General features: G+C 35.6%; 62 protein-coding genes and 2 tRNA genes. 19 read left to right on the top strand and 45 right to left on the bottom strand.

The genetic code is table 11. The features are described from left to right. Positions 1-133: 133 nt before the first annotated feature. A complete protein-coding gene (locus LDP15_RS08285) occupies positions 134-454 on the top strand; it encodes a hypothetical protein (protein ID WP_015425665.1) in 321 nt (106 codons plus the stop codon). A 126-nt stretch (positions 455-580) separates the two neighbouring features. Continuing rightward, the gene (locus LDP15_RS08280) at positions 581-2527 is read left to right on the top strand and encodes an alpha-amylase family glycosyl hydrolase (protein WP_015425664.1); all 1947 of its coding nucleotides are present in this window, start codon (positions 581-583) and stop codon (positions 2525-2527) included. 80 nt (positions 2528-2607) lie between these two features. On the opposite strand, the gene LDP15_RS08275 is transcribed toward LDP15_RS08280, so the two are convergent. Next, positions 2608-3153, bottom strand: a complete 546-nt coding sequence (locus LDP15_RS08275) for a TetR/AcrR family transcriptional regulator (protein ID WP_012896984.1) — start codon at positions 3151-3153, stop codon at positions 2608-2610. 111 nt (positions 3154-3264) lie between these two features. Here LDP15_RS08275 and LDP15_RS08270 point away from each other — a divergent pair, with 111 nt between their 5' ends. The 4 genes from LDP15_RS08270 (at position 3265) to LDP15_RS08255 (ending at position 5817) form a co-directional block, all read left to right on the top strand. Continuing rightward, positions 3265-4050, top strand: coding sequence for an SDR family oxidoreductase (locus LDP15_RS08270; protein WP_015425663.1), 786 nt, complete (start codon positions 3265-3267; stop codon positions 4048-4050). 9 nt (positions 4051-4059) lie between these two features. Continuing rightward, on the top strand, positions 4060-4371 hold the full coding sequence (locus tag LDP15_RS08265) for a DUF2316 family protein (protein WP_015425662.1): 312 nt from the start codon (positions 4060-4062) through the stop codon (positions 4369-4371). Positions 4372-4390: 19 nt separating this feature from the next. Beyond that, complete coding sequence (locus LDP15_RS08260; RefSeq protein ID WP_015425661.1) at positions 4391-5176, top strand: SDR family NAD(P)-dependent oxidoreductase; 786 nt, start codon at positions 4391-4393, stop codon at positions 5174-5176. 89 nt (positions 5177-5265) lie between these two features. Next, positions 5266-5817: a TMEM175 family protein gene (locus LDP15_RS08255; RefSeq protein WP_015425660.1), complete on the top strand. Its 552-nt coding sequence runs from the start codon at positions 5266-5268 to the stop codon at positions 5815-5817. A 30-nt stretch (positions 5818-5847) separates the two neighbouring features. Here the strand turns inward: LDP15_RS08255 and LDP15_RS08250 are convergent, their stop codons facing one another. The 14 genes from LDP15_RS08250 to LDP15_RS08185 all read right to left on the bottom strand — a co-directional run bounded on the left by LDP15_RS08250 (position 5848) and on the right by LDP15_RS08185 (position 13801). Beyond that, the gene (locus tag LDP15_RS08250; protein ID WP_003131822.1) at positions 5848-6171 is read right to left on the bottom strand and encodes a DUF1292 domain-containing protein; all 324 of its coding nucleotides are present in this window, start codon (positions 6169-6171) and stop codon (positions 5848-5850) included. A 152-nt stretch (positions 6172-6323) separates the two neighbouring features. After that, the gene (gene ruvX / locus LDP15_RS08245) at positions 6324-6755 is read right to left on the bottom strand and encodes a Holliday junction resolvase RuvX (protein WP_003131821.1); all 432 of its coding nucleotides are present in this window, start codon (positions 6753-6755) and stop codon (positions 6324-6326) included. Then, entirely contained in the window at positions 6755-7021 is a 267-nt protein-coding gene (locus tag LDP15_RS08240) for an IreB family regulatory phosphoprotein (protein WP_003131820.1), read from the bottom strand. Before LDP15_RS08240 ends, ruvX begins: the two co-directional genes overlap by 1 nt. A 297-nt stretch (positions 7022-7318) precedes the next feature. Continuing rightward, positions 7319-7486 carry a hypothetical protein gene (locus LDP15_RS08235; protein WP_331708815.1) on the bottom strand — a complete coding sequence of 56 codons (168 nt, stop codon included), beginning with the start codon at positions 7484-7486 and terminating at the stop codon, positions 7319-7321. Beyond that, positions 7407-8000, bottom strand: coding sequence for a CPBP family intramembrane metalloprotease (locus tag LDP15_RS08230; protein ID WP_225513358.1), 594 nt, complete (start codon positions 7998-8000; stop codon positions 7407-7409). The genes LDP15_RS08235 and LDP15_RS08230 overlap by 80 nt, the downstream gene beginning before the upstream one ends. 53 nt (positions 8001-8053) lie before the next feature. Further along, positions 8054-8701 (bottom strand): CPBP family intramembrane glutamic endopeptidase, encoded by a 648-nt coding sequence (locus LDP15_RS08225; RefSeq protein ID WP_225513357.1) that lies wholly within the window; start codon positions 8699-8701, stop codon positions 8054-8056. 76 nt (positions 8702-8777) lie between these two features. Next, complete coding sequence (locus LDP15_RS08220) at positions 8778-8966, bottom strand: bacteriocin (RefSeq protein ID WP_136122417.1); 189 nt, start codon at positions 8964-8966, stop codon at positions 8778-8780. 234 nt (positions 8967-9200) lie between these two features. Continuing rightward, the gene (locus tag LDP15_RS08215) at positions 9201-9458 is read right to left on the bottom strand and encodes a helix-turn-helix transcriptional regulator (RefSeq protein ID WP_015425656.1); all 258 of its coding nucleotides are present in this window, start codon (positions 9456-9458) and stop codon (positions 9201-9203) included. A 68-nt stretch (positions 9459-9526) separates the two neighbouring features. Continuing rightward, positions 9527-10438 (bottom strand): aldo/keto reductase family oxidoreductase, encoded by a 912-nt coding sequence (locus tag LDP15_RS08210; protein WP_015425655.1) that lies wholly within the window; start codon positions 10436-10438, stop codon positions 9527-9529. 207 nt (positions 10439-10645) lie between these two features. Further along, positions 10646-10780 carry a 50S ribosomal protein L34 gene (gene rpmH / locus LDP15_RS08205; RefSeq protein ID WP_003131818.1) on the bottom strand — a complete coding sequence of 45 codons (135 nt, stop codon included), beginning with the start codon at positions 10778-10780 and terminating at the stop codon, positions 10646-10648. Positions 10781-10911: 131 nt separating this feature from the next. Further along, positions 10912-11826, bottom strand: a complete 915-nt coding sequence (gene jag, locus LDP15_RS08200) for an RNA-binding cell elongation regulator Jag/EloR (RefSeq protein WP_003131817.1) — start codon at positions 11824-11826, stop codon at positions 10912-10914. An 88-nt stretch (positions 11827-11914) separates the two neighbouring features. Further along, positions 11915-12724, bottom strand: a complete 810-nt coding sequence (locus tag LDP15_RS08195; RefSeq protein WP_010905140.1) for a YidC/Oxa1 family membrane protein insertase — start codon at positions 12722-12724, stop codon at positions 11915-11917. Next, the gene (gene rnpA / locus LDP15_RS08190) at positions 12721-13089 is read right to left on the bottom strand and encodes a ribonuclease P protein component (RefSeq protein ID WP_003131815.1); all 369 of its coding nucleotides are present in this window, start codon (positions 13087-13089) and stop codon (positions 12721-12723) included. The genes LDP15_RS08195 and rnpA overlap by 4 nt, the downstream gene beginning before the upstream one ends. A gap of 136 nt (positions 13090-13225) precedes the next feature. After that, entirely contained in the window at positions 13226-13801 is a 576-nt protein-coding gene (locus LDP15_RS08185; protein ID WP_003131814.1) for a TetR/AcrR family transcriptional regulator, read from the bottom strand. A 195-nt stretch (positions 13802-13996) separates the two neighbouring features. On the opposite strand from LDP15_RS08185, the gene LDP15_RS08180 reads away from it, so the two are divergent. Next, entirely contained in the window at positions 13997-15193 is a 1197-nt protein-coding gene (locus LDP15_RS08180; RefSeq protein ID WP_012896978.1) for a multidrug efflux MFS transporter, read from the top strand. A gap of 15 nt (positions 15194-15208) precedes the next feature. Here LDP15_RS08180 and argH read toward each other — a convergent pair whose 3' ends face one another. Next, positions 15209-16588, bottom strand: a complete 1380-nt coding sequence (gene argH / locus LDP15_RS08175) for an argininosuccinate lyase (protein ID WP_015425653.1) — start codon at positions 16586-16588, stop codon at positions 15209-15211. Between the two features lie 30 nt (positions 16589-16618). Next, positions 16619-17812 (bottom strand): argininosuccinate synthase, encoded by a 1194-nt coding sequence (locus LDP15_RS08170; RefSeq protein ID WP_042229982.1) that lies wholly within the window; start codon positions 17810-17812, stop codon positions 16619-16621. Between the two features lie 159 nt (positions 17813-17971). Between LDP15_RS08170 and LDP15_RS08165 the strand changes: the two genes are divergently transcribed. Then, positions 17972-18058: transfer RNA gene (locus LDP15_RS08165), tRNA-Ser, on the top strand. Between the two features lie 158 nt (positions 18059-18216). On the opposite strand, the gene LDP15_RS08160 is transcribed toward LDP15_RS08165, so the two are convergent. From LDP15_RS08160 to LDP15_RS08140, 5 genes are all read right to left on the bottom strand, one after another. Then, the gene (locus LDP15_RS08160) at positions 18217-19461 is read right to left on the bottom strand and encodes a hypothetical protein (RefSeq protein WP_015425651.1); all 1245 of its coding nucleotides are present in this window, start codon (positions 19459-19461) and stop codon (positions 18217-18219) included. After that, a complete protein-coding gene (locus LDP15_RS08155; protein WP_015425650.1) occupies positions 19458-20429 on the bottom strand; it encodes a glycosyltransferase family 2 protein in 972 nt (323 codons plus the stop codon). Before LDP15_RS08155 ends, LDP15_RS08160 begins: the two co-directional genes overlap by 4 nt. Positions 20430-20706: 277 nt before the next feature. After that, positions 20707-21870 (bottom strand): MFS transporter, encoded by a 1164-nt coding sequence (locus LDP15_RS08150; protein ID WP_014570341.1) that lies wholly within the window; start codon positions 21868-21870, stop codon positions 20707-20709. A 121-nt stretch (positions 21871-21991) separates the two neighbouring features. Further along, positions 21992-22312, bottom strand: a complete 321-nt coding sequence (locus LDP15_RS08145) for a SugE family quaternary ammonium compound efflux SMR transporter (protein WP_021723289.1) — start codon at positions 22310-22312, stop codon at positions 21992-21994. A gap of 155 nt (positions 22313-22467) precedes the next feature. Further along, complete coding sequence (locus LDP15_RS08140; protein WP_225513356.1) at positions 22468-23841, bottom strand: hypothetical protein; 1374 nt, start codon at positions 23839-23841, stop codon at positions 22468-22470. A 173-nt stretch (positions 23842-24014) separates the two neighbouring features. Here LDP15_RS08140 and LDP15_RS08135 point away from each other — a divergent pair, with 173 nt between their 5' ends. The 3 genes from LDP15_RS08135 (at position 24015) to LDP15_RS08125 (ending at position 25637) form a co-directional block, all read left to right on the top strand. After that, on the top strand, positions 24015-24950 hold the full coding sequence (locus tag LDP15_RS08135) for an alpha/beta hydrolase (protein WP_010905132.1): 936 nt from the start codon (positions 24015-24017) through the stop codon (positions 24948-24950). 84 nt (positions 24951-25034) lie between these two features. Next, positions 25035-25120, top strand: a tRNA-Leu gene (locus LDP15_RS08130). A 217-nt stretch (positions 25121-25337) separates the two neighbouring features. Next, positions 25338-25637 (top strand): YbaB/EbfC family nucleoid-associated protein, encoded by a 300-nt coding sequence (locus LDP15_RS08125; RefSeq protein ID WP_010905131.1) that lies wholly within the window; start codon positions 25338-25340, stop codon positions 25635-25637. A gap of 511 nt (positions 25638-26148) precedes the next feature. On the opposite strand, the gene ptsP is transcribed toward LDP15_RS08125, so the two are convergent. The 4 genes from ptsP to secA all read right to left on the bottom strand — a co-directional run bounded on the left by ptsP (position 26149) and on the right by secA (position 32160). After that, positions 26149-27876, bottom strand: coding sequence for a phosphoenolpyruvate--protein phosphotransferase (gene ptsP, locus LDP15_RS08120; protein WP_010905129.1), 1728 nt, complete (start codon positions 27874-27876; stop codon positions 26149-26151). A 2-nt stretch (positions 27877-27878) separates the two neighbouring features. Further along, positions 27879-28145, bottom strand: a complete 267-nt coding sequence (locus LDP15_RS08115) for a phosphocarrier protein HPr (protein WP_003132292.1) — start codon at positions 28143-28145, stop codon at positions 27879-27881. Between the two features lie 250 nt (positions 28146-28395). After that, complete coding sequence (locus tag LDP15_RS08110; protein WP_015425647.1) at positions 28396-29433, bottom strand: 3-deoxy-7-phosphoheptulonate synthase; 1038 nt, start codon at positions 29431-29433, stop codon at positions 28396-28398. A gap of 129 nt (positions 29434-29562) precedes the next feature. Then, a complete protein-coding gene (secA, locus tag LDP15_RS08105; protein ID WP_015425646.1) occupies positions 29563-32160 on the bottom strand; it encodes a preprotein translocase subunit SecA in 2598 nt (865 codons plus the stop codon). A gap of 172 nt (positions 32161-32332) precedes the next feature. Between secA and LDP15_RS08100 the strand changes: the two genes are divergently transcribed. Then, positions 32333-32977, top strand: coding sequence for an NAD(P)H-dependent oxidoreductase (locus LDP15_RS08100; RefSeq protein WP_015425645.1), 645 nt, complete (start codon positions 32333-32335; stop codon positions 32975-32977). A 34-nt stretch (positions 32978-33011) separates the two neighbouring features. Next, positions 33012-33503, top strand: coding sequence for a MarR family transcriptional regulator (locus LDP15_RS08095; RefSeq protein WP_015425644.1), 492 nt, complete (start codon positions 33012-33014; stop codon positions 33501-33503). Between the two features lie 39 nt (positions 33504-33542). Here LDP15_RS08095 and LDP15_RS08090 read toward each other — a convergent pair whose 3' ends face one another. The 5 genes from LDP15_RS08090 to dtd all read right to left on the bottom strand — a co-directional run bounded on the left by LDP15_RS08090 (position 33543) and on the right by dtd (position 37950). Further along, the gene (locus LDP15_RS08090) at positions 33543-34184 is read right to left on the bottom strand and encodes a 1-acyl-sn-glycerol-3-phosphate acyltransferase (RefSeq protein WP_003132283.1); all 642 of its coding nucleotides are present in this window, start codon (positions 34182-34184) and stop codon (positions 33543-33545) included. 148 nt (positions 34185-34332) lie between these two features. Beyond that, positions 34333-35742, bottom strand: a complete 1410-nt coding sequence (locus LDP15_RS08085; protein WP_015425643.1) for an APC family permease — start codon at positions 35740-35742, stop codon at positions 34333-34335. Positions 35743-35880: 138 nt separating this feature from the next. After that, a complete protein-coding gene (locus LDP15_RS08080; protein ID WP_015425642.1) occupies positions 35881-36504 on the bottom strand; it encodes an HAD family phosphatase in 624 nt (207 codons plus the stop codon). Positions 36505-36506: 2 nt separating this feature from the next. Further along, positions 36507-37502, bottom strand: a complete 996-nt coding sequence (locus LDP15_RS08075) for a TMEM175 family protein (protein ID WP_015425641.1) — start codon at positions 37500-37502, stop codon at positions 36507-36509. Continuing rightward, a complete protein-coding gene (gene dtd / locus LDP15_RS08070; protein WP_042229980.1) occupies positions 37495-37950 on the bottom strand; it encodes a D-aminoacyl-tRNA deacylase in 456 nt (151 codons plus the stop codon). The genes LDP15_RS08075 and dtd overlap by 8 nt, the downstream gene beginning before the upstream one ends. 194 nt (positions 37951-38144) lie before the next feature. Between dtd and LDP15_RS08065 the strand changes: the two genes are divergently transcribed. Further along, positions 38145-39080 (top strand): glycosyltransferase family 2 protein, encoded by a 936-nt coding sequence (locus LDP15_RS08065; protein WP_015425640.1) that lies wholly within the window; start codon positions 38145-38147, stop codon positions 39078-39080. Positions 39081-39094: 14 nt separating this feature from the next. Here LDP15_RS08065 and LDP15_RS08060 read toward each other — a convergent pair whose 3' ends face one another. The 8 genes from LDP15_RS08060 to LDP15_RS08025 all read right to left on the bottom strand — a co-directional run bounded on the left by LDP15_RS08060 (position 39095) and on the right by LDP15_RS08025 (position 47317). Beyond that, complete coding sequence (locus LDP15_RS08060; RefSeq protein ID WP_003132277.1) at positions 39095-41317, bottom strand: bifunctional (p)ppGpp synthetase/guanosine-3',5'-bis(diphosphate) 3'-pyrophosphohydrolase; 2223 nt, start codon at positions 41315-41317, stop codon at positions 39095-39097. A gap of 200 nt (positions 41318-41517) precedes the next feature. Then, positions 41518-42474, bottom strand: coding sequence for a polysaccharide deacetylase family protein (locus LDP15_RS08055; protein ID WP_015425639.1), 957 nt, complete (start codon positions 42472-42474; stop codon positions 41518-41520). Positions 42475-42502: 28 nt separating this feature from the next. Continuing rightward, positions 42503-43255, bottom strand: coding sequence for a 16S rRNA (uracil(1498)-N(3))-methyltransferase (locus LDP15_RS08050; RefSeq protein ID WP_042229978.1), 753 nt, complete (start codon positions 43253-43255; stop codon positions 42503-42505). Between the two features lie 99 nt (positions 43256-43354). Next, positions 43355-44308, bottom strand: a complete 954-nt coding sequence (gene prmA / locus LDP15_RS08045) for a 50S ribosomal protein L11 methyltransferase (RefSeq protein WP_015425637.1) — start codon at positions 44306-44308, stop codon at positions 43355-43357. Between the two features lie 17 nt (positions 44309-44325). Next, complete coding sequence (locus tag LDP15_RS08040) at positions 44326-44814, bottom strand: YdeI/OmpD-associated family protein (protein ID WP_225513354.1); 489 nt, start codon at positions 44812-44814, stop codon at positions 44326-44328. 37 nt (positions 44815-44851) lie between these two features. Continuing rightward, positions 44852-45136 carry a hypothetical protein gene (locus LDP15_RS08035; protein WP_010905114.1) on the bottom strand — a complete coding sequence of 95 codons (285 nt, stop codon included), beginning with the start codon at positions 45134-45136 and terminating at the stop codon, positions 44852-44854. 130 nt (positions 45137-45266) lie between these two features. After that, on the bottom strand, positions 45267-46820 hold the full coding sequence (locus LDP15_RS08030; protein ID WP_015425635.1) for an ABC-F family ATP-binding cassette domain-containing protein: 1554 nt from the start codon (positions 46818-46820) through the stop codon (positions 45267-45269). Between the two features lie 29 nt (positions 46821-46849). Continuing rightward, entirely contained in the window at positions 46850-47317 is a 468-nt protein-coding gene (locus LDP15_RS08025) for a DUF3013 family protein (RefSeq protein ID WP_015425634.1), read from the bottom strand. A gap of 151 nt (positions 47318-47468) precedes the next feature. Here LDP15_RS08025 and LDP15_RS08020 point away from each other — a divergent pair, with 151 nt between their 5' ends. From LDP15_RS08020 to LDP15_RS08010, 3 genes are read left to right on the top strand one after another with little or no spacing between them, the layout of a single operon-like run. Then, positions 47469-47957, top strand: a complete 489-nt coding sequence (locus LDP15_RS08020; RefSeq protein ID WP_015425633.1) for a GNAT family N-acetyltransferase — start codon at positions 47469-47471, stop codon at positions 47955-47957. Between the two features lie 43 nt (positions 47958-48000). Continuing rightward, positions 48001-49260, top strand: coding sequence for a replication-associated recombination protein A (locus LDP15_RS08015; RefSeq protein WP_225513353.1), 1260 nt, complete (start codon positions 48001-48003; stop codon positions 49258-49260). A 54-nt stretch (positions 49261-49314) separates the two neighbouring features. Next, positions 49315-50100, top strand: a complete 786-nt coding sequence (locus LDP15_RS08010) for a ParB/RepB/Spo0J family partition protein (protein WP_225513352.1) — start codon at positions 49315-49317, stop codon at positions 50098-50100. A 52-nt stretch (positions 50101-50152) separates the two neighbouring features. On the opposite strand, the gene LDP15_RS08005 is transcribed toward LDP15_RS08010, so the two are convergent. Further along, positions 50153-51934: a heavy metal translocating P-type ATPase gene (locus LDP15_RS08005; RefSeq protein ID WP_015425631.1), complete on the bottom strand. Its 1782-nt coding sequence runs from the start codon at positions 51932-51934 to the stop codon at positions 50153-50155. A gap of 363 nt (positions 51935-52297) precedes the next feature. Between LDP15_RS08005 and rpmF the strand changes: the two genes are divergently transcribed. Both rpmF and rpmG read left to right on the top strand, forming a co-directional pair. Beyond that, positions 52298-52471: a 50S ribosomal protein L32 gene (rpmF, locus tag LDP15_RS08000; protein ID WP_010905107.1), complete on the top strand. Its 174-nt coding sequence runs from the start codon at positions 52298-52300 to the stop codon at positions 52469-52471. 29 nt (positions 52472-52500) lie between these two features. Next, positions 52501-52650, top strand: a complete 150-nt coding sequence (gene rpmG / locus LDP15_RS07995) for a 50S ribosomal protein L33 (protein ID WP_003132258.1) — start codon at positions 52501-52503, stop codon at positions 52648-52650. A gap of 79 nt (positions 52651-52729) precedes the next feature. On the opposite strand, the gene LDP15_RS07990 is transcribed toward rpmG, so the two are convergent. The 5 genes from LDP15_RS07990 to LDP15_RS07970 form a co-directional block, all read right to left on the bottom strand. Next, positions 52730-53320, bottom strand: a complete 591-nt coding sequence (locus LDP15_RS07990; RefSeq protein ID WP_003132255.1) for a flavin reductase family protein — start codon at positions 53318-53320, stop codon at positions 52730-52732. A 10-nt stretch (positions 53321-53330) separates the two neighbouring features. Continuing rightward, positions 53331-54500 carry a ring-cleaving dioxygenase gene (locus tag LDP15_RS07985; RefSeq protein WP_015425630.1) on the bottom strand — a complete coding sequence of 390 codons (1170 nt, stop codon included), beginning with the start codon at positions 54498-54500 and terminating at the stop codon, positions 53331-53333. A 50-nt stretch (positions 54501-54550) separates the two neighbouring features. Then, the gene (locus LDP15_RS07980) at positions 54551-55171 is read right to left on the bottom strand and encodes an alpha/beta hydrolase (protein WP_012896940.1); all 621 of its coding nucleotides are present in this window, start codon (positions 55169-55171) and stop codon (positions 54551-54553) included. Positions 55172-55201: 30 nt separating this feature from the next. After that, the gene (locus tag LDP15_RS07975) at positions 55202-55399 is read right to left on the bottom strand and encodes a DUF4649 domain-containing protein (RefSeq protein WP_012896939.1); all 198 of its coding nucleotides are present in this window, start codon (positions 55397-55399) and stop codon (positions 55202-55204) included. 127 nt (positions 55400-55526) lie between these two features. Continuing rightward, positions 55527-55994, bottom strand: coding sequence for a universal stress protein (locus LDP15_RS07970; protein WP_010905090.1), 468 nt, complete (start codon positions 55992-55994; stop codon positions 55527-55529). Positions 55995-56313: the final 319 nt, after the last annotated feature.

The raw sequence follows: 56313 nt of genomic DNA, 5'->3' as shown, positions 1-56313 counted from the left end.
GGAAAGTTTCACTTTCGTTTTATTATTTTTACATTACACCTCTAAATTGAGTCTTATTTTAAATAATAAATATTATCCGCTTAAGCATTAAGGATAATAATGTATAATAAAGAGAAAGGAACGAGGAACAAATATGGATTATAATGATTTTATGAAAAGTAAGCACATTGCTGAACGTTGGGGAGAGTTTCAGGCTAATTATAAAAATTTAAATAAAACAAGTGAATTAAAGGCTTATCATGATTTACTGACAGAGTTTTATGATTATATTCAAAGCCTAGAAGCTCATCTTTTTAATGACGAAAAAGTTGCTGACCAAAAAAATTTACTGACAGAAAATGTAGCAACTCCTTCGCAATTTTTTAATGCTCCCAAAATTCCAGAAACACTTTCTTTTGGTCAAGAAGCACTTAAAGGTGAGGAAGACCCTTGGTTTGGTTTTAATGATGAATAAAAATATTTACTGACCCATTCTGTCAGTAAATATTTTTTGTTTTATATGGGAATTTCGTTGTGAAAACCTTTGCAAAAGTGATAAAATAGTGCTAGAAATGATTTTCAGTAAAAAGGAGAATAGCTTATGCCTCTAAATATTTTGGATTATGACCCTTATTTGGAACCTTTCAAAGAAGATTTGTCTTTGCGGCTTTTTGAATTTGCTCGAACAAAAAAACGGCTTTTAGGAACTGATGGTTCGCTTGTTGATTTTGCTAATGGTTATAAGTATTTTGGCTTTCAACAAGAAAGTAAACACTGGACTTTTCGCGAATGGGCACCAAATGCTAAAAGAGCTTGGTTGGTTGGAGATTTCAATAATTGGGAAAACAATTTTGAGTTGAAACAGGCCTATGGTGGGACTTGGGAAATTTCAATTCCGGGTATGCTACCTGTGGGTTCTAAGGTGAAGGTTAAGCTGCTTTTACCTTCTGGTGAAACAGTTTATCGTGTTCCCTCTTATATTATGTTTGCTGTCCCCAATGAGCGCCATGAATTGGATGGAGTGATTGTTCAACCAAAATATGATTGGAAGAATAAAGCCCCTCAGTTAAAAGAAGCTCCTTTGATTTATGAAGCACATATTGGTATTTCAACTGAAGAATATAAAATTAATTCTTATAAAGAATTCACGCGCGATGTCTTACCAAGAATTAAAAAGGCTGGTTACAATACTATTCAACTGATGGCAATTATGGAACATCCGCTCTATGCTAGTTTTGGTTATCAAGTTTCCAATTTCTTTGCAATTTCTAGTCGCTTTGGTCAGCCAGAAGATTTGATGGAATTGATTGATCAAGCTCATGGTATGGGTTTGCGAGTGCTTTTAGATGTGGTTCATTCACATGCTGTAAAAAATATCGAAGATGGTCTCAACTATTTTGATGGGACAGAAAATCAGTATTTTCATGAAGGTGAACGAGGAAATCATCCAGCTTGGAAGACAAAACTTTTTAATTATGGCAAAGATGAAGTGATTCATTTTCTACTTTCAAATCTTAAATTTTGGTTGGATACCTATCATTTTGACGGTTTTCGTTTTGACGGTGTGACTTCAATGCTTTATCATGATCATGGTTTAGGGACTGCTTTTACTGATTACAGCAAATATTTTTCGCTCAATACAGATATCGAAGCGGTGACTTATTTGATGTTGGCAAATGAATTAACACATTTATTCAATCCATCAGCAACAACAATCGCTGAAGATATGTCAGCCATGCCGGGAATGGCCCTACCTATTTCAAGTGGTGGAATTGGTTTCGATTACCGTTTATCAATGGGAATTCCTGATTTTTGGATTAAACAATTGAAAGAAAAAACGGATAATAGTCTTGACTTATTGAGTCTTTGGTGGGAATTAACGACGCGACGTCCTGGTGAAAAAAATATTGGTTATTCTGAAAGTCATGACCAAGCTTTAGTTGGTGATAAAACGATTATGATGTGGTTAGCTGATGAAGAGATTTATTGGAAAATGGACCTTAATAGTCAATCTCTAAAAATTGACCGTGCTATAGCGCTTCATAAATTAATTCGCCTAATTACTTTTAGTTTGGCTGGTGAGGGTTATTTAAATTTCATGGGTAATGAATTTGGCCACCCCGAATGGCTTGATTTTCCGCGTCAAGAAAATCATGATGATTTCCAACATGCTAGAAGACAATGGTCTTTAGCTGATAATAAAGATTTGCGTTTCCAATATTTATTGGCATTTGACCAAGCGATGATTAATCTAGAGCGACATTACAAGTTTTTAGAAAGCCCAGAACCTGTCCAACAACTTTGGATAAAAAATTCGGATAAATTACTAGCTTATAAAAAAGGGCAACTTCTTTTCGTCTTTAATTTCCATCCTAGTTATGAACAAGAGCTTCAACTCCAATTTCCTGAAAAACCAGAACTTATCTTCGATAGTGATGACCAAAAATTTGGTGGTTTTGGTCCAAGAAGTAGTTTTGGTTGGTCAAAAGAGCATTTAAATCTAATCCTTGAACCTAGAACTGCTATGGTTTTCCGAATTAAAGAATAAAAACCTGTCAATTGACAGGTTTTTTTACTGACAGAATCGCAAAAGTTACTGACAGAAATCCAAAAAGTCTGTCAGTAACTTTAAAAGGCATTTAAATTCGGTTCAAGCAAGGTCCAGAGATTTTCAAATTGATTTTGAAATTGGTCATCCCACTGTGGGGCAATTTTTGGGTGATGAAAATAAACAAAAGCTTGAATATATGCAGCAGCTTCCTCTTCACTTTCAAATTTAGCAGCTGTCTTTAGACTCTCAACCATTTCTAAAATATGTTTACGCCCCAATTCTAAATTTTCTCCAATGTAGGTTGTGTATAAGGCAAACATTTCTGGAGTTTTTCGATGTGCTTCATATTTGGCAATGGCGACTGACCAGAGCCAATCATGAACAATCTCTTTTTGATGTTGATACTTGCTTGTGTCAAAAGGAAATATTTTTACAAGTGTCTGACCATTGAGCCAACGAAGGGCAAGTATCGTTAAAAGTTCATCTTTACTTTTAAAGTGCTTATAAATAGCTGGTTGACTAATATTGAGTTCCTTAGCAATTTTTGAAATGGTGAGTTTCTCTATTCCATTCTCTAAGATAAATTCTTCTGTTTTTCCTAATATCTTTTCACGTGTATTCATAAATTAATTGTAACACAAGTTATAATCCTTGACAAATATAACTTTCTGGTTTATAATTCATTTTGTTGGTTATAAAAGTTTAAAAAAATAACCTCATAAAAAGGAGAAATCATGACATTTACAGGACATACGATTTTAATCACAGGTGGTACAAGCGGAATCGGACTTGGTTTTGCTAAAAAGTTTTCCGAATTAGGAAATAAAGTCATCATTACCGCCCGAAATGAAAAACGTCTTAATCAAATTTTGAATGAAAATCCAACTTTTACAGGATTTGTCAGTGATGTTGCTAACAAAGACTCCCTCCCCCAATTAGTCAACTTCATCAAAGAAAATTTCCCTCAACTTGATGTCATTATGAACTGTGCCGGAATTATGCGTGCGATTAATTTGTTTGAACAAGCTGATAATTCTCTGGAAGTACTGACAGAAGAAATTCATATTAATTTATTAGGAACAATTGCTGTGACACAAGCATTTTTGAAAATCCTTGTCGCAAATAACGGACTAGTCATTAATGTTTCATCAGGATTATCAAATCTGGCTGACGGTGCACACCCTATTTACAATTTGACCAAAGCTGGGGTTCATTTTTACTCTGATGCGCTTCGAGAACAAGCTAAATATTTTGAAAAGACTTTAAAAGTCATCGAATTAGTTCCACCATTAGTTGCTGAAACAAATCTCGAAAGCCATACAAATACTGACGCACCCAATAACATGGCACTTTCAGACTTAATTAGTGAAACTTTAGCCGGGCTTGAAAATGGCTTAGACCGGATTGACGCTGGTTTTGCTAAACAACTTCACCAAATGGGCAAAGTAAACAGTGACGAAAACACCAAAGTACTTTCTCAACAAATGCTCACTAATTATTTTCCCAAAATGAAAGATTAGAGAAGAGAAATGTCACTTAATCCCCTTCAAATGCAACATACCAAAAAAGAACTCCGTAAAAATTTTGAACTCACAGGACTTAGCAAATCTGAAATTGCTAATGATTTAAAAATTAGCGAAGTAAAACTTGAAAAAATATTTAATCTTAAACAAAGAACACTCGAAGACACTTGGATTTTACGAAATTATTTACTAGAAAAAGTAGAAAAAACAGGTCAACAACCTGTTCCCTTTACCGCTTTATCTGGAGATTGGCACCGTCACTGGTTTTTAAATTCCAATCTAATTGACCAACAACAAATGTCTAAAGGCGACAACTAAAACTCAAAGGAGAAAAATCATGAAAACACTTATCACTGGCGCAAATAAAGGAATTGGTTTTGCACTTGCTCAAAACCTTGGTCATCGCGGCTATGAAGTCTTGGTCGGAGCCCGTAATGAAACGCGTGGACAAGAAGCCGTTGAAAAACTGAAAGCCGAAGGAATTACTGCCGAATTTATCAAAGTAGATTTAGATGACTTAAATCAATTGACGAGTCTGTCAGCACTGACAGATATTGATTTATTGATTAATAATGCTGGAATTTCTGGTAATATTCATTCAGATAAAGGGCACCTTGATATGGAAAAATCAGCTTTTGATTATTCAACAACTGATTTAGAAGAAACAATTAAGACCAATTTTTTGGGAACACATGCTGTGATTAAAGAACTTCTTCCACATTCACTGACAGAAAACGCTAAAATTATTAACATCACCGTACCCGTTTCTCAAGAATATTGGATGCCACTTGCTTATATCACTTCAAAAGCCGCACAAAATGCCATGACCTTTGCTTTTGGCCATCAATTCAAAAAAGATAAATCTAAAAAACAAATCTTTGCTGTTATGCCTGGTGCAGTTGCAACAGATTTGAATGGCGCAAAAGTTGGGGATAGTCCGTTTGTAAAATCTCCTGAAGAAACAGCTCAAATGATTAGTAAATTTATTTTTGATGACAAAAATCATAATGCTCAAATTATTAATTTTGACGGAACAATTTATGATAACTATGAACCAGGCTTACGTAACAAAGTCATTAAAGATGTCGCTAAAAATGGTTTAAAGCGTAAATTTAAAAAATAAATAAAAAAGTTACTGACAGATTGGTCAGTAATTTTTATATTTACAATCAATTCGTAAAAAAACCTTAACATTTATGATAAAATAGAACTATGGAAAAAGAAAGATTTTTGGCTTTTACAGATGCTATTATTGCCATCATTGCAACGATTATGGTTTTAGAATTTAAAACCCCTGATAAAAGTGGCTGGCCTGCTCTGACAGAATTAACCATCCCACTTTTAGCCTATGCTTTGAGCTTTTTTATGATTATGACCGTATGGTATAATCATCATCAACTTTATCGTGATATTAAAAATATTACTCCTCGAATATTCTTATTGAATACGCTCTGGCTATTCATTATGTCATTTTTCCCCTTCACCACGGGTTGGGTCGGAAAACATGCAACTGAATTTCTTCCTGAGTTCTTCTATCTGGTCATCGTCTTTCTCTGGACAGCCGTCTTTCATATCATGGATTATGAACTCCTCAAAGAAAATCCAGATAAAGAATACAAAGAACTTACACATAGTCTTTCCCGCAGAAATATCTTCATCATATTAGGAATATCCCTTCCAATTGTTTGGTTTTGGCCTCCTATTGGCTTGGTTTGCGTAGCCATGCTCGGTGCTCTAGCCTTAGCCAGCTTTTTAAAAAAATAAAAAGCCGTCAGTTAATGACAGCTTTTTATTTTAATCTTCTTGTTCATCCATAAAGCTATTGAAGACTTCTTCAATCATATCCCATTCATCTTCAGCATCTTCAGGGATTGGTTGCAAATCACCTTCAGTACCGTCAGCATTCTCAGTAAATGAGTAAGCCAAAACATCGATAAGACCTTGTTCATCTTCTTCAAACTCAGTAGGTTGTAAAACAACATAGTTTTTGCCAAATTCTTCTTGTCCATCAATGGTAATCAAAATTTGGAACAAGCTTTCGTTTCCATTTTCATCAACCAAAGTAATATAGTCAGGTTCATGATTATGGTCATGTTCGTGATCATGTGTATGAGTCATTTTATTTCCTTTTCTTCATCCTTAATTAGAGGAATTTTCTGCTATTCATAATAAAATAAATAGACAACTTTTACTGACAGAAAATCCGACGAATACTTGTCAGTATTTTTATACTTACAAATAAACTAAAGCTTTCATCAGTAAACCAAAAATTATAATTTTAATGCATGAGCATCCAAATAATTTTGTAAAATCAAAACAGCAGCCAATTTATCAATTGATTTTTTGCGATCTTTACGACGCACTCCACCATCAATCAATACTTTTTCAGCTTGCGCAGTTGTCAATCGTTCATCTTGATAAGCGACTTCCAAACCGAATTCATTGGCCAACTTTGTGCCATAATCCCGTGATGCTTCGGCACGAATCCCTTCATCACCGTTCATATGTTTTGGAAGACCAAGAACTACCTTTTCAGGTTTGTATTCTTTAATCAAAACGCCCAAACGTTCAAAGCCAAGCTCACCGGCTTCACTGTCAATCTTAATGGTTTCAACAGGTTGAGCGGTCATCCCAAGTAAATCACTGACAGAAACTCCCACAGTTTTTGTTCCGACATCAAGCCCTAAAATTCGTGCAAACACTATAAATTGACACCATTATCTTTCAAATAATTCTTGATTAATTCCTCAACAATATCATCTCGGTCAAAACGGCGAATTTTATTACGCGCATCATCATGACGAGGGATATAAGCAGGGTCTCCCGACAAAACATAACCCACGATTTGATTGATAGGATTGTAACCCTTAGCCTCAAGCACATTGTAAACATCAACGAGTGTTTCGCCAATTTCTTTCTTGTCCGAATCACCAAATTCAAAACGGACTGTTTCATCTGTAAAACTCATAAGACACCTCCTTTAAATTTATCTGTAAAGCCAGATTAAACTAAAAATCAATAATTTCCATCCCGTCAGCCAACTGATGTCCACATTTTTAGAAGACAATCATTTTATTTACTGACAGAAATATCCCATTAAAAATTTCTTAGATACATGTTAATTATACGTTATTTTTTGATTGAATTCAACCGTTTTCTCCATTAAAGTAAATAAAAACCTTCTATCAAGGCTTTTAAATTTTAAATAAAAAGAGAATTTTAATTTGAAAATTACCAAAGAATAGGAAGCCTAATCACTAGTTACTCAGAATACCCAAAAGCTTAATAAATTTGGTAAATAAGTATTTATCAGATTTATTGAACTGTGAAGAGCGATACTTTCCCCAATTGCTTTACGTCGGTGATAGGCCAAAGTAACAACTAAACTTATGGGCAGATATAAAAAGAAAGAGTAAGTAAAACCAGTATGCACCCATGCAAACACAGTGACGCTCACAAAACAAGCCAAGCATTTTTTTATCAAAAAGTCGATAAAGATATTCCCGATAAATCAACTCTTCACTAATCGGTCCAATCACGAATAAATCTAATGAATGCGACCAAAAAGGAGTCCGTGCAAAATAATTTACCAAATCTATTGAATGTTCTGGAAAAGCTTCTAAAGCTGGTGTCATCTGAAAATATAAATGATGTGCCAAAGCAATAAAAATATTTCCACCAACAATAAAAAACAAAATAAATAACAAATTTTTTGGACGAAATATATCAAAAATCTTTTTAAAAGCATCATTTTTATAAGCAATAACTATTATTACTAAAAAAGTTAAAATATCCACAAATCCATAATAATTAAAAGCAAAATCATAGAAAGTTGGTGGAAAGATCCCCAAGTGGGGAGTCCAACCATTGTAAAGAATAACCGTCACTAATAGCAATAAAAGCGGTTTTAATTTAGTCCGTAAAAAATTTTTTATACGTTCAATCATAAAAGCCCCCACGTTAATAAAAAATAACAAATCTACTTATAATAAATTCTATATTAAATAATAATATGAAAAATCAAAACCATTAGATTATATCCTCCATGCACGATAATACTATCACTCACACGCTTATATCGGTGAAAAGTACTTGTGATGATTACACTCATTGGTAAGTATTCAAAAAAACTCCATGTCAACCTAGTATGAATTAATGTAAATAGAAGAATACTTAAAATATAAGCTAGCCATTTATGACTAAAAAAACGATAAAAATATTCCCTAAATGTTAGTTCTTCACAAATTGGAGCAATGATGACCATAAGAACATATACAAACCAAGTTGGTAAAAAAGAGTCAACGAGATTATTAGTAGCTTCATTTTCCACAATAGTATCAAGTGCAGGAACAAATTGTAGATATAAATAGTGTGCAATATTACCGAGAATATATCCCACAATTACAAACCCAAGAAGCCAAAGCAAATTTTGCAAGCGAAAAGTTTCTTTAAAATGCGCAAAAACACCATTTCTAATTGCAATATACAAAATAATCAACAAAATTACTAAAAATAAACTTGGATAAAAATCATGCACTGCCTCCATTGGAACAAAAGCACCAGGTCCAAGATAAAGTATTGTCGTCCCGAAGACTAAAAGTATGCTCTTTAACTTATTGAATATCGTTGTTTTATCTGTTTTCCCCATTTTTAACCTCACACATTCAAAACAAGGAATGCAAAGCACTCGCATTCCTTGTCATTAGCTGAAATTACTTAATTATTTATCCACGTTTAAGGAAGTTATTAGTGTAATTTTCAACCACATCATAACCTCCCCCACCGCCTGACCCACCGTCAGACAGTAAAGAACTCACGGAATGATTCCCAGTTACGCCCCCTCCTCCACTAACTTCCATCAATTCCTCATCAGTCAACACTTCAAATTCTTCAAAAATAGTTTGCAATTCCATAAAAACACACTTTCTAGTCCACTCCGGACTCGTTTTGAGCATTTTTAGTCAATAAACATTTCCACTAGAAAGGCTCATCAAATTTCGGCATCTTCGTAATTAATTACAAATATATTTTAAACTTTTCTGAATATTTAGCCAATACCACTTTAATATTCTTTTTGTGTACTTTTAGTTTATATTTTCACTATCTTTTAACAAATCATCTATTGAACATTTAAACACATTTGCCATCTATTGAACAAGTTCTAAACTCGGTTCACGTCGCCCGTGCTCCCAATTACAGACAGCTTGTTTACTCGAATAAAGCAGTTTCCCAAGTTCTTTTTGTGTCAACCCCGATATAATCCTTTTTTGTCGAAGATTACTAGAAAAATTTCCTCCAGAAATTTCTATCAATTCTTCATCACTAACTTTCTCAAAAATTTCTAACTTTGAAAAAATTTTTACCTTACTGTCATTCTTTTTCTTGAAATATTTAGAAAAATCCATCAGATTTCCTCCCAAAAAAGTAATCAAAAGACTAGTTTTTTTAAACTAGTCTCCTACTTTAATTATATTTAAGGTAAAATGTTTCCAGCTGCCATGTACAAGTCGTACCATTCCGCACGTTCCAAGACAATATCTGAAGCAGCAGCAATTTCTTCAATTCGGCTCAATGTCATCGTTCCAATAATTGTTTGGATATTGGCAGGATGCCGATTAATCCAAGCGACAGCAATTCCAGTTGGAGTAGAATTGTATTTTTCTGCATAAAATTCCAATTTTTTATTCAAATCAGGGAATTTTTCATTTCCAACAAAGACACCTTCAAAGAAACCATATTGGAAAGGTGACCAAGCCTGAATAGTCATCTTATTAATACGAGAATACTCTAAAATTCCATTATCATGAACAAAAGAACCTTCATCACTCATATTTACATGAATCCCAGCATCAATCATTCCCGTATGTTTCAAGCCAAACTGTAATTGATTAAACAACAATGGCTCTTTCACCGCTGTTTTCAACAGTTCAACTTGACCAGGATTTTGATTAGAAACCCCAAAATAACGTACTTTCCCTGCTTTTTCCAATTCATAAAAAGCCTCAGCTACTTCTTCAGGTTCAACTAAAGTATCTGGACGATGCAAGAGCAAAGTATCCAAATAATCAGTTTTTAAACGAGATAAACTCCCCTCAACCGATTCAATAATATGTTTTTTTGAAAAATCGAACATTTTCCCAGGAACAATTCCACATTTTGACTGTAAAATAATATCTTCTCGTTTTACTGACGATTTTTCTAGAGCATCTGCAAAAATCGATTCACAAGCTCCACCCCCATAGATATCAGCATGGTCAAAGAAATTTATCCCTTGCTCCACTGATTTTTCAATGACAGCAACCGGTTCTTTTCCCTCTTCATTAATTCTCATACAACCTAAAATAATTTGAGAAGCTTCAAGTTCACCAATTTTGAATTTTTTCACGACAAAACTCTCCTTTAAGCGTGAGATTTCACCTTATCTTCAATCAACAAAGGAAAAAATTTCACTAATTATTTGATAAAACCATTATAACACAATTAATGAAACCGTTTAACAAAATATATTTAATCATCAACGGACTCCTGCCATATTTAGGAATAATCAAATAAAAAAAATCAGCCATAAGCTGATTTCAATTTCATTTACAAATTAAACTGTAAGTGAAGCACGTCCTTTACGACGACGAGCTGCAAGGACACGACGTCCGTTTTTAGTTGCCATACGGCTACGGAATCCGTGAGTAGTCTTACGAGATTTTTTGTGTGGTTGGTAAGTACGTTTCATTTTATATAAGTCCCTGGGCTACTTCACTTTTGGTTGAAAGTAGCTCCACCTTTTCGGTGTTCCTTTCATCTTTTTACTGCTATTAAAAGCATACCTTACAATTCTACACTATGAAAGGTCTTTTGTCAAGGCTAAATCTCTTTAGCCACAACAATATAGCGATTATATTCCTGTCCTTCTGAATGACTTGATACACCATTTTCCTGACCAATAATAGTGTGAACAATTTTACGTTCATTAGACTGTAAATCATTAATATAAACAGTTTCACCGCCACGCGCACGTTCAGCTGCACGATGAGCAAGACTTACGATATAAGCTTTGCGTTTTTCATGATAATCACCCACATTAACAGCAATATTCATTCGTGTATTCAAAATACTATTAGCGTAAGCTTTTGCTAAAATTTGCAAACTTTGTAAAATTTTACCATGTTTACCAATAAGCAAAGCATCATGATTAGAAGTCAAATTGAAAACTGTTAAATTTCCGTCACGAGAAACTGAAACACGCGTTGCAATTCCCATTTCTTGTGTAATAGTTGTTAAATAGCTTGAAATTTTTGAAGCAATTTTTTCATCTTCGTTTGAAACTTCTTTCTTCGCTTCAACTTCTTCTTTAACAGCAGAAACCACATCAGAGAGGTCTGCTGTTCCTTGACGATTTTGAACAACCGTCTTTTTAGCCACTTCAATAATCGCATTACGCTCTTCTTCAGTGATTTCACCATTTTGTTCTCTCTCAGCCGCACGGACAGCTTTAACCACTTGGCTTAATTCAAGTGTTGCTTCCATAGCAGATTGTGACTTAGGCACACCAAGATTAATTGTATCATCCACACCACGTTCTGCTAAATGGTCAGCTTTACGCACTGTTTCTTCATGGATTGGCTCAATATTAACCCGAGCCCGTTTCTTTCCAAATCCTAAGAAACCCTTTTTTTCTTTTTGTTCAATATGAATATGAACATTTTCACGCTTAACATTTAAGCGATTTAAGCCACGTTCGATTGCATCTTCGACCGTTTCACCAGTAAAAATAGCCATAATAAAACTACTCCTGTCATATGATAAAGCCTATTGACAATTTCTAGCACAACTTCCAAATTAAAATAAAAACTGCCAATGGTATTTTTTATTTTTTTCTTGCTTTCTTCAATGCTTTTTCGCGAGCTTTAATTTTATCTTTTTCGACCTGTACCTTAGCTTCACGCGCCGCAATAATTTTGTATGGATTTGCCAACAACATTGTTTGGAATACTTGGAAAGCATTAGAGATTACCCAGTAGAGTGCAATCCCAGCAGCAAAGTTAACCCCCATAATCAAGATGAAAATAGGCATAATATAAGTCATTGAAGTTGTCATTGCATTTCTTTCTGGAGCAGATTTCATCATCAAGTATGAACTCAAGAAAGTAAAGACCGCAGCCAATATAGGTAAAATAAAAGTAGGGTCTTTAGCACCAATTTCAAACCATAGGAAAGTTCCGTGTTTCAAAAAGTCCACACGAGACAAGGCTTGATAAAGTGCCCATAGCACTGGCATTTGAACAACTAGTGGTAAACAACCCATGTAAGGGTTGACTTTATTTTCTGCATAAAGTTTTTGAATTTCCTCGTTCATCAAACGACGAGATTCCATATCTTTGCTTGGGTATTTAGCCTGAATTTTTTTGATTTCTGGCTGAATTTCTTGCATACGTTGGCTAGATTTGATTTGGATATTCATCAAGGGAAGCAATGCTGCCCGAATAACAATCGTGAATAAAATAATACCAACTCCGGTCAAACCACCAAATGACAAGAAACGAATAACCTGTGCAAAGCCATATACAATTTGGTCCCAAAGGTTGGTTGAACTACTTGTCACAGCTGTTGTTCCACAAGCTGTAAGCAACAAAAGAGCTGCCCCTGCCATTGCGATCAAACTAAATTTCTTTTTCAATCGTTTTCTCCATCCACATAGATTTTTGACAACTTCAAAACGTGTTTTAGATTTTTCTTTACTTCCTCAAAACTGAGTGTTTCAACACCCGAACGTGCAATAATTACAAAATCTTCATCTGTCAAATAAGGCTTAAATTCAGCAATGGCATGGCGTAAAAGACGTTTAATTCGATTACGTAAAACCGCATGACCAAGCTTTTTGCTTACTGATAGACCTACACGAAAATGAGGTTGATTTGTGTTTAATTTATAGACCACAAATTTTTTATTGGCAAAGCTATGTTTCGCTGAAAAAATTTGGTCAAAATCCTTTGAGCGTTTAACGCGATATGTTTTTTTTATAGCCAAGCCACTCTCTCCCATTTTAGAAATTATCGTATTAATTTTATCATAAACTTGCTAAAAAGTCACTATATCACTTGAAAACGTTCTATATAGAACGAAGGGATTAACAGTTACATTTAGCATTTAAAAATACCATGTATTTAACAAGGTATTTTTAAATATTTTCTGGATTATCTAGACGACTAAGCAGATGATCGACCATGTAAGTAAAGGATTCTTCTTTAGAAATTGATCCAGACTGACGGAAATATCCTAATTGTGTTAAAGTGATAAATCCATGAAGCGTTGAGCGAAACATCCGACTGATATGAAAATTTTCTTCTTCTGACAAATGAAAATTTTCCAAGCTTCGACGAACCAAACGAATATTTTCTTTTGCTAAATATTCAAGTTCCCCATTATTTGTTTGGTGTATTACATTAATCAGTTCATAAACTGCTTCATATTTTTCAGCGAATCTTTTATAACTCTCAGCATAAGCCCTAAGTGCTGCCAAAGGAGTTAGTCCCACCATTGCATGAGTTAGTTCATAGTTTAATTCTTTTTGGAGGTAGACTGCCGTTGCCACACGTACTTCTTCCATATTTTTAAAATGATTATAAAGTGACGGAGCTTTAATTCCAAAATACTCAGCTAAGCGCGGAAAACTAACATTAGAGAGACCAATTTTACCAGCTAGTTCAATAGTAGCTTGAACGATTTTATCACGAGTCAATGCAATCCTTGCCATAATTGGATTCCTTTCAATACTTTCGATGTCGAAAGTTTACTCGAAGTTTGAACTTTTATAGTCGATTCAAACTATCTTACTATCAGTATAAAACTATTCTCAATCTTTTTCAAGCAATGTTTCGTCATTGACAAACTACGAACAATAGTTTTATAATATTATTATGAATACATCAAAAAAGAAGGACATTCATTCATGAAAGAATCATGGCAACGAAATTTAATTGTCCTTTGGTTTGGGACATTTATGACGGGGATAGGTTCAAGCCTTATCGCCCCTTTTATATCACTTTACATCAGTACACTTGGCCATTACTCAAAAACGGAATTAAACATCTGGTCAGGCTTGGTCTTCTCATCCACTTTTATTGTTTTAGCAATCGTTTCTCCCCTTTGGGGAAGATTAGCTGACCAGAAAGGTCGGAAATTGATGCTCTTACGCGCTTCTCTTGGGATGGCAATTTCAATTTCATTAATGGCTTTTGTTACAGCTGCTTGGCAATTGCTTATTTTACGCATGCTACTTGGGGCCTTTTCCGGTTTTGTTTCTAATTCAATGGCCTTAATGGCCAGTTCTGCACCAAAGGAAAAATCAGGGGCCGTCTTATCGCTCCTTACAACAGGATCTGTTGCTGGAACTCTTATCGGTCCAATCATTGGCGGAATACTTGTTAATATAACTGGTTATCGTCGCGTTTTTAGCGTCACAGGAATCATTATGTTTCTCGTCTTTTTCCTTGCTTTATTTTTTGTCAAAGAAACATTTAAGCCCGTTGAGAAGAAAAACATGCTTTCCTATAAACAAGTTTGGGAAGTTGTTACCCACCCAGCCATTATTTGGGGCATGTTTTTTGCAACCCTCATTACTCAAATGACCAATCAATCGATTAATCCTGTTCTTTCACTCTATGTCCAAGAACTTATGCATGGTCAAGGAAACATTACTTTCATGGCCGGAATTGTCGCTGCTGCCCCAGGAATTGTTACATTAGTGGCTGCTCCATTCTTAGGCCGTCTAGGTGATAAAGTTGGTCAAAGAAAAATCCTTGGTTTTGGACTTTTCTTTTCACTAATCGTCTTCTCAATCACAGCAATGACAACTAATGTTTGGTTTTTAATTGTTATGCGACTACTTGTCGGAGTTTCTGATGCGGCAATTCTCCCTTCAGTTCAAGCCATCCTAGCAAAAGAGTCTCCTCAAGCTATTACTGGTCGAATTTTCTCTTATAATCAATCTGCTCAATCAATTGGTGCTTTTGCAGGTCCCTTACTTGGTTCAGCTATTGCTGGATTTATTGACTATCGTTATGTCTTTGTGGGTTCAGCAATTCTGGTTGTCTTTAACTTAATAAACTACTTTACACATACTAAATCACTTGCTGTAAAAAACTAATTATAAAAAAGAACTTCAAATTTGAAGTTCTTTTTTTGCTTCTTCTATTTGTTTTTTAACCGATTCAAATCCTGTACCACCTAGAGAATTTCTTCTTGAAACTGCCGTTCTTGATTTTAAAATTTCATAAACATCTTCATTGATTAATGGAGATAGCATTTGATAATCTTGTAGATTTACATCTTGGAGGTAAATTCCTTTTTTTATACAATCTAATACTAAGAGACCAACTAATTCATGAGCTTTTCTAAAAGGAAGGCCTTTTGCTGCAAGGTAATCGGCCAACTCTGTCGCATTAGAAAAATCTTGTTCAGTTGATTTCTCCATGTTTACACGGTTTACAGTTAAAGTTGACAACATCCCATTCATAACTGTTAAAGAAGTTATTATAGTATCAGCACTATCAAACATTCCTTCTTTATCTTCTTGCAAATCTTTGTTATAAGCTAAAGGTAAACCTTTCATCACAGTCAATAAAGCTGTAAGATTTCCATAAACGCGGCCTGTTTTCCCTCTGATTAATTCTGCAATATCTGGATTCTTCTTCTGTGGCATAATAGAAGAACCCGTAGAATATGCATCAGACAGACTGACAAATTTGAATTCATGACTAGACCATAGTAAAAGCTCCTCACAAAATCTTGATAAGTGCATCATCAACAAACTTGCATTTGATAGAAATTCTAAAATAAAGTCACGGTCACTGACCGCATCCATTGAATTATCATAAGCCTTCTCAAAACCAAGTAATTTTGTCGTCAACATTCTATCAATCGGAAACGTTGTCCCAGCTAGAGCTGCAGCTCCTAAAGGATTCATATCTGTATGCTTAACATTAAATTCAAAACGTTCAAAATCACGTGTCAGCATTTGATAATAAGCCATTAGATGTTGACCAAAGGAAATCGGTTGTGCATGTTGTAAATGAGTATAACCAGGCATAATAGTGTCAATTTGGTTTACAGCGAGCTCTACAATTGTTTCTCTTAACCCTTTTAAAGCTTCTAAAACGGCCTCTAAGATACTTTTGAGGTATAAATGCATATCTGTTGCCACTTGATCATTTCTAGAGCGAGCCGTATGCAATTTACCAGCTAGTGGACCAATTTCTTGATGAAGATAAGATTCCATATTCATATGAATATCTTCATTTTCCATCTTGAATTCAATTTGGCCATTAAGAAGCTTTTCTTCTACTTTTTTCAGACCTTCGGCAATTTTTTGGGATTCCTCGGTAGTAATAATTCCTGTTTCACCCAACATCTTTACATGAGCTAATGAGCCTTTTAAATCAAAAGGAGCAAGTCGTTGCTCAAATTTAATTGATGCTCCAAATTCTTCCGTTTGTTTATCTAGTGACGCCTCAAAACGTCCTCCCCAAAGTTTTTCTACCATTCTCTTACTTTCCAAATTTTCCTATAGCTATTATTTGAGATTTACTTGAGCATTGACTTGAGTAGGTAGACCCCACAATTTAATAAATCCAACTGCCGCTGCTTGGTCAAACTCATCTGCAGCAGTATATGTTGCTAATTTTTCGCTGTAAAGCGAATTAGTTGATTTACGTCCCATCGGTGTTGCTAAACCTTTATATAATTTAATTTTTACAATCCCGTTAACTACTTTTTGAGTTTCATCAAGATAAGCAATCAAAGCCTTAGTAGCAGGATTGAACCACAAACCATTGTAAATCAAGTTTGCTAATTCATTTTCAAGAACTGGTTTAAAATGTGCAAGTTCTCGAACGAAAGTTAAATCTTCCAAATCTTTATGTGCTTTTAATAAAGTAATGGCAGCAGGACATTCATAAAATTCACGTGATTTAATCCCAACCAGACGATTTTCAATATGGTCAATCCGACCAATTCCATGTTTTCCTGCAATAATATTCACTTCTTTAATGATTTCATGCAATTCTAAGCTTTTTCCATTTAAGGCGATTGGTAATCCTTCTTTAAACTCAACCTCGATAAATTCAGCTTCGTTTGGAGCGTCCTCTACAGAATTAGTCATAAAGAAAGCATCCTCTGGACAAGTATTCCAAGGATTTTCAAGAACACCAGCTTCAATCGCACGTCCCCATAAATTCATATCAATTGAGTAGGGATTATCTAAATCAGCAGGAATAGGAACACCATTTTGATTGGCGTATTCGATCTCTTCTTCACGAGCCCAATGCCACTCACGAACTGGAGCAATGACTTCAAGCTCAGGCGCAAGAGAATGGATGGCTACTTCAAAACGCACTTGGTCATTTCCTTTTCCTGTACAACCATGAGCAATAGCCGTTGCCCCTTTTTCTTTGGCAACTTCTACTAATTTTTGAGCAATCAAAGGACGACTCAAAGCGGATACTAAAGGATATTTATTTTCATACATTAAATTTCCTTTGAGTGCTGCTCCAACAAATATTTTAGCGAATTCTTCCTTGCAGTCCAAAACAACAGATTCCACCGCCCCTACTTGAAGCGCCTTATCATGAATAAAATTCAAGTCTTTTCCTTCACCAACGTCCATGCAGGCAGCAATGACGTCAAATCCTTTATCAGTCAACCATTTTACAGCAACACTTGTATCCAATCCACCCGAATATGCCAAGACAATTTTTTTGTTTCCCATCATTTTTCTTCTTTCAAATTAATATAAATGCAATTGTACAGCATATTTATTCATTTGTCAACATTTTTGTATAAATATGCGCTTTATTTTCGTTCTAGCAATTTCATATTATTTCAAGAAGAGGATCAACTGTGATATAATTAATTTAGATAAAGGACTGGAGCCATGGCAGAGTGGTAATGCAGCGGACTCGAAATCCGTCGAACCGTGTAAAGCGGCGCAGGGGTTCAAATCCCCTTGACTCCTTTTATAAATGGATTTTTCTACCCTATTTGAAAAAATTATAAAAAATCCAGTGACCAATACGCTTACTCCTTTTCCTCCTGACTGTATAAGATTACATCAGGAGGTTTTTTATTCATTTTTATAAAAAAGATTCAACTCATTAATAAGTTGAATCTTTTTTATTTGGATATTTCCTCAACAGGATTTAGACTGTCTTTACTTTTATTAAATCCAATTATATCGTCTGCTAAAATAGCACAATTAAAGATTATTACAAAATATAAAAATAACAGTGGCCGGTCTGATGACGCTAATAGTGTCGGTGATAAACTAATAGCCATTCCCGCCGAAAAGGTGACAGCTAAAGAACCAATAGCTACGAAACTTTTCTTTGATTTACCATCCAATAAGATAATAACAAAGACAATCATAGCCAGCATTATCATAAAAATAACACTCGGTCCTAGCAACTTGCCAGTTATATTATAATTAAACTTCTTTTCCGATGAATGGTGCACAATTACACTAAGTGGATCTGAAATTAATTTTTGTGAGATTTTGGATAACATTATAAGCACAGCAGATAGTATTACGGACAATATCTGTCTTTTCTGAACTGCTCTCAATAATAACAATAGAAATAAAATCTCTATAAAGTTATGACTAACAATCAAATTTGAAGCGATATTGTTGAATTGAATTAGTAACTTATCAAAAAATGATAAATGGTTAAAAGTTGGAAACCAATGGACCATTTCTAAAGCTCCTCTTTTTTGATTTCCCGGGCATAGCAAGACATTTAAAATACTCAATAAAGAAACGAGAAGACAAACTATCCGATATGGGTTCAAAAATTCTTTTTTCTCAATAACAACTTGAATGATAAGATAGAGAAAAAGTACAATTGCCAATCCTTCATTAAATACTGATAGTATTAGAGAAAAAGTGGCGATAACAATCTTATAAATCGCAATTTTCTCTTCTGAATTTCTCTGACGGTCAATCATTAACCAGTATGCAAATAAGGCACTAGGCCAGACGTAATTCACAATTGTAGCAATTAGTCCTGCAGATTTAAGAGAGACCATTGGAAATAGTATTATAAAAACTAAAACAAGCACTAAATTACTTATAAATTTATTAAAAGAAATAAGTTGACTTATCGAATAAAATAACAGAAAGATAAAAACAATTGTTAGGATGAAAAAAATCAACAGATTTTTACTTGATAGAAGCACTGCTCCCTCAATCCAAAATCGAGAGGACCAAGTCTCATATCTGTCTATAGCAAAAGTAAGTGGCGAAGAATTAACTTTAGAGAACCACAAGGCATCTCCACCCAGCCAGTCAACTTGATTTGTTATAAAAAATAAAATGTAAAAAAGGACTATGAGCAGAAAGGGAAATTTTTCTTTTTTTATCACATTACTAACCTTTTACCTTTCTGATTGTTCAATGGTTCATCTTCGGACTTTATATTACTTTCTTTGATGATATAATTAGGACGTTTTTTTACTTCAATAAACGTTTTAGCTAGATATTTTCCGATGATTCCAGAGGCTAAAAGTTGCAATCCTCCCAACATTAGAACTAAGATAACAAGCGTTGGGAATCCTTGCACACTATCGCCCCAAACAAGTGTTTTTACTGTATAAAAAAGACTCAGAATGATTGATATAAAAAAACAAAGAATACCAACAAATGTCGCTATATTTAATGGTAACTCGGAAAAATTAACGAAACCATCAACAGAATACCGTAATAAACTCCAAAAAGACCATGAAGTTTGTCCTCTACTCCGTTCTCTATTCTCATATTCTAAATAAGTAACTTCATAACCCACCCAAGAAAACAAACCTTTGGAAAATCGATTACTTTCCTGAAGCTTTAAGATGCTATCTACCACTTGTCGAGTCATCAATCGATAATCACGCGCACCATCGACTATTTGTGTTTTAGAAATTTTATTTATTATTTTATAGAAAAGCTTTGCAAAGAAAGAGCGAATAGGAGGTTCTCCGGTTCGACTTGTTCGTCTTGTCCCCACAACATCATATCCTTCTTGCAACTTTTCAAACATTTCTGGAAGCATTTCTGGCGGGTCTTGTAAGTCTACATCCATAATCGTAACAAAGTCACCAACCGCTACTTCTAAACCTGCTAATAGAGCGGCTTCTTTACCAAAATTTCTCGAAAAGCTGATATATTGTATATCAGCTCTCTTTTCGGCTAGCTTTTTTATTATTTTTAATGTCTTATCAGTTGAACCGTCATTTACAAAATAAAAAATTTTTTCTAATGGTAAACTTTTGGTTTTTTCTTCCACTTCCTTTATGAATATTTCGATGCTTTCTTCTTCGTTATACACCGGAACTACAATTGATAACTTCATATTAAACTTTTCTCATTTTCTTAGATACTTAAGAATCCGTATTTCTTAATAGACAAAATAGAAATTTTTTTATCCATTTCTTTGCTTCTAGTATAGTTCATATATTGTTAAAAATCAACAAATTACTGTTATTTCTAGACAAACCTTAATACTATGTTTTGTAATACTTCATCCACTTTAATATTTACGAAATTTAATACTTTTTTAATTATTATTAATACATAAATATAAAAAAACCTACAGATTAGTGTAGGCTTTTTGAATAAAAAAATTATATTTAGATTTTACTGAAATTTTTTCTGTTTAAGAATAGTGATAAAAATCCGGTTCCCAGTAGAATAATCGCAGAGATATAATATGGAAATAAATGGTTAAGGTCAAACATATAACCCGCGGCCATTGGCCCTAAAATATTTCCAAAACTCGTAAAGGCTGAGTTCAAGCCATTGATTGCCCCTTGGCGATTGCCCGCATGCTTTGAAAGATAGGTTGTTACAGCCGGCCTAAATAAATCAAAGGCTAGAAAAACAACAAATGTAGAAAGAGCAACGACTAAATTTGATTTTGTAAAGGCAATAACAGCAATGAAAATTGCACTGGCAAAGAAAGTTAATTGAATCAAGCCAAGTTCACCAATTTTATTGACGATTGCATCAAATAAGAAAAGTTGGAAAAAGAGGGCTAAAATTCCACTCACTGTAATTACCAAAGCAATTTCACTCATACTAAAACCAAAGTTAATGCTTGCCATGATACTATAAATTGACTCAAAGGCCTGTAAACCAAATGATGAAATCAAAATTATAATAAAGAGTGAACCAAATAATGGATTTTTGAGAATATCAAGAAATGAAACTTTTTCGATTTCTTGATGACTTTCAATTGTGCGCTCTGGTTCTCTTAAAATTGTGATTGTTAAAATAAAACCAAGGAAAGCTAAAATTGCAGCAACATAAAAAGGAACACGTATTCCAAAATGGGCAATAAAACCACCCACTCCAGGACCAATAATAAAGCCACCACTGATTGCTGCTGAAACAAGTCCCATCGCTTTAGGACGTTCAGCAATTGTGGTCATATCAGCCACGTAAGCAGTAACTGAAGGCATGAGCATCGCAGCTGCGACACCCCCTAGCGCTCGCGAAATATAAAAGCCTGTTTTCGCTTGTGCTAAACCAAATAAAAGTTCAGAAAAAGAAAAAATAATCATTCCAATGGCAATGAGTTTTTTGCGCCCAATTTTATCAGATAAAGCACCAGCGACTGGTGAAGCAACCAATTGAGCAATTGCAAAAATAGAAATCATCATTCCCATTGTTGTTCCTGAAAAGTGCATTTGTTCTTTAAGGGTTGGCAAAACAGGAATAACTAAACCTGCACCCAAAAATACTAAAAACAGATTAGAAATTGCTAAATTCATCATGCTTTTTTTGTTTTTCATTTTTTCCTCCTCATTAAAAATAGCAAATAGATTATTCTATTGCTATTTCTTTTATTTTTTACCAATTCTCTTATTATATCATGAAATCTATATACTAAAAAATTAAAAGACTGTATCATCTTTAGTGACCGCTTGTTACTTTTATTCCAATAATACCCACGACTAAACAGGCAATGAAAAGCCAAGTTAATGGTGGGACTTTATCTTTGAATAGAATAAGTCCGATTAAGATTGAGCCAACGGCTCCAATCCCCGTCCAAATTGGATAAGCAATCCCTAAAGGTAATTTTTTTAGAGCTAGTGCAAGAAAACCAAAGCTAGCAATCATTCCGATGATTGTCAGTAGTGTAAACTTCAAATTTGAAAAGCCGTGGCTCAACTTCATTGTTGTTGCCCAAGCCACTTCAAATGTTCCCGCTATAAGTAAATAAATCCAAGTCATTTTTGCCTCCTCAGCTAAAAAAAGAACGACCATTTACATTTCTTCTCAGACCTACTGAAATGCAAACAATCGTTCATACGATTTAACTCCCGGTGGAGTATTTATTCTATTTTCTTCATTCTATCACACTTTTATTAAAAAAGCTAAATTTATTTTTAACGAATAGGTATTCCCGCTGGAATTTGAATTCCTCCTGTGGGTTGTTTAGCTCCTGGGAATGAATCCCAATCGTAACCTGCTGGCAAGCTAGAAGTCCCTTTTACAGTCACACGTGCTTGTGTTGGTATCATTTGACTTCCTGCTATACCATTTGATTGATGAATACTTGAATAATCCTTGGCTAGGATATTCCACCAATTAAGCGCACCATTTCCTGGGCTGTCTATCCAATTTTCATAACCCAAAGGTGCTCCTTCAGTTGTAATGTTAGTAAAGGCCGCGTTAATAGAGTCTCCACCAAAAGCAGTCGCTCCTTGGGCACTGAGCATATAAAGAGCATTGGTTTCTGTCAGACCAGTTCGATCACTATTTAATATCGCATTAGTTGTTGATTTTGTTTCCTTAAAGTTTACTTTTTGACTTCCCATCAACACCCCATTTGCAAAGAAAGCGACAAGTTGACGACTTTGATAGTAAGCTAAGCTGAGATGTACTGTTTTACCAATTGGTGCAGAACCATAAGCGACATACAAAGTATTCCCTCCTTCATGCACTCCTCCGTCTGCAACATTCTCTGATAGATACAGCCCTTTACCAGCCCATTGCCCATCATCCAAACCACTTTTAGCATCATACTGAATTCCAAATGAGACGTTGTCTCCACCCATGTCACCAATCATAAGTTTTCCATGATAACCTCGTCCTGAACCAGTTAGGTCTAAATCAGCATCTACTTTTAAAGTTACTGGTCCTAGTTTATTTACATCTGCTTCTTCCATGATATTATCACCAAAAACGGTATGTGCAATGCCTGGAATAGTATAGAAGCGAGAAACACCCGGTTTCCAAGATGGTTGTGGTTTGGGAGTTATCCAGGTTTCCGAAGTCCAAGCGACCGCTCCATATTCCCAACCAGATTTAAGAAGACTATTTTGTTCATTTGAATTTTTAGTAAAGTTATGTGAACCAGAGCTTGCATTTGGATTAAAAGCAACGTATACTGGAATATTCCCACCAGAATAGAAGACAGGTTGAGCATTATTATCCCATTTCCAGCCTTTTTTTACGAGTTGAGTAGCTTCATAATTACTTTTAGTATAATAGTGGTCTCCACCACGAGCATTGGGATTGAATACTCGGTAAATTGGAGTTGCAGATTTTTTAGGAGAAACCCAACCCACTCCTTCGTAAGACCAGCCTGATTTACTGACAGAATCACGCTCAAAAGCACTACTGGTATAAAAATGCTCGCCAGTGTTCTTATTGTATAAGCGATAAATTTCAGATTGTGTTGAATCAGCAGAGACTTTAACTCCACCAATCATCAAAATTGTCATAATGGTTAGAAATGACAGCAATACTTTTTTCATACTTTCCTTTTTACTCCTCACTTTTTAAAAACATTGAAATTTCTTTCACAAGAAATTCCTATTTAGTATAGTTTACCACAAAAAAGGGCATCAATCCATACAGCAAGCGGTTTGTATGACATTGCAGACATTATTTTTTGGTATTATTTTGAATTTCATGTATAATAAAATTTATGAAAAAATTTAGAAAAAAACAAATCTGGCGTGTGATAATTGGCCTTTTTGCTCTTCTTTTAGTTATTAATTTAGGAGCAACTTTATATTTTTATCAAATTGCCTGTGTTCGAAATAATCAACAGATTGGCCAGGTCAAAAGTAGCAGTCCTAATTATTCTTTGGTACAAAAATTCGATAAATTATCAAAAAGTACTGAGTCAATTAAAAATGATGGTCTGAAACTTGATGCATGGTATGTTCCAGCTGAGCACAAAACTAATAATACAGTAATCGTGGTACATGGTTTTCGCCAAGATAAGTCGGCTATGCGCCAGTATGGTCAACTTTTTCATGAATTAGGTTATAATGTGCTCATGCCAGATAATCGTGGGGCCGGTCAGTCAGAAGGCAAATTCATCACTTTTGGTTATCATGACAAATTTGATGTCATTGCTTGGGCTAACTATTTAACTGACAAGAATCCTGAGAGTCAAATCAGTCTTTATGGACTGTCCATGGGAGCTTCTACAGTAATGATGGCTTCCAGCGAAAAATCTTTGCCTTCGTCAGTAAAAAATATTATTGAAGATTGTGGATATACCAACGCTTGGGATGAAATTACTTATCAAGCAAAAGAAAGTTATAATATTCCACCTTTCCCACTCGTTTATAGTGTTTCTCTTGAAAGTAAATTGCGACAAGGTTGGTTTTTCCAAGAGGCTAGTGCTACAAAAGCACTGACAAAAGATAAACTTCCTATTCTATTGATTCATGGAAGTAATGATACTTATGTCCCTACTTCGATGGTTTACGAAAATTATAAAGCTGTCAAAAAAGGAACGCCAAAAGAATTATTGGTTATCAAAGGGGCTGCTCACGCCAAATCATTTGAAACAAATCCTGAACTTTACCGCCAAACAATTTCAAAATTTATGAAAGCTTATAATCCATAATTTACTATGAATCTTGTCAGTAAATTACGAGTTAATTCTTGACAGAGAACAATGAAAATGGTATTATATTTAGGTACTGTTTTCGCGGTGGTGGCGGAATTGGCAGACGCGCAGGATTAAGGATCCTGTCGGGAATTTTCTTGGTGCGGGTTCAAGTCCCGCCCACCGCACTAATAAAACTCAGCTAAGGCTGAGTTTTTTGTCTCATTTTTTACTGACAGAAATCTCCTCAAACCTTTCTACTTCTGTCAGTAAATAAAAAGTGACTTTACATAAGTTTCATTTGCCTCTCCTTTATTTTCCTATTTTTTTATTATCTTTTTTTATGGTAAAATAGAGAGGTGTTGAAAGGCTTTCAACAAAATTTCTAAAAGAGGTAATATTTCCATGATGAATATGCAATCAATGATGAAACAAGCACAAAAACTTCAAAAACAAATGCAAGTTTCACAAGAAGAAATTGCCAATACAACTTTTGTTGGTAAATCTGCTCAAGACCTTGTAACCGTTGAATTTTCCGGTGACCGCACTTTGAAATCTCTCGACATCAAACCTGATGTGATTGACCCTGAAGATCCTGAAACTTTACAAGATATGGTTACTGATGCTGTTAATGATGCGCTAAGCCAAATCGAAAAAGTTACTGAACAAAAACTTGGAAAATTCACTAAAGGATTACCATTTTAAGCATGTATGAGTTACTGACAGATTTTTTGTCAGTAACTTTTTTACTGCCCAAAAGGCAATGTTAGCAACCAAAAAGTTGTCACTGAAAGTAAAATACAATTCAATATCAGAATAATATATTTTTGTTTAGTCCAGTAAATAGAATTTGAGGTCATCACCCGTTGAATTAGATTGGGCAAGACCATCAAAATTGGTAGGGCAATAATATTAAAAACTGAACCGCTCGTTTGCTTACTCGTCAAAATAAGCCAGAAATTAATATTAATTTGGCTAGGTAAAATCAATATCAAAATGAGACTGTAACCTCCCTCTCCAACTAACCAGTAATCAAAAAAATTAATTTTGTCATTTCTCTCCACTTATCATTATTGTACGTTTTAACATTAAAATAATACAAAAAACTTATCCACGTGGATAAGTTTTTCTGTCAGTAAATTTGTTGTTGATAAATAGATTACATAAAATCCTGCCAGAACTGACAGGATTCATTTATTCAAATCAATTGAAAAGATTATTTAGTATATTCTTCAACGAGGGCAATAACTTCTTCCATTGTTGCACATTCGCTCAAAGCTTTGCTAGACAATTCTTCCATTTTCTTAGAATCCAAACGTTTCATAAGTGAACGAGTTTGGAGTACTGATGTTGCTGACATAGAGAATTCGTCAAGCCCCATACCCATAAGCAATGGTACAGCAGTTTGGTCGCCGGCCATTTCACCACACATACCAGCCCATTTACCTTCAGCGTGAGCTGCTTTGATTACATTGTTAATCAAACGAAGGATTGATGGATTGTAAGGTTGGTAAAGGTAAGAAACTTGTTCATTCATACGGTCTGCAGCCATTGTATATTGGATGAGGTCGTTTGTACCAATTGAGAAGAAATCAACTTCCTTAGCAAATTGGTCTGCAAGCATTGCTGCTGCTGGAATTTCAATCATGATACCTACTTCGATACCATCTGCAACTGGAACACCTTCAGCAATCAATTTTGCTTTTTCTTCGTCATAAATCTTCTTAGCTGCACGGAACTCAGTTACGAGAGCAACCATTGGGAACATGATACGAAGTTGTCCGTGTACAGAAGCACGCAAGAGTGCACGCAATTGTGTACGGAACATTCCGTCACCAGCTGTTGAAAGGCTGATACGAAGTGCACGCCATCCGAGGAATGGGTTCATTTCTTTAGGAAGGTCAAAGTAAGGCAATGTTTTGTCACCACCGATGTCCATTGTACGGACAACAACTGGTTTACCGTTCATTCCTTCAAGTACAGCTTTATATGCTTCGTATTGGTCATCTTCTGTAGGGAAATCTTGTGCATCCATGTACAAGAATTCTGTACGATAAAGACCAATTGCTTCAGCACCGTTATCGTTAACACCTTCAACGTCTTTAGGTGTTCCGATATTAGCAGCAAGCTCATAATGACGTCCGTCAGCTGTAACAGTTTCAGCGTCTTTAAGAGCAGCCCATTCTGCTTTTTGAGCAGCATAAGCTTCACCAGCTTTGTGGAATTCGCTTTGTTGTTCAGTAGATGGATCAAGAATTACTTCACCAGTCAATCCTGAAACAGCCAAAAGTTGACCTTCAGAAACAAGTTCAGTAATATTATTTGTTCCAAGAACAGCAGGAATTTCCAAAGTACGAGCCATAATTGCAGAGTGAGAAGTACGTCCACCAATGTTAGTAACAAAGGCTTTAACGAATTTCTTGTCCAATTGGGCTGTATCAGATGGTGTCAAGTCTTCTGCTACGATGATTACTTCTTCATCGATAAGCGCTGGACTTGGCAATTTAACACCAAGAAGGTGAGCCAAAACACGTTTTGTAACGTCTTTAATGTCAGCTGCACGTTCTTGCATATAAGCATTATCAGTCATTCCTTCAAAGATACCGATAAACATATCAGTTACTTCTTTGAGGGCTGATTCAGCGTTAACTTTTTTGTCGTTGATTACTGCTTTAATTTGAGCAGTCATATCTGGGTCAGCGAGGACCATCATATGAGCGTCAAATACAGATGCTGCTTCTTCACCAAGGGTTGTTACTGCTTTGTCCTTAATAAGTTGAAGCTCGCTTTGAGATGTAGCAAGTGCTGCATCAAGGCGAGCTTCTTCATTAGCTGTATCAGCAATTGTCTTTGTTTCGAAAGACAAATCTGGTTGGACAAGCAAGTATGCCTTAGCTACTGCTACACCTGATGATGCGGCGATACCTTTAAGCATAGTTGTCATGATTATTCTGCGAGTCCTTCTTTAGTCATTGTTTCAGCGATTGTTGAGATTGCATCGTCAGCATCTGCACCTTCAGCTGAAATAGTAACGTCAGCGCCTTGACCAACACCGAGTGACATAACACCCATGATTGATTTAAGGTTTACTGATTTACCTTTGTATTCCAAAGTGATTTCTGATGTGAATTTTGAAGCTGTTTGCACAAGCAATGTAGCTGGACGTGCATGGATACCAGTTTCTGCAACGATGTGGAATTCTTTAGATGCCATTTTTATGGTTCTCCTTAGATGTTTTTTCATTTTTATTGACGATATCTAAAATATCTATCACTCTTGAAATTGTACCACAAAACGAAAGGGTTTGCAATATCTGCTGTTAATTTTTCATTATTTTTTTCATGGCTGCTTTTGAATGGTTGCTAGACTTTGATTTCTTTTATCATCAAATAAGTATTTTTTATATTATTTTCCTGAAGAAAATGAGCTGAAAAAAAGCTGTCAGTTCTGACAGCTTTTATTTTTAGTTATTTTTGTTTTCAGCTTCGTAAATTTCTTGAACAAGTGCTTCTGTTTTATCCCAACCTAAACATGGGTCAGTAATTGATTTACCAAATACTTCTGGTTTATCTTGGCGACCATCTTCTAGGTAAGATTCAATCATGAAGCCACGAACATTTTGGCGAATTTTATCATCCCAGTCACGATTAACTAAGGTTTGACGAACAATACGGATTTGTTCCATAAATTTCTTACCAGAGTTATCATGGTTTGTATCAATGACAATAAAAGGATTTTTCAAGCCCATTTTTTCATAAATTTCAATTGTATCAAGCAAGTTATCAGTGTAGTAGTTTGGATGATATTTTCCATTTTCATCTTGTCCACCACGCAAAATCGCATGTGCTAAAGGATTTCCTGATGTTTGAACTTCTGCACGACCAAAGAGGAAATCTTGTGATTGTTGAGCGGCGTAAATTCCATTAAACATCACTTTCAAATTTCCTGATGTTGGATTTTTCAAACCAGTTGGCACATCAATCCCAGATGCAACAAAACGGTGTTGTTGATTTTCAACAGAACGTGCACCAATTGCATGGTAGCTGACCAAATCATCTACCATTGGAAGATTTTCTGGGTAAAGCATTTCATCAGCAGTTGTCAAACCAGTTTCAGTGATGACCTTGTAATGTAAGTCACGAACCATTTTGATTCCATTGATTAAATCGGTATGACCATCAGCATCTGGTTCGTGAATCAATCCTTTATAGCCATCGCCATTTGTACGGGGTTTTGCAGTATAGACACGCATGACCATAAAAATTTTATCTTTAACTGCTTCTTGAAGTTTAGCTAAACGGCGAGCATATTCTAAAACTGCTTCTTCATTGTCTGACGAACATGGCCCAATAATCAAGAGTAAACGGTCATCTTCACCTTTTATAATTGCTTCAAGTTCTTTATCTCGTTGCAATTTTTTTTCTTGTTGCGCACTGTTGAGATGTCCCAACATCTTAATCGCATCAATATTTATCTTAGGACTTATTTCTTTAAAACTCATTCCAATTCCTCGTATTTCGCTTTGTTATTTTATCTATTGTATCAAAAATTTATTTAATTCTATACTTATTTGCGTCCATTAGTGATAAAAAAATTTACTGACAGAGCTGTCAGTAAATTAATTGGCCTTTTAGGCAATATGTGTACGTCCGTGACAATTTTTAAACTTCTTACCAGAACCACAAGGACAAAGGTCGTTACGTCCAACATTTTCAAATGAAATTTCTTCACTGACAGAATGTTCAGTATCAACATTTGTAATATTTTCTTGTGAAGCTGTGGTTGTCATTCTTGGCGCTTCCTGACGGATTGCCGTTTGTGGTTGAATTTGAGCTTTCATCATCAAACGAGTCACTTCAAATTCAATCGCACCAATCATATTATTGTACATTTTATATGATTCTTCTTGATATTCAACAATAGGGTTATTTTGGGCATAACCACGAAGTCCTACTGATTGACGCATTTGGTCAAGCGCATCAATGTGTTCTGACCAGTTATTATCAACAACTCGTAAGATAACTGCACGTTGGAATTCCAACTGACGTTCTGGGTCAGATAATTTTTCCATTTGTGAAGCATAACGAGCTTTGACTTTATCAAAAATCAAATCTTTCATTGCTTGTACTGACAAGCCTGTCAGTTCAGACAATTCAATGCCATCTTCTGGCAACATTGTATTGTGTAATGTTTGCAAGAGATTTTTGACATTTTCTTCATCTTTAAGACTTCCTGCAAGTTCATGACCATCCACTTGACGATCAATTGTTCGCTTGAACATGCCCATCAAAACAGGAGTCATATCTTCTGTAGCCAAGATAACTTCCTGACGTTGCGCATAAATAACTTCACGTTGCTCACGGATGACATCATCATATTGCAAGACTTGTTTACGAGAATCGTAGTTATTTCCTTCGACACGTTTTTGTGAACTTTCAATCTGACGAGTAATCAAGCCAGATTTGATGACAGCATCTTCACCAGAAATACGCATTCTATCTAGGAAAGCTGAAACACGTTCCGAACCAAAACGTTTCATTAATTCATCTTCAAGAGAAAGATAGAATTGTGAAACCCCTGGGTCACCTTGACGTCCAGAACGACCACGTAATTGATTATCAATACGACGAGATTCATGACGCTCAGTACCAATAACAGCAAGACCTCGGAATTCAGGGTCTGCATGGTCAATTACACCAGGCCCAAGCTTGATATCAGTCCCACGACCGGCCATATTGGTCGCAATCGTTACTGCTCCTTGTTGACCCGCATTCATGATGATTTGTGCTTCACGGAAGTGGTTTTTTGCGTTCAAAACTTCATGAGGAATTTTTGCTTCAACCAATTTCTTAGAAATCAATTCGGAAGTTTCGACAGCAACAGTACCAATCAAAATTGGTTGACCTTCAGCATGACGACGTTTAATATCATCAATAACTGCTTTAAATTTAGCTTCCAAAGTTGGATAAAGTAAATCTGGATGGTCTAAACGTTGAACAGGACGGTTGGTTGGAATTGGTGTGATTTGAATGTTATAAATCTCACGGAATTCTTCTTCTTCGGTTTTAGCAGTACCTGTCATCCCTGACAGTTTTTTATACATCCGGAAGTAGTTTTGAATCGTAATTGAAGCCATTGTTTTTGATTCGTCTTGAATCGGCACAGCTTCTTTAGCTTCAATTGCTTGGTGAAGACCATCAGAATAACGACGTCCAGGCATCGTACGTCCAGTAAATTGGTCAATAATCAAAACTTCTTGGTTTTCATCAACCATATAGTCGATGTCGTGAAGCATGATAAAGTTGGCACGTAAAGCATTATCTACAAAGTGAGTTAAGGCAACATTTTCCATATCATAAAGATTTTCGATTTGGAAGAATTTTTCGGCCTTATCAATTCCTTCTTCAGTTAAGGAAATTGTTTTTGATTGTAAATCAATCTTGTAATCGTCGCCTTCTTCATATTCAGAAGTAGCAACATTCAAGTTTTGACCTTTTAATGTTTTAGTGAATTGGTCAGCACGATAGTAAAGTGCTGATGAACTTTCAGCTTGTCCAGAAATAATCAAAGGTGTTCTGGCTTCATCGACCAAGATTGAGTCAACTTCATCGACAAGTGCATAGTTCAATGGCTTTTGAACCATATCTTCGGCACGTGTCACCATGTTATCACGAAGATAATCAAAGCCAAGCTCAGCTGATGTTGAATAAGTGATGTCACAGTTGTAAGCTTCACGTTTTTCTTCTGGTGATTTTGAATTCAAGTTCAAACCAACAGTCAATCCAAGCCAGCTGTAAAGTTCACCCATTTCAGTCATATCACGTGTTGCCAAATATTCATTGACAGTAACAACGTGAACGCCTTTACCTGACAAAGCGTTAAGATAAACTGGCATTGTCGCAGTTAAAGTTTTACCTTCACCAGTACGCATTTCGGGAACGTCACCATTATGTAAGACAATCCCACCCATAATTTGAACGTGGAAAGGGTACAAACCAAGCACACGGCGGGCCGCTTCACGACAGACAGCAAATGCTTCATAGAGAAGATCATCAAGACTTTCTCCTTTTGCAATACGTGCTTTTAATTCGGGAGTTTTGGCTTTCAATTGCTCATCAGTCAAATGTTCCATTTCATCAGCGAAACTTTCAACTTGAAGCGCCATTCTATTGAGTTTTTTGAGCTCTTTTTTGTCGTTTTCGACAAGTTTTCTAATAATATTCGGCATAATTTCTCTTTCACAAAATAAGTGGATATTACCATTAATTGTAACACTTTTACATAGCTTTTACAAACTGAAATACCACAAATAATTCGAATTTAATTCGTTTTCATGTTGACAAGCAACAAAATTAAGTTTATAATGTTGCTTATCAACAAAAAGAAAGAAGAATAAAAAAATGACAACTTTACTTATAATTTTAGCTCACCCACATACTGACGACTTTAGCTGGTCTCTTGCTACAGTAGAAGAATTCAAAAAATCTTATCAAGAGTCTCATCCTTTAGATAAAATAATCATCCGTGATTTATTTTCAGAAAAGGTCCCAGCTCTTGATAATGAAACTTTTGCTGCTTGGAAACGTAATAAATATGCTCCTGATACACTGAGTGCTGATGATAAAAATTTACTACATCGACACGAAGAATATTTAGAAGAATTTCTATCAGCTGACAAATATGTTTTCGCCAACCCGATGTACAACGGCTTTGTCACTGCTGAATTGAAACAATATATTGATGTTATTGCTGTGCCTAGAAAACTTTTCCGTTATACTGAAAATGGTCCGATTGGCTTACTTGAAGGAAAAAAATCGCTTCACATTCAATCAGCCGGAGGATTTTATCATAATGAACAAGACCCAACACATATGGCTAACGATTTAGGTGCTGCTTATATTGACCAAACAATGAAAATGGTAGGAATTACTGACGAGAACCGTCAACAACTTTTCGTAGAAGGATATGCTCGCTACCCAGAACGTGCGGATGAATTAAAAGAAAAAGCATTTACCAGTGCAGAAAAATTTGGGAAAGACTTCTAATTCCCTTTTATTGTATAATGTAAGCATGGATAAGATGACCTCAGCAGACCTAAACCAACAAATTTCAAAAGAATTGCGTGAGTTACGACATGCAACTGACAATCGTTCTCAGGAAAGAAGCTGGATTTTAGCTCAATTAGATAATGATAAATTAGAAAAAGAAGTTTTGACTTTGTCAGTTGTTGCCCTTCACATTTTGTCAGCTTTGACCAAAGAAGATTTAACTGGTATTGAATTAGCCACAAAATTATCCGTCACTCGCGGCGGAGTGACTCGTGCTGTCCAAAATTTAATCAAATATCAGTTTTTAACTACTTATCAATCTGAAAGTGATAAAAAGAAAATTTTCTATCACCTGACAGTCAAAGGTCGAAAAGTAGCGACCATTCACGATAAAATGCATAAAATCATGGATATTAAACTTGGACAAATTTTCGATAAATATAATGAACAAGAAAAATCAATTATTTTGAGCTTTCTGTCTGATTTCAATCTGACAGAAGCAGGACTTTTTGATTCAGAATAAGTCAAAAAAAACCTAGCAAATCAATTTGCTAGAGTTTTTTTATTTTGCTTCATAATGAAAATCTGGGTTCAATTCTTTATCAAGCTCTGCAAAAGCAACTTCCATTCGACGGTTAACTTCGGCAATGCCTGCTTCATCCATTTTTTTAATATCTGAAATATCAATTGGATGTCCAATATTTATTGAAACTTTTTGACGCTTGAAAACACCTTTCATCGTCAAAGGCCCTTGATAGACGGCAGGTACAATACGGACTTTTGCCATTTTAGCAATGACCGCAACGCCACCTTTCATCTCTGCACTATGACGACTTCCTGATGGAAACATAATCATTGATTTATCTGATTCTTTAAGCATTTTAACCGCATGTTTTAAAGGCTTAGTTCCTGGATTTTCGCGGTCAACTGGAAAGGCACCACACATTTTAATCCACCAACCCCCAAAACCTTTAAACAATTCTTTTTTCGCCATGAAAATAAATTGTTTAGGACGAGTTGCAAAAGCAAACCAAACTGGCTCCCAAGCCATTCGGTGAGGGGCGACTAATATATAATTTTCATCTTTAGGAATTCGGTCAACATTGTAGTATTTACTTTTTCCATTCAAAATCAAAAGTAAAAAAGCGACAAGATTGCGTAAAAAGACATAAAAGATTCGATGTTGTTTTTCATATTCTTTCATTTTTGGGTAATTTACTCCTCATATCATAGTTGCTGATAACTTCCCTATTTTAACTTATTTTAGTAATTTTAGCAATTTTTGTCCGCTCCAAAATGATGACAAAAAATTGGTTCCAAAAGATTTTGAAACCATTTTTTATAATATCTTTTTATTTTTCTTCTGATTTTCTGCTTCGACGATTTCCATAAGCAAAATAAATCAAAATTCCAATAAGGAACCAAATTCCTGAATAAAGTTTTGCTTGCACATCCAATCCCCAAAATACAAATAATGAACCAATAAAACCAAGAGCTGGTAAAACTGGATAGAAAGGCATTTTGTAAGTTGCTTCTGGCAAATCTTTTCCTTGACGACGACGAAGTGAATAGATTCCAAGTGTAACAAACATGAAAGCAATCAAAGTTCCTGCTGAAATAAGTTGAGCAAGGAAAGCAAAGGGGAAGAATGCCCCGATGACAATAGCAACAACGGCTAAGGTCCACACACCATTTGCTGGAAGATTTCGAGCATTCATTTTACCCAAACCTTTAGGTAAAAGTCCATCGCGTCCAAAAGCATAAAGCAAACGTGAACCTGCAAGAACCATTCCCAAAAGGGCGATAAACATTCCGGCAAGTGCAATAGCTGTTACAACTTCTGATAAAACAGAATAACCTGATTGTTGAAGAGCCCAACCAACTGGCGCTGCATTTCCTGCATAGGCTGAGTAAGGATGCATCCCTACAAGTACCAAGGTTACTGCTGCAAATAGAACAACAGCAATCAGAAGCGACCCAATAATTCCACGTGGCATTGTTTTTTGGGGGTTTTTAGCTTCCGCTGAATTGGCTGCAATTGAATCAAAACCGATATAGGCCAAGAAAATCATTGACACCCCAGACCAGATTCCCGAGAAGCCACCAAAACCTGTTTTGGGATTGTGTGGTGGAATAAATGGATGGTAATTTGCTGGCTTAATGACCGTAATCCCAACGATAATGAAAGCAATAACAGCTGCTACTTTAAGCACAACAAGAATTTGACTGATTCGTCCAGCATCAGATGCCCCACGAAAGACAATAATTGCCGAGAGTAAAATGACTAAAAGTGAAATAATATCGACAACTCCACCGTCTGTACCAAATGGATTGGCCAATATTTTTGGTAGATGGAAACCGAGTGGCGCTAGCAATTGTTGCAGATTTGCTGAGAAGCCTGAACCAACAAAGGCAACGGCAATAAAATATTCCGCAAGCAAAGCCCAACCAGCAATCCAACCAAAACCTTCGCCAAATAAGACTGAAATCCAAGAATAGGCCGAACCCGCAAATGGCATCACTGTTGACATTTCAGCATAAGCCAAGGCAACAAAACCAGCGACCAATGCAGCAAGCAGGTAAGAAAAGACAACACCTGGGCCTGCAAATTGAGCAGCGACCTGACCTGGTAAAGTAAAAATAGAAGTCGAAATAATTGTTCCAACACCTAGTGCAAGAAAATCACGTGTGGTTAACACCTGATTATAGTGTTTATCTGCATCTCGATAAAGCTCAAAATCAGCTTTTCTCATAAATCCCATAATAAATCCTCATTTTTCTGAATTTGTAACTAAATAATTTCAATAAACTGTATTTTACCGAATTGTCTGACAATTGTCAAGAACTAACTTTATGCAGTATAAAAATATTTTTTCCAAAAAAAATTACTGACAGACTTGTCAGTAAATTATTTCTTGGAAATTGAGTTCTGTCAGTACTTTTGGTGCCTTTAGATGATACGTTTTCAAACCTGCTGCTTGCGCCCCCAAGATATTATCCGCATTGTCATCAACAAATAAAGTTTCATCAGCCTTTAAATTTGACTGACGAAGAACCTCTTGAAAACTTTCAACTGTTGGCTTTCTTAAATGCAAGTCATGTGAATAATAAGTTTTTCTAAAATAAGTTGATAGAGGCTGACCCATTTCTTCAATACAACGTTGCTCAAAACACTTAGCGTGAATAGCATTCGTATTTGAAAAAAGATAGAGTGAAAAATCTGCTGACAGCTCTGTCAGTAAATCCATTCGTTCTTTTTGGAAATCTTTTAGAATTAAATTCCAATTTTCTTCAATTACCTCATCTGTCAGTTGGCTATTTGTTGCTTCTCTAAACTTGTCATAAAAAATTTCGGGAGAAATAAGGCCTAATTCTAATTCCTCAAAAAAATCGACTTGCTTTTGCGGATTAAAATAAGCAGAAAAATCTTTTATTCCTAAGTTCTCAAAGGAGTTGACCATTCGTTCAAAACCTAAGTCTAAAATTACACCACCTAAATCAAAAATAATATTTTTTACAGTCATTATTAACCTTCTTTCAAATAAGGAACACCGATAGAACGTGTAGCAGCATAAACTTCTTCCTCCTGATTGCGGTCATTAACCATGCGGAACAAAAAGTTAAAAATAGGAACAATAACAAAGAGCCAATGTCCATAAAATGGAAAAATAATGGCAATAATCATGATGACAACATTCATTAGAATAGTTGAAAATAGCCTGATTAACCAAACACGACGCCAGAATTTAAATGATTTAGGCATTTTATGAAAATGATCTTTAGTAATTGAATAACTTAAAAGCTCCTGCTGAAGTAAAATCACAATCAAAACCAGACCAAAATTCAGGGCACTAAATGATGTTGGAGCAACCATAATCCATTTGGTCAACAGCGGAATTAGTGAAAGTAAACCAATAAAGATAAAATCTTGAACAATGATTTTTTCCGTAATTTCCTCTGTCAGAGCAAAAATCTTGTGACGATTGAACCAAAAATTAGCTGTAACAACAAAACTAACTAAGAAGATTCCAACTGAACTGATGAACTCCCAATAACCTTGATTACCAGAAGGGACAGGAATTTCAAGGAGCATAATTGTAATGATAACCGCAATAATTCCGTCAGCAAATGCTTCAATGTGATGACGGAGCTTTTGTTTTCTAAGCTTTTCATCTTCTAAAGCATGATGAGTCATTGATTCTTGCAATTCTTCACTCGTCATCTTGGCATATTGTGGATGCGTATTGAGAAACTCTTCTTTAAGTTCTTCACGCGCTTGAATCATCTCCGGATTGCTTTGCATTTCCTCAATTTTTCGTTTCTGACGTTCAGTCAGGTTTTGACTTTGTTGTTTTCTTGCCTGTTCCTTTAAATAATCTTCATCAAGGGATTGAATAATATTATTTTGCCAGATTTCACCAATTTGGTCAGGCTTTTCTGAGGCCTGATAAGTTTTTATTTTACTGACAGAGCGAACAGAAACCCGCTTTTTTACGCTACTTTTTTGCAGTCTTTTAGGCATTTTTTCTAGCTTCTTTCGTATCTAAAATAATAGTGACAGGACCATCATTTATCAATTCAACTTGCATATCTGCCCCAAAAACTCCTGCTTTAACCGGCACAATCTGAGCTAAGCTATCATTAAATTTTTCATACATTGCTTTTGCAAAATCAGGTTTACCTGCTGCAGAAAAGCTCGGACGATTCCCTTTTTTAGTCTCCGCATACAAAGTAAACTGAGAAATTGATAAAATCTCTCCTTGAATATCTTGAACGGAGAGATTCATTTTATCAGCTTCATCTGAAAAAATTCGCATTTGCGCGATTTTACGTACTGCATAATCCAAATCAAAATTACTGTCAGCATCTTCAACCCCAACCAACAATAAAAAGCCTTGCTTAATTTTTTCCTTAATGACTCCATCAATACTGACAGAAGCTGACTTTACACGTTGAATTACTATTTTCATAATCTTTATATTTCACTCCTATGATAATCTCTTTACTGACAGTATAGCACAAAAAGTCCAATTTTAATCAGCTCTCTTGGGCATTTCTTCATTTTAATAACATCAAAAGGAAGCTTGACATCACAGGACTCTTTAGCTATTATCATAAATAGGTACTAAGATAAGATAAAATAAAAAAACAATAAAGGAAAAAAATGGAAGAATTAGCGATTGTTGTCCCCGTTTATAACGAAGAAGAAACGATTGAGCTCTTTATTAAAGAGGTAAATGACAAAACAGAAAAACTTGAGCTAAAAAAGGTTTTTTACTTTGTAAACGACGGTTCTAGTGACCACACGCTTCCTCTTATAAAAAAATTAGCGAGTCAAGTTGACAATATTAACTACATTAGTTTCTCAAGAAATTTTGGTAAAGAAGCAGCTTTACTTGCTGGCTTAGAAGCTACTACAGAGCCACTTGTTACAGTAATGGATGTTGATTTACAAGATCCACCTGAACTAATTGTTTCTATGTATCAGAAACTTCAAGAAGGCTATGATAGTGTTGGTGCTCGCAGAATTTCACGTTCTGGTGAATCTCCACTGATTTCATTTTTCTCTCGACTTTTTTATAAGATTATTAATAAAGTATCGACTACACCTATTGTAGACGGAGCCAGAGATTTTCGGCTTATGACTCGTCAAGTTGTGGATAGTATTTTGACACTCAGAGAAAATAATCGTTTTTCAAAAGGACTTTTTTCTTGGGTAGGTTATGATGTAACTTATTTAGAATACGAAAATCATGAACGAAGTGCTGGTCAAACTTCTTGGTCTTTTAGTCAACTTCTCCGTTATTCTATTGATGGGATTATAAATTTTTCGGAAATGCCGCTCAATATTGCGACATTTGTTGGTTTTTTTAGTTTTTTAGCCTCACTTTTACTCAGTATTTTTTATCTTCTTAAAACACTGATTTTTGGTGACCCTGTTCAAGGTTTTCCAACTTTGATTGTTTTGATTTTACTTTTAGGTGGCTTACAACTTCTCTCTCTTGGAATTATTGGTAAATATATCGCTAAAATATTCCTGGAAACAAAAAAACGTCCCAATTATATTATTAAAGAAAGTAATTTAAAAGAGCTTGACTAAGTCAAGCTCTTTTTTTAAGCATTTGTCCGTTTTACAGAATAAACATCTGGGGTCATTTTGATTTTATCAACAATCAAAGTCAAATCTGATAGATTTTTAATGCCTAAAGCGATGTGAATATTCGCCATTTTTTTATCTTTAGTGGGTTGAGCATTAATTGAAATCAAATTTTTAGTAGAATTTGATAAAACTTGCATCACATCGTTGAGTAATCCAGGACGATTAAAGCCATAGACATCAATATTAGCGACATATTCTTTCACTAAGTTTTCTGAATCATCCCATTCAACTTCAACAAGTCTTTGTTCAAAGTCTTCCATACTTCGCACATTTTGACAATCAGCTCTATGAACTGAAACACCACGCCCTTTTGTAATATACCCCACAATTGGGTCCCCTGGAACAGGATTACAACATTTGGCGATACGAACTAGTAGGCTATCAATCCCTGAAACACTGACTCCACCATCGTGACGAATCTTCATGATGTTTTTACTTGATTCGCGTTTAACTTCACCCTTCATCAGCTCTTCAGCTTCGGCTTTTTGTTTGGCTCTCTCAACTTCACGACGTTCATTTTCAGTTAAACGATTGGCAATTGTTGTTGCTGAAAGCTCACCAAATCCAATCGCCGCATACAAAGCTTCCGCATTACGGTAGCTAATCTTATTGAAGACTTCATCTAGATGTTTCTTATCTAAATACTGATTTGGTACAAATCCACCTTCTTCCAAAGCTTCTTGTAACATTTCACGGCCTTTATTGACCGACAATTCTTTATCTTGGTTCTTAAAGAATTGTTTGATTTTGTTTCTAGCTTTATTAGTTTTAACTAGATTAATCCAGTCACGGCTTGGTCCAAAAGAGCTTGAGCTGGTAATAATTTCAACCCGATCACCTGTTTTTAGTTGAACAGATAATGGTTTCATTCGTCCATTTACTTTCGCTCCAGTCGCATGGTCACCAACTTTTGTATGGATAGCATAAGCAAAGTCAATAGGACCTGAACCTCTTGGTAATTCTTGGACTTCACCATTTGGAGTGAAGACATAAATCTTATCTGATAAAATATCTTCTTGAACGGCTTTGACAAAATCTTCTGCTGAATCACCAGCTTCTTCACGCAATTCCACAAGTTCATGGATCCAATTCAAGGTTTCAGAAATTTCATGAACATCAACTTTTGCTTTAATTCCTTGTTTGTAAGCCCAGTGAGCGGCAACCCCAAACTCAGCGATTTGGTGCATTTCTCGTGTTCTAATTTGGAATTCCATTGGCCCTTTGGGACCATAAACGGTTGTATGGACAGATTGATAACCATTGGCTTTTGGATTGGCAATATAGTCTTTAAAACGACCTGGCATTGGTTTCCAAAGGTCATGAATATAACCTAAAGTTGTGTAAACGTCACTTGTTGTTTCTGTGATACAACGAATGGCAATCAGGTCATAAATCTCATCAAAACGTTTCTTCTTATCGTGCATTTTACGATAAATAGAATAAATATGTTTTGGACGACCATAAATTTCTGCGTCAACTCCAGCTTTTTCGACTCGTTCTTGTAATTTACCAATTACTTCAGCAACAAGCGCTTCACGAGCTGTTCTTTTTTCATTCATGAGACCACGAATGCGATAAAATTCTGCTTCTTCAAGATAACGGAATGATAAATCTTCTAATTCCCATTTGATACTGGCAATCCCCAAGCGATGAGCAAGAGGGGCATAAATTTCCATGGTTTCACGTGAAATCCTCTTTTGTTTATCTGGTCTGAGATGTTTAAGCGTGCGCATATTGTGCAAACGGTCAGCCAATTTGACCAAAATAACACGAATGTCTTTGGACATAGCCATAAGCATCTTACGGTGGTTTTCAGCCAATTGTTCTTCGTGTGACTTATACTCAACTTTACCTAACTTAGTAACTCCATCAACAATTTCAGCAATTTCGTCGCCAAATAATTCTTGCAAATCACCTTGGGTAAAATTGGTATCTTCAACAACATCATGCAAAAAACCACAGGAAACGGTAACGGCATCCAGTTTTAATTTGGCTAAAATTCCTGCAACTTGGGTAGGGTGGACAAAGTAAGCTTCTCCTGATGCACGATATTGGTCTGCATGGGCAAGCGAAGCACAAGCAAGTGCTTTTTCTACGAGTAAAAGGTCTGTTTCATTCATGTAGTCAGAACAGATATTGACAACTTCTGCTCCGGTTAAGTCTGGTTCTTTAGGCATAACTTTAGATACTAGACCATTTTAAAGTTGACTCTAAAATGGTGACCAGTTTTCCTCCTTATTTAGATTAATATATCATCTCATCAAATTTTGTAAGTTAAGGTTTATTTCACTTAATTTAATCTATTCTATCACATTTGTAGGTTAAGCAAAAGGATGACTATTGCAAAACTAAAGATAAAACTCCGATTATTCGGAGTTTATTTATTTTTTTCATTATAATCGGTTGAGGGTTGAATCATTTGTAGCATTTGCTCAGTAGTGGTAGAACTCATCATTCTAAAGCGTGGTAGTGTTAATAGACCATCACTTTCTTTGGCTGCTATTGCGACAGCACCATTACGGCCTGGGTCAAGCAAACCAAACTTATAACCTAACTCGTTAGCTAAATTCAAGGTATTCTGGTTATAACCCCCTGCTGGATAACAGATGATATCTGTTTTTTGCTCGAGGTTTTTATCTAAATCTGCTTTTGATTGTTCAAGTTCTGTTCGTTGAGCTTCCAAAGTGAGCTTTCCTAAATCAGGATGGCTGACCGTATGACTGCCAAAATCAACAAGTCCACTTGCTTTCATTTCCTTGATTTGTTCCCAGGTCAAAATTCCGCCTTGGCCTTTATTCACATAACCTGTGATAATAAAATTCGTGGCGTGCATATTATATTTTTTCAATAAAGGAAAAATTTCAGTGTACATTGTGACTGAACCATCATCAAAAGTAAGCCAAACCATTTTATCACTTGGTTTTTCTTTGGTCGTTAGAATTTTTTCGGCATCTGAGCCACTAACCGTTGTGTAGCCTTTTTCTTTCAGCGCTTTTAATTCATTTTCAAAGGTTACAATATTGATGTTATTACTATCTTGTGGGAGCTGATCAGCCCTTGAGGTGACATAATGAAACATCAAAATGGGCAGTTGATTTTCATTTGTTCCAGCCAGCCATTTTGTTTCTTTTGGTTGAGAAGCACTAGATGAGGCAGTGCTTTTAGCTTTTTCTTGACTTGAAGTTTGACTGCTTTTTGGGCTTGTATTTGTTTTAGGACTTAACAAATGAACCCCAGCAAAAGCAATTGCAATTATTCCAATTAAAAGAACGAAAACTGTGAGGACCGAAGCCCAGCGAATTCGTTTTTTGTTACGTTGTGCACGTTTTTTCATAATCGATTTCCTAAAAATTTTTCTTTATTTATAATAATTCAAAATAAGCTGAAATACTTGAGAGGGCATATAACGGAGCCGTTTCTGCTCTTAAAATTCGCGGCCCTAAGCCAATCATTTTTGCACCTAAATCAGTAAATTTTGTGATTTCGTCCGGACTAATTCCGCCTTCTGGTCCAAAAATGATAAGCACTTTTTGGTTGAGCGACATTTCTGTCAGTGCTTGTTTGAACATTGTTTTCTCACCCATTTTTGCTGACTCTTCATAAGCGATAAGAACTTGGTCAAAATCAGAAAATTTATCAAGTAAATCAGTAAATTGCTCAAAAAGTTGAAGTTCTGGAATCATTTGTCTGCGTGATTGTTCGGCTGCTCCTAGAGCAACTTTTTCCAATTTTTCTTGTTTTTTTGTCAGTTTTTTCTTGTCCCATTTACTGACAGAAGCTTTAAAAGGTGCTGACCAAATGGCTGTAGCTCCTAATTCTGTTGATTTTTCAACAATAAAATCTAGCTTATCCCCTTTAGGAAATCCTACAGCTACTGTAATTTGAACAGGCAATTCTGAGGACTCTGTCAGTAATTTTATCAGCTTCACTGATTGGTCACTTGGCGAAACGACTTCTGACAGCCCAATGTCACCATCAGTAAAAACAAGACGGATTTGGTCACCACTTTTAGCCCGCATCACAGTGAAAATATGATGAGCTGCTGCTTGATTTTCAATGGTAAATTCTTCGCCCAGTTCTGGTAATTTTTTAAATACAAAATATTGGTTGGCCATATTTTTTCCAATCATTTCTTAGAATAAAGTTTTGAATCTAATCTTTTCTTTATTATGCTTCTCCATTGACTGAAAGATAAACGACTTTATTTAAGCCTTTTATCCACCAATGACGCCTTCACGATTTTCTGTTTTCTTGAAAATCAGGCAGTTCCATTCGCCTTGAATCATTCGTGTTTCAAGGAAAAATCCAGCTTTTTCTGCTGATGCAATGACCATATCCGCTTTGTCAGCAATAATTCCTGACATAATGAGATAGCCTTCTTCTTTGACCAAGCGGAATGCGTCTTCTGTCATTAAAACAAGGATATCAGCTAAAATATTTGCCACAATGACATCCGCTTTTTTGTCAATTCCTTCAAGCAGATTGTTTGCTGAAACATGAATTTTTTCATGACCAGGATTGAGTTCAATATTTTCTAAAGCCACGCGCACAGCCACTTCATCAATATCATAAGCAAATATTTCTGCTGCGCCAAGATATGAAGCTGCAACTGACAGCACACCCGAACCTGTTCCAACGTCAAGTAACGTTTCTCCACCACGAAGAACTTGTTCTAAGGCATAAAGTGACATTTTGGTCGTTGGATGTGTTCCAGTCCCAAAAGCCATACCAGGGTCAAGTCGAATCAATTTTTCAGAGCCTGTCGCCACGTAATCCTCTGTCCAACTCGGCACAATGGTTAAATCATGCGTAATTCGTGCTGGTTCAAAATACTTTTTCCAAGCTTCTGCCCAATTTGTTTCTGACAGGTTATTCGTTGTTACTGACAGACCTGTCAGTGAAAAATAATCACTCAAATTTGCGATTTTATGTTCAATTTCGGCTTTGAGTTCCACAATTGGCATATTTTCTGGATAATAAGCAGTAATTTCAACAAAATCAGATTGTTCAATTTCAGGAAGAACTTCGCCAAATTGGTCTTCGTGATTAAGATAATCAGCACTGTCATTAATTTCAACGCCGGCTGAACCCGCCTCTATCAGCAAAGCTGAAATGGCCTCTTCGGCTTCCCGACTGATTTTTATTGTGATTGAATTCCAATTATTCATTTATTTCATCTTTCTTTCTATGGTTTATCTCGGCCTACAAAAGAGTTCTTTCCCAGTAAGAAACCAATCGCTCGTCTAACATTTCGCTCAATAGCTTCTTCTGTTTTCAACCTTGCAATATAACGATTAATTTCAACTTGTTTAGAGGGAATTAATTGGTCAAATACTTTTTTTGCTTCCGGATTTTTGGCTAATGCTTCACTTAAAACTTGTGGTTGTTTGACAATTCGTGGCTCTGAATCATAGGAAATTGTAAAATCAAAGATTTCCCCGATTCTTTTAGGCGAATTTTTCAGCATCGTCGTATTGACATATAAGCGCCAATCCCCTTTGAAAAACATTAGATTTTGCTGATAAGTTTTTTCATTAATCTGACCACAAATAGGAATGGGCGATTTTTCTCGTCCTGAATCCTGAAATATTTCCTGCAAAATATCTGGCGGTACAGCCACAAAGGGATTGATATCGATAATTTCCAGTTCAGCTTGAAAACTATAACTTTTCATAGTGCCCTTAAAGTCCTCTTTTCTGTCAGTAAAAAATTTACTTTTCAAGTTTTTTTAGTTCTCTTTGCATTCGCGAAACAAATTTTTTTGCTGACTTAAAATCTTCATCATCAACATATTCAACAGCATCTTCAAGCAAATCAATCCAACTCAATATCTCTGAGTTAAAATTGTTCACATCGTACTTTTTAAATTCTGTCAGTAAAATTTTAAGCGTCTTTACTAACTGTAAGCTCCGATAACGCCGCTCTGAGCGGCGTTTTGCCAAAGTTCGTGCATAATCTTGTTCGGGATTTTCCCAAGGATGAAGTTTCTGAGTCATTTTTCTCCTAATACTGTTTAATTTTTCATGCAAACCATTTCTTGTGTTTGTGCAAGCTAGTATAACTGCAGTTCAACTACCAATTTTTAAGAAAAATTAGAGATGAACTAGCATAAGAATTAATCAGTAATTACAAAATACGAGTTGTCCATTCTTCACAGTTAATGACATCAGAAACTAGACCTTCATAAAATTCTGGTTCATGTGAAACCATTAAAACAGTTCCCGGATATTCAATCAATGCACGTTTGAGCTCTTCTTTAGCGTCCACGTCCAAATGATTGGTTGGTTCATCCAAGATGAGAATGTTAGATTCGGTATTCATTAATTTAGCAAAACGTAATTTTGCTTGTTCTCCACCTGAAAGAACATAAACACGTGATTCAATTTGTTTGGCCGTCAAGCCCACTCGAGCAAGTGCCCCGCGGAGTTCTGCTTGATTCCAACTTGGATACTCATCCCATAAATCATCAAGTACCGTTTTTTGCGAAGGATTTTTGATTTCTTGCTCATAGTAAGCAATATCTTGGAAATTTCCTTTTTCAACTTCCCCATCAAGACTCGGAATCAAGCCCATTAAACTCTTGAGCAAAGTCGATTTCCCAATCCCGTTGGAACCAATAAAGGCAATTTTTTGTCCAGATTCTACTTTTAAATTAATTTCTGACGACAAAGGTTCATTGTAACCAATGACTAAATCTTTCGCCTCAAAAACGAGACGACTTGGTTTTCTACTAAATTTAAAATCAAAATGAGGTTTTGGCTTTTCAGAAATAGTCTCAACAATTTCCATTTTCGCCAATTTTTTCTCACGCGCTTTTGCTTGACCAGATGTTGCCACATTCGCTTTTTTACGGGCAATGAAATCTTTAAGTTTAGCTTGCTCAGCGACCTGCGCATTATGCAAAGATTCAAGCTGTGCCTTTTTCTCTTCAAAGACACGTTCAAATTCCGCATACCCCATTGAATAGCGGGTAATCCCTAGACCATGCACATGATAAATGATATTGACCACTTCATCCATAAATGGCACATCATGCGAAATCAAAATAAAGGCATTTTCATAGTTTTTAAGGTAATTTTTCAACCATAAAATATGTTCTTCATCCAAATAGTTTGTTGGTTCATCCAAAAGCAAGATATCTGGTTTTTCAAGCAAAAGTTTACCAAGTAAAATTTTTGTTCTTTGCCCTCCAGAAAGCTCGGCCACATCTTTATCCAAAAGAGGAGTTAAACCAAGGCCTCGTGCTGTTTCTTCAACTTTGGCATCAATGAGATAAAAGTCACTATTATCCAATTCTTCTTGAAGTTCTCCTACATTCTCAAGCGCAGCATTCATCTCATCTTCTGACATTTCTGCCATTTTCATGTAAGTATCATTGATTTTCGCTTCTATATCAAAAAGATATTGAAAAGCCTCAGCCAATGCTTCACGTGTCGTTTTACCTTTTCCAAGCACAGCGTGTTGATCCATATAGCCAACCCGGTGTTTTTTCGACCAGATTACTTTTCCCTCATCAGGAACCAGAGTTCCTGTGATAATATTCATGAAAGTTGATTTACCCTCACCATTTGCCCCAACAAAGCCGATGTGCTCGCCTTTTAGCAAACGGAAACTTACATCTTCAAAAATTGCGCGGTCACCAAAACCGTGGGATAGATTTTTTACATTTAAAATACTCATTTTTTATTTCTTAAATCTTTCTAAATTTCTTAATATCTTGGATACTTATAAAATTCTGTTTCAGATAAATCAGCAATGCCATTTTCAAAAGCTTCTTTATCCCAATTGACTGAAAATTCTTCGGCAGCTTCATCAGCTAGAAAGTCCATTAAATCATCCAAGCCTTGATCGGCACTTTCTTGTAAAAATTGAGCAAAATAAGCCAAAAATTCACGAGACAAGCCTTTTTCACCATAAGGAATTGTTGCCAAATAATCATTTTCATCAAAACGTGATTTAGCTGGATTATAAAATAAAACTGCATCCTCATAGACGATATTTTCTGCTGATTCTACTCCTTCTGCATCAGTCAAAAGCGCTCCAGAACTATTTTCTGCCTCTAGTAAAAAGCTGACTTCTACCGCAAAATTACGCTTATCCCAATTCATTTCAAAATCATAAGTAAATCCTTTTTCTAAAACTTCTTCCAAAACATCTAAAAATCCAAATTTAGCCATTGTTCACACCCTCTTTATATTATGTTAAAATAATTATAACAAAAATTTGCTCTAGAAAAGTCGCAAGACTTAATAAATCAGTTCATTTAATAGCTTTTTTACGTTTATAATGTGTAAATAGATATTTTTTTAGAATTTGGAGAAAGATTTAATGGAAATTAGAAAAATAGAACCACGTGACTTTGTCAAAGTTGCTCAATTGGAAAATGAAAACTGGACCCTAGCTTCAACTCCACATGTCATGGATTCCTCAGCAGAAAAAATTATCGGTAAACTTATGACTGGAACCACTTATTTTCTGGCAGTAGAAAATGATGAAATTCTTGGAATACTTGATTATGGCCCCCGCCACAAATCTGAATTTGGAAGACATACTGTCACCTTTGGCATTATGACAGCACAAGAGGCCAGAGGTAAGGGCGTGGCTACTACACTAATAAACTTCTTTATTGATTTTGCAAAAAAAGAAGGATTCAAAAAAATTACAATTCAAGTGATGGGTTCAAATCCAGCAGCCTTGAAACTTTATAATAAATTAGGCTTTGTTGAAGAAGGACGTTTGAAAAAAGAATTTTTCATTGATGGTGAATATATTGATGATTGCATTCTCGCCTTCTATCTAGACAAAAGCCTTATGTAAACCAGATTTACATTTGTTGTAAACCTATGGATTGGAGAAGAATATGGCACAAAATCTTGCAAGACGAATGAGACCACGAAATATTGATGAAATTGTTGGACAAAAACATTTAGTTGGTAAAGGAAAAATTATTCGCCGAATGGTCGAAACTCAACTTCTTTCAAGTATGATTCTCTACGGACCTCCTGGCATTGGTAAAACTTCAATTGCTTCAGCAATTGCTGGAACAATGAATGTCGCATTTCGGACATTTAATGCAACGACAGACACTAAAAAAAGACTTCAAGAAATTGCCTCAGAAGCCGAATTTTCTGGTCAGCTTGTTTTATTACTTGATGAAATTCATCGCCTAGACAAACCTAAACAAGATTTTCTTTTACCACTTTTAGAAAACGGACAAATTATTTTAATTGGAGCAACAACCGAAAACCCTTATTTTTCAGTTGTTCCAGCGATTCGTTCTCGCGTACAGATTTTTGAATTAAAACCTTTAGAACCAGAAGGTTTAGAATTTGCTGTAAACCTAAGTTTACAAGATAAAGAACGTGGATTTGATTTTGATGTGACCATTGACGATGATGCACTTTACTTTTTAATTCATTCGACTAATGGGGATTTACGTTCTACTTTTAATGCCTTAGAATTAGCAGTTCTTTCCTCAGAAGAACATCATGTCACTTTAGATGATATGGAAAATTCTTTACAAAGAAAAGCTGCAACTTTTGATAAAGATGGCGATGCTCATTATGACTTGCTTTCTGCTTTACAAAAGTCAATTCGTGGTTCTGATGTCAATGCAAGTTTACACTATGCGGCTCGTTTAATTGAGGGCGGAGATTTGCAGAGTCTAGCCCGGCGCTTAACCGTTATGGCTTATGAAGATATTGGTTTAGCAAATCCTGATGCCGCACTTCATACGGTTTCAGCATTATCAGCAGCCGAAAAACTCGGTTTTCCTGAGGCACGGATTCCCCTTGCCAATATCATTATTGACTTGGCTTTATCCCCTAAATCAAATGCGGCTTATTTAGCGATGGATGAAGCCATTGCTGATTTAGGAAAATATGGAAATCTTGCTGTACCACCACACTTACAGGATGGCCATTACGCTGGGGCAAAGGATTTAGGAAGGTCTGTAGAATACCAATATGCTCATAATTTTCCTAATCACTGGGTAAACCAACAGTACTTACCTGATAAAATTAAAAATGCTGATTATTTCCGTCCTGATGATATGGGAAGATATGAAAAAGCACTCCACAGTCGTAAAGAATGGATTGATGAACAAAAAAAGAGGAGCTGACAAATCTGTCAGTAAATAGAGCACAATAAAATTTACTGACAGAAAGTGAAAAATATGGTAGAACAAATCACTCAACTTAAGTTGTCAACAATTGTAAAAAACCCTTACCAGCCTCGTCTTGTTTTTGATGAGGATAAATTAAAAGAATTGGCTAATTCTATCCAAGAAAATGGCGTTTTACAACCCATAATCGTTCGTAAATCAAAACTTGCTGGCTATGAGCTTTTAGCAGGTGAACGTCGGTTTCAAGCTTCAAAATTAGCTGGTTTAGAAACTATACCAGCAATTATTAGAAGCTATTCTGATGAAGAAATGATGACTCTCTCAATTTTAGAAAATTTGCAGAGAGAAAATCTCAATCCACTAGAAGAGTCCAAAAGCTTGGCACAACTGGCTGACAAATTGGGAATGACCCACGATCAAATCGCTAAGGCCCTTGGAAAATCAAGGTCTTATGTCTCTAATCTTATTCGTTTACTTGGTTTGCCTGACACAATTTTGAAGCATGTTGAAAATCGAGAGATTTCACCTGCTCACGCTAGAACACTTTTAGCTGAAAAAAATCCTAAAAAGCAATTAGAGCTCGTTGATAAAATAATTAAAGAGCAGCTCAATGTCAGAGCACTTGAAGCTATTATTTATGGTGAAGAAAAATTTACTGACAAATCTGTCAGTAAATTAAATATCAATCTTTTTACTGACGAAACTGAAAAAGAACTGATGAAAAAATTGGGAAATAGGGTTAAGATTCAAGCAAATAAAAAATATCAAGGGAATTTATCCATTCACTTTGATAATCTTGATGAACTAGAACATCTAATAAAATTACTAAAAAAATAAAAAAAATTTACTGACAGAGGACTTTTAAGCATTCCGTCAGTAAATTTTTTCTTTATCCTCTTAAAGCTCGAAGCGCATAGAGAATTGAAACAACATCAATGATCTCTTGGAACAAAGCTCCAATCACAGCTGGAATCACTCCCAGAGCTGCAATAAACATCAAAATAATACAAATGATAATCCCAATCATGACCGCTTGTTTAGCAATTTTTAACGTATCACGACTGATTTCAATAGATGTCGTCACTTTCCTAAGGTCATTTTGCAATAGAACAATGTCAGCCGCTTCACTTGCAACTGTACCTGAGCCCACACCAATCGAAATTCCAACATCTGCTGTGGCTAGAGCTGGAGCATCATTAACTCCATCTCCAATCATAATTACTGGTCTATTCGTCGCATTTTTAATAAATTTTAATTTTTCATCTGGCATCAAACCTGCATAAACATTGTCAATTCCAACAGTGCTCGCAATTTTATCAGCAACAAGTTGATTGTCACCCGTCAACATTGTAATCTTTTCAAGACCAATTTTTCTCATCTGAGCAATTGTTTCTTTAGCTTCTGGTCTTAAAGTATCAGAGAATGTGACCGCCCCAACATATTTACCTGCTTTACTCACATAAAATGCTGTTTCATAGTTGAGATTATCAGGTGCAAAAGCAAAAGAACTTCGCCCAATTTTAATTTCTTGACCTTCGATTTCTCCAATCACACCAAGTCCAGCAACCTCAGTTAAAGAGGTCAATTTTAATGGTTGAACCTTTTTATTTTCAGCATATTCAACAACAGCTTTTGCCAAAATATGACCACTTGATTTTTCAACCGTGTAAACCAACTGTAAAAGTTCTACTTCATCTACCGTTTCTATTGGTTTTAGACTGTCAACCTTAATTGTCCCCTCAGTAATTGTACCTGTCTTATCTAAAAATATTTCCCGAGCTTTTGCTAATTTTTCGATGACTGTTCCATTTTTGATTAAAGCTCCATTTTGACTAGAGCGACTCATTCCCGAAACAAACGCGATAGGGGCTGCCAAAATCAATGGACAAGGGCTGGCAACCACTAGGACTTCCGCAATTCGTACTGGGTCACCAGAAATAAAGTAAGCAACTGCTGCAATAAGATAGGCAATAATTGTAAAAGGAACAGCATAACGATCAGCCAGACGTACAAATTGAGCTGGAGTTTTCTCCGTTTCTTTAACCAGTTCTACAATCTTTTGAAACTGTGATTCTGCCGCTATCACCGTAGTTTCAATCTGGATACTAGAATTCCCATTGATAGCTCCCGAAAGAACAGGATCACCTTTTACTAATTCATTCGGCTTGGTTTCACCCGTCAATGACGCTGTATCAAGTACCACTGCCTCAGAAATAAGTTTCCCGTCAATTGGAATAATTTCCATCGGTCTAATCAATAAATGACTCCCGACTTCCACATGGTCTATCGGTAAATCGACCACCTTATCTCCTTTTTGCACATGAGCAATATCAGGCGACTTATCTAATAAAGCAGCTAAAGCTCGGTGAGCTCTACCATTTGCATAGTCTTCTAAACTCTCACCTCCAACAAGCATGAGAATAATAATCAAAGAGGCCCAATATTCACCCACTAGTAAAGTAGCAATAATGGCCGTGATGGCCAATAAGTCAACACCATAAGAGCCCGACCGTAAAGTTTTAATCATTTCAATCAGCATTGAGAAAGCCAAGACTCCCCCAGCAATTGTAACAATCAAGCGTGCTAAAAAAGGCTGATTAAAGCCAAAGTAAGCAATCAATGCCACGCCTGCAATGACAAAAACAAGAATCAGTTTTTTCCAGTTCTTCATTCATTTCTCCTTAAAAATTTAATTGTCCTAGAACATTGCCCTGCTTTGTGAGGAGTTTTTACGACCTGATTGTCTTCTCCTTACGCCGCTTTGATTCTTTCGAAGCTGAGCTTAAATTTTTAAGTTATCCGTTAAGTTACTTCTATTTTATCAAATTTGCGCTAAAGGCCCTATCGTTTTAGTTGTCAAAGATATTTGTCAGTACTTTTGCCTACTCAAATTTTACTGACAGAAAGGTTTGCAAAAATTTGTCAAGTAATTTTACTTTACAAAACTTGCATTTCTGAAAATTTATGCTATACTAATAAAGTACGTTTTTGCACTCTGCAAGAACGAGATAAAATTCTACGGAGGAAAAAAACAATGGCAGTACCTGCACGTCACACTTCATCAGCAAAGAAAAACCGTCGTCGTACACATTACAAATTGACAGCTCCAACTGTTACTTTTGACGAAACTACTGGTGACTACCGTCACTCACATCGCGTTTCACTTAAAGGCTACTACAAAGGCCGCAAAGTTCGCGACACTAAATAATTCGACAAAAGTTATAGAAAGGGACTATCATGCGCGTAAATATTACACTTGAACACAAAGAATCTGGTGAACGTCTGTACCTTACTCAAAAGAACAAACGCAACACTCCAGACAAATTGGAACTTAAAAAATACTCTAAAAAATTGCGTAAACACGTAATCTTTAAAGAAGTTAAATAATAAAAATGACCTTCGGGTTATTTTTTTATTTTTAAAGCAAACAAAAACTTACTGACCAATCATCAGTAAGTTTTTTTATTTATCTAGGTCGTAAAAGGCTGAATCGATTTCCTAAGGTACTGTAATCATCACCCGCTAAACGCCCAACTGGTTTGAGTTTATTTAGATTGACATGAAAGTTTTCCTCATCCAATAGTTCCTCTGCAAAAGAGAAATTGACAACTTCAAGAAGAACTAAATGCCCACTCTCTCCTAAAGGTAAATGATGATACAATTTAGTTTCTAAACGAACATTTGACTCCTTTAAACTTGGAACCTGAACTTTCTGAGAAGGGACAAGTTCAAGTGAAAATTCTTCCGCTTCACTAATATGCTCCGCTAATGGTGCTGCCGTTTGATTCATTAGCTCCACATTATCCTCATTCACAAGGTGAACCACTGCTTCTTTCGTCGTCAATAAATTATTCAAACTATCTTTATTTCCCGTAAACGAAATGGATAAAAGTGGTGGATTTGACGAAGCAACATTGAAAAAACTAAAGGGTGCCACATTAACTAGACCTTCGAGATTTTGACTGGTCACCCAAGCAATTGGGCGTGGAACAATACTGCCTGACAGAAGTTTATAGACTGTTTTTTCGTCGAGCTCATTTGCTTGATATGATTTCATCAGTTCTCCTTTATTGCACTGTTTCAGCCGGAGTTCCAGCTTTGTGTTCCAATACTTTTTCAACAGTCCATAGTTCATCTTTTGTGCGGTCACGATGAGCATCTGAAGTGTCCAATGGACGTAAACTTGCGGCTGTTCTCGCTTTAGTAGCTTCATCTCCTGGGAATAAATGAGGAGGCAAGCTCAAAGATAAACCTGATTCTTCCTTAGTTTGGTCAATCCAGAAACCAGAAGTAATTAAAGCTTCTTCATAAGAATCAACAGCTCCTAGACCTGATTTTGCCATGTCCAATGCCCCAATCCCTGGTGTGTAAGTCGCAATTTCAAAGAGAACTCCTGGCGCTACTCTGACATATTCACTTGAGAAGTAGAAACGGTCAACCAAACCAGAATGTGGCAAACGGAAAGCCTTAATGCGTTCAATCCAATAGTTTAAAGTTTCAGGATTTGCTGTTCCCAGAGCTAAATGATGAATCGTACCATAACCTTGATAAGCGTAAGCTTCTTTTTCACCAGCTTCTTGAAGAATTAAAGCTGCTCCATTTCCACCATTCGCCACTTCAAAAAGATGTAAATCAGCTTCTTGCCCAGCGTAACGGAAGCCAAAAACTGTTTCCAAAATGGTCCGAAGATTTTCAGCATTTTCAACTTTTACAAAAACAGGGCCAAGTCCAGTAATTCCATGTTCTTGCGGAACATTAGAAAGTTGCCAAGAACGTCCTTTTGAATCATCCCCACTATTATTTTGGTCAGAAATCAATTGATACAATTGACCATCAAAGTCTTCAAACTCTAAGGTTTTTTGACCAAATTTACTAGAAATTTCGCCATGTTTAACATGGGCATTGTCAAAACGACGAGTCCAATAATCTAAGGACGCATCTGTCGGTACACGAAATGAAGCACGTTCAATATTATTAACTCCATGATTTCCTTTAGGAATATCTTTGAAATCAAAGAAAGTCATATCAGCTCCATGCCCATCTTCTTCTGTGAAAAAGAGGTGATAAGTTTCATAGTCATCTTGATTGACTGTTAATTTTGCTAAACGCAGACCCAAGATATTTGTGAAAAAATCATAGATTTTTTGAGCACTTGAGGTGATTGCTGTTACGTGGTGAACACCACCAAGAGTAAGATTTTCAGGTATTTTTGTTTCAATTTTTGTTAATTCAGCCATTTGTTTTCTCCTATTTAGTTACTTTGCACTGAAATTTTTTCAATACAAAATTATTTTGTTTCTGTAAGCCATTTTTTAGCGGCTAAAACTTCCTCTTGCGTCAATTGATGACCAAGTGAACTTTCATATATTTCAAGCTGACAGCCTGAATCTTCCAAATCACCTTTTAAATCACCAAAGTTTTTCTGAGGAACAATCATATCATTTGGCGCATAGCTTAGAAAGACATGCTTATCATCAAGTTGAACGGTCTGTTCAAAGTCTTCCAATTGCATCCCATGAAAGGCAATAATTTTATCAAAATTTATTTTTCCTCTAAGAAACATATTCAAAGCTACATTTGCACCATTTGAATAACCGATAGCTATCATTTTATGGACGTCAAGGTCATGTTTTTCAGCCAACAAACTGACCTCATCCGTCAACCAGTCTGTTTCTTCATCTAAAGATTCAAGATCAAAATTTTCTTTAGTAAAACCACCTAAGCCTCGGAGTTTAAAATAACGATTGACTCCTTGCTCATTAATACGTCCACGAATTGACAAAATAGGATGTGAAGGGGCAATCATTTCAGCAATTTCTACTAATTGATGCTCATCTCCACCCGTGCTATGTAATAACAAAAGAGGTGCCAAATCTTTACGACCTGCCTTAAAAACATAATCTGTCATCTTTCCTCCTCCATTCACTATTTCAGATTCTTATTTACTAAGTTTGAAATACAAATCAGCAACATTTCCACTAAATTCTTCAACTTGTCCAGAAATTACAACTTCAAGAACTTTCGCTGAATCATCAATTGCCGGAATTTCACGATTTTGTAGTGTTACGAATTCATCTACACTAGCAAATTCTTTAGTCATTGTACGTCCATCAAGGGTTTTAAAAGTAACTTTCATTGTTCAATCCAACTTTCTCATTTCTATGTTTACAATTGTAAACGAAAAGAATTTCATTGTCAAGGAATTTATTTTTAAAATACAAAAAAATCGGCAAATGCTTGCCGATTCTTGAAATCTATCTAATTTATTTGATGATTGTTACACTACAAGGTGCATGTTTAACCACGTAAACTGCTGTAGAGCCAAGCAACATTCGGTCAAGAGCGCCTTTTCCTGAAGAGCCCATCACAATCATATCAATTTCATGTTCTTTAGCGAAATCGACAATTTCATTTTTGGCCGAACCGTCAACTCGAATTTCTTCAAATTTCACTTCATTATTGATAATTGCTAAAGCTTTGTCTAAAACTTCTTTAGCTTCATTATCTGCACTTTCTTCAAGTACGGGAACTGCTGGAACTACTGGAATAGCTGGTGCAGGAACCACAGGAACTGGGTTACCAGCTGCATAAATACTGTTTTTATCCGTCGCATGTAAAACGAATAATTGTGAGTTGTCTCTTTTAGCAAGGACAATAGCTTCTTTTAACGCTTCTTCTGCCTGCTCAGATCCATCAATTGCGACTAGGATTTTTTTATAATTTTTACTCATTGTAACCGTCCTCCTCACTACAATTTTACGTTATTTCAGATAGCAAGTCCAATTAAACGCTGTACGATTTATTCTATAAACCATTTATAAAAAATCAATTTCTTACTAAGAATGCTTCAAACTAGCATTATCACTCAATCATCAGGTCCTTATAGTTAGAATTGATTTATAGAAAAGGGATTCTAAAAATACAAAAACATTTTCTTTTTCATTTAAGTTTCATTTCAGCATTATAACGTATAATAGTTTCCATACTCCTAAATAAACTTTTTTCATAAATACTCCTAAAACTTCCGTTTACTCCGCGGAAGTTTTTTTA

Source organism: Lactococcus sp. SK2-659 (assembly GCF_020218185.2).
In the GTDB taxonomy this organism is placed as follows: domain Bacteria; phylum Bacillota; class Bacilli; order Lactobacillales; family Streptococcaceae; genus Lactococcus; species Lactococcus lactis.
Note: the sequence above shows the minus strand (reverse complement) of the source record. Positions and strands in the feature narration are given on the sequence as shown.

Excerpts from the sequence above, each read along its gene's own strand:
- LDP15_RS08280 (WP_015425664.1), top strand. The coding sequence starts at position 581 with ATGCCTCTAAATATTTTGGATTATGACCCTTATTTGGAACCTTTCAAA.
- LDP15_RS08050 (WP_042229978.1), bottom strand. The coding sequence starts at position 43,255 with ATGGCCAACCAATATTTTGTATTTAAAAAATTACCAGAACTGGGCGAA.
- LDP15_RS08260 (WP_015425661.1), top strand. The coding sequence starts at position 4,391 with ATGAAAACACTTATCACTGGCGCAAATAAAGGAATTGGTTTTGCACTT.
- LDP15_RS08135 (WP_010905132.1), top strand. The coding sequence starts at position 24,015 with ATGAAAAAATTTAGAAAAAAACAAATCTGGCGTGTGATAATTGGCCTT.
- LDP15_RS08015 (WP_225513353.1), top strand. The coding sequence starts at position 48,001 with ATGGCACAAAATCTTGCAAGACGAATGAGACCACGAAATATTGATGAA.
- LDP15_RS08285 (WP_015425665.1), top strand. The coding sequence starts at position 134 with ATGGATTATAATGATTTTATGAAAAGTAAGCACATTGCTGAACGTTGG.
- LDP15_RS08155 (WP_015425650.1), bottom strand. The coding sequence starts at position 20,429 with ATGAAGTTATCAATTGTAGTTCCGGTGTATAACGAAGAAGAAAGCATC.
- LDP15_RS08150 (WP_014570341.1), bottom strand. The coding sequence starts at position 21,870 with ATGAAAAACAAAAAAAGCATGATGAATTTAGCAATTTCTAATCTGTTT.
- LDP15_RS08005 (WP_015425631.1), bottom strand. The coding sequence starts at position 51,934 with ATGAAGAACTGGAAAAAACTGATTCTTGTTTTTGTCATTGCAGGCGTG.
- rpmG (WP_003132258.1), top strand. The coding sequence starts at position 52,501 with ATGCGCGTAAATATTACACTTGAACACAAAGAATCTGGTGAACGTCTG.
- LDP15_RS08270 (WP_015425663.1), top strand. The coding sequence starts at position 3,265 with ATGACATTTACAGGACATACGATTTTAATCACAGGTGGTACAAGCGGA.
- LDP15_RS08265 (WP_015425662.1), top strand. The coding sequence starts at position 4,060 with ATGTCACTTAATCCCCTTCAAATGCAACATACCAAAAAAGAACTCCGT.
- LDP15_RS08090 (WP_003132283.1), bottom strand. The coding sequence starts at position 34,184 with ATGAAAGAATATGAAAAACAACATCGAATCTTTTATGTCTTTTTACGC.
- LDP15_RS08030 (WP_015425635.1), bottom strand. The coding sequence starts at position 46,820 with ATGAGTATTTTAAATGTAAAAAATCTATCCCACGGTTTTGGTGACCGC.
- LDP15_RS08215 (WP_015425656.1), bottom strand. The coding sequence starts at position 9,458 with ATGGATTTTTCTAAATATTTCAAGAAAAAGAATGACAGTAAGGTAAAA.
- LDP15_RS08080 (WP_015425642.1), bottom strand. The coding sequence starts at position 36,504 with ATGACTGTAAAAAATATTATTTTTGATTTAGGTGGTGTAATTTTAGAC.
- LDP15_RS08075 (WP_015425641.1), bottom strand. The coding sequence starts at position 37,502 with ATGCCTAAAAGACTGCAAAAAAGTAGCGTAAAAAAGCGGGTTTCTGTT.
- LDP15_RS08225 (WP_225513357.1), bottom strand. The coding sequence starts at position 8,701 with ATGGGGAAAACAGATAAAACAACGATATTCAATAAGTTAAAGAGCATA.
- LDP15_RS08125 (WP_010905131.1), top strand. The coding sequence starts at position 25,338 with ATGATGAATATGCAATCAATGATGAAACAAGCACAAAAACTTCAAAAA.
- LDP15_RS08170 (WP_042229982.1), bottom strand. The coding sequence starts at position 17,812 with ATGGGAAACAAAAAAATTGTCTTGGCATATTCGGGTGGATTGGATACA.
- LDP15_RS07980 (WP_012896940.1), bottom strand. The coding sequence starts at position 55,171 with ATGACAGATTATGTTTTTAAGGCAGGTCGTAAAGATTTGGCACCTCTT.
- LDP15_RS08185 (WP_003131814.1), bottom strand. The coding sequence starts at position 13,801 with ATGGCAAGGATTGCATTGACTCGTGATAAAATCGTTCAAGCTACTATT.
- LDP15_RS08040 (WP_225513354.1), bottom strand. The coding sequence starts at position 44,814 with ATGAAAAGTTATAGTTTTCAAGCTGAACTGGAAATTATCGATATCAAT.
- LDP15_RS07975 (WP_012896939.1), bottom strand. The coding sequence starts at position 55,399 with ATGAAAGTTACTTTTAAAACCCTTGATGGACGTACAATGACTAAAGAA.
- LDP15_RS08240 (WP_003131820.1), bottom strand. The coding sequence starts at position 7,021 with ATGAGTTTTACAGATGAAACAGTCCGTTTTGAATTTGGTGATTCGGAC.
- LDP15_RS08100 (WP_015425645.1), top strand. The coding sequence starts at position 32,333 with ATGACAACTTTACTTATAATTTTAGCTCACCCACATACTGACGACTTT.
- jag (WP_003131817.1), bottom strand. The coding sequence starts at position 11,826 with ATGGCTATTTTTACTGGTGAAACGGTCGAAGATGCAATCGAACGTGGC.
- LDP15_RS08255 (WP_015425660.1), top strand. The coding sequence starts at position 5,266 with ATGGAAAAAGAAAGATTTTTGGCTTTTACAGATGCTATTATTGCCATC.
- LDP15_RS08115 (WP_003132292.1), bottom strand. The coding sequence starts at position 28,145 with ATGGCATCTAAAGAATTCCACATCGTTGCAGAAACTGGTATCCATGCA.
- LDP15_RS08085 (WP_015425643.1), bottom strand. The coding sequence starts at position 35,742 with ATGGGATTTATGAGAAAAGCTGATTTTGAGCTTTATCGAGATGCAGAT.
- rpmF (WP_010905107.1), top strand. The coding sequence starts at position 52,298 with ATGGCAGTACCTGCACGTCACACTTCATCAGCAAAGAAAAACCGTCGT.
- dtd (WP_042229980.1), bottom strand. The coding sequence starts at position 37,950 with ATGAAAATAGTAATTCAACGTGTAAAGTCAGCTTCTGTCAGTATTGAT.
- LDP15_RS08020 (WP_015425633.1), top strand. The coding sequence starts at position 47,469 with ATGGAAATTAGAAAAATAGAACCACGTGACTTTGTCAAAGTTGCTCAA.
- LDP15_RS07985 (WP_015425630.1), bottom strand. The coding sequence starts at position 54,500 with ATGGCTGAATTAACAAAAATTGAAACAAAAATACCTGAAAATCTTACT.
- LDP15_RS08275 (WP_012896984.1), bottom strand. The coding sequence starts at position 3,153 with ATGAATACACGTGAAAAGATATTAGGAAAAACAGAAGAATTTATCTTA.
- LDP15_RS08145 (WP_021723289.1), bottom strand. The coding sequence starts at position 22,312 with ATGACTTGGATTTATTTACTTATAGCGGGAACATTTGAAGTGGCTTGG.
- LDP15_RS08055 (WP_015425639.1), bottom strand. The coding sequence starts at position 42,474 with ATGAAAAAACGTGCACAACGTAACAAAAAACGAATTCGCTGGGCTTCG.
- LDP15_RS08110 (WP_015425647.1), bottom strand. The coding sequence starts at position 29,433 with ATGAGTTTTAAAGAAATAAGTCCTAAGATAAATATTGATGCGATTAAG.
- LDP15_RS08095 (WP_015425644.1), top strand. The coding sequence starts at position 33,012 with ATGACCTCAGCAGACCTAAACCAACAAATTTCAAAAGAATTGCGTGAG.
- LDP15_RS08230 (WP_225513358.1), bottom strand. The coding sequence starts at position 8,000 with ATGATTGAACGTATAAAAAATTTTTTACGGACTAAATTAAAACCGCTT.
- LDP15_RS08180 (WP_012896978.1), top strand. The coding sequence starts at position 13,997 with ATGAAAGAATCATGGCAACGAAATTTAATTGTCCTTTGGTTTGGGACA.
- ptsP (WP_010905129.1), bottom strand. The coding sequence starts at position 27,876 with ATGACAACTATGCTTAAAGGTATCGCCGCATCATCAGGTGTAGCAGTA.
- argH (WP_015425653.1), bottom strand. The coding sequence starts at position 16,588 with ATGGTAGAAAAACTTTGGGGAGGACGTTTTGAGGCGTCACTAGATAAA.
- LDP15_RS08065 (WP_015425640.1), top strand. The coding sequence starts at position 38,145 with ATGGAAGAATTAGCGATTGTTGTCCCCGTTTATAACGAAGAAGAAACG.
- LDP15_RS07970 (WP_010905090.1), bottom strand. The coding sequence starts at position 55,994 with ATGAGTAAAAATTATAAAAAAATCCTAGTCGCAATTGATGGATCTGAG.
- LDP15_RS08250 (WP_003131822.1), bottom strand. The coding sequence starts at position 6,171 with ATGACTCATACACATGATCACGAACATGACCATAATCATGAACCTGAC.
- rnpA (WP_003131815.1), bottom strand. The coding sequence starts at position 13,089 with ATGGGAGAGAGTGGCTTGGCTATAAAAAAAACATATCGCGTTAAACGC.
- rpmH (WP_003131818.1), bottom strand. The coding sequence starts at position 10,780 with ATGAAACGTACTTACCAACCACACAAAAAATCTCGTAAGACTACTCAC.
- LDP15_RS08025 (WP_015425634.1), bottom strand. The coding sequence starts at position 47,317 with ATGGCTAAATTTGGATTTTTAGATGTTTTGGAAGAAGTTTTAGAAAAA.
- LDP15_RS08220 (WP_136122417.1), bottom strand. The coding sequence starts at position 8,966 with ATGGAATTGCAAACTATTTTTGAAGAATTTGAAGTGTTGACTGATGAG.
- prmA (WP_015425637.1), bottom strand. The coding sequence starts at position 44,308 with ATGAATAATTGGAATTCAATCACAATAAAAATCAGTCGGGAAGCCGAA.
- LDP15_RS08140 (WP_225513356.1), bottom strand. The coding sequence starts at position 23,841 with ATGAAAAAAGTATTGCTGTCATTTCTAACCATTATGACAATTTTGATG.
- LDP15_RS07990 (WP_003132255.1), bottom strand. The coding sequence starts at position 53,320 with ATGAAATCATATCAAGCAAATGAGCTCGACGAAAAAACAGTCTATAAA.
- LDP15_RS08010 (WP_225513352.1), top strand. The coding sequence starts at position 49,315 with ATGGTAGAACAAATCACTCAACTTAAGTTGTCAACAATTGTAAAAAAC.
- LDP15_RS08060 (WP_003132277.1), bottom strand. The coding sequence starts at position 41,317 with ATGCCTAAAGAACCAGACTTAACCGGAGCAGAAGTTGTCAATATCTGT.
- LDP15_RS08035 (WP_010905114.1), bottom strand. The coding sequence starts at position 45,136 with ATGACTCAGAAACTTCATCCTTGGGAAAATCCCGAACAAGATTATGCA.
- secA (WP_015425646.1), bottom strand. The coding sequence starts at position 32,160 with ATGCCGAATATTATTAGAAAACTTGTCGAAAACGACAAAAAAGAGCTC.